Source organism: Acidithrix sp. C25 (assembly GCF_904848545.2).
On the sequence record NZ_CAJHCI020000003.1, the window covers coordinates 617,501 to 675,171 of the forward strand.

Sequence of the window (57,671 nt, forward strand, 5' to 3'; positions counted from 1 at the left end):
TTGGTTACCATACCAATTGGAATGATTTTGTCGATACGGAACACGTATTAGCTCATGAGAACTGTCGTCAGGAGATGGCCTTTTCGGAGTAACTTCCTCCTGATGATAACTCTAATGAAGTCCATTGGGGTAAGATCACAAAGCGCTCGCCCGATATTATATTTAGTGACCGCGCTACAGTCTGTTTGGAAGATCTCAGTGTTGATTTGATTCATTTAGGTTTTCCAGCTCTCACTATAGGCCATGTGGTGGTCTATCGACCTGAGAGTAAAGTTTTGGTTGCCGGTGTGATTTGGCCTTTAATAAAGGTACCTCTTTTGCGTTAATGGGATCGGTTGCTGGATGGTTATCGACAATTGATGCTCTCAAGGACCTTGATTTTGGCGTTGTGGTCCCTGGACGTGGTCCAATCGGTGACGGACGAATATTTACGAGTTGTCGTTAGTATTTTGAGTTTGTGGCTGTGGGTGCACGCGATGCGCTTGCTAACAGGGTTTCCTTACTACAAGCTGCTCTCGAATTTAATTTAGGTGACTTTGGTTCGCTTTTAGATAAAGAGAGAATTGTTGGTAGTTTGTATCGAGCGATGGCCGACTATGTCCTTCTAACTCCTTTGCCTTGACCTACGCAGAAGTAACTCGCGACACTATTACCTACAATCGCGGTCGCCCTCTCTCTCTTGCTTTGGCTAATGTTGGGCTTTCCCATAAGGAGTGGATCTTTGAATGGTAATGGCGCGGCGCCCTTGTTTTTCCAATATTTAGATTGCTCTTTGGCGCCATAGTGGCCGGAGTGACCGATGGCTCATCATCTCATGATTTTGACCGATCAGCGTCGAAGAGGTACCAGCAAGTGGTCAGCTTGGCGTTGAAATCTTGCAATCAGACCCTATTCCAAATGTTTTAGGTGCTCCGGGTTGTTTACTGTGGGTCTTTTGTCATGGTTCTTTTGTCAATTGTGCTTCTGGTGCAGCGTTTCTTGGTTTCGGTGTTTTGGACGAAGCGCTTCTGGTTTTGTTTTTTCATCTAGAAGAGTACGCAGAGTTAGTTATTTAAAGGTGCGTGGCGAGGTTGACGCCTGGGTTTGAATTCCGATTTATTTAGTTAGCTAGAGCTTCACCGAGGTTGCGCACGAAGAGGTTCGGGGTATCAGAGAGGTGTTTTCGGGTCTGATTGCATCTGGTGATTTGCTAGTTCGGCATAGTTGGACGTTACGGCTAGGAGAGGGTGTGTAACGTCCAACTTGCTTTTATATGAGGTTTGGGTTCTTTAATGCGTGTGGTCGTGACTTTGAGCTTTTTCAATCTTTGAACGCACATCGTCCATGTCTATCTCTTTTATCTGAGATATCAGGCTAGCTAAGGCGCTAGCAGGAAGCGCTCCGGGTTGCGAGTAAAGAAGTACCTGGTCACGAAAGGCCATTAGAGTAGGTATCGATTGAATCTGGAACGAGGCAGCAAGCTGCTGCTGATCTTCGGTATCCACCTTGGCAAAGACGATATCTGGGTGTTCCTTAGATGCGGCTTCAAAGACTGGGGCAAACGAACGACAAGGTCCGCACCAAGCTGCCCAGAAATCTATGAGCACGATATCGTTGTTTTTTATTGTCTCTTCAAATTTATCTACTGTTAGTGCGAGGGTAGACATAGTGACCTTTCCTAAGATTCCTTTGTAGACTGTAACCATTATACCCCTAAGGGTATTCCAATAGTGGGCTTGGAGTTGATCTAGTTAATAATTATCGCAGATGCGCAATCGATGGCCTATTTATGATCCAGCGTTGGTTGGTGTGATGAATGTTCGATGTGTCTTCGGCGGGGCAATCTGGGCCAGCCTTTCTGGGGTAACTTATTTTTTCGCAATAACTTCAGATCTGTCGTTGGTTGCTGGGGTTCGAAACGAAGTTTCATTGCGTGGCGAATGCTAAGTTGCCATGGAGTGCGAATGGTTCGATGTTTGTAACTTTCTCGGGGGCTCTATTTTGATGAGGGACCGGATGTTGTCCGATAATAAATTAATTTTTTTCACCTTATGTACTCTGGTTGTCTATTGATCTTCCACATGAGGAAGGCTAACACACAGCTTTTGATCATGTTTTTTTAAGATTTTTGGTTAAACATGAAGTGGTGAGTAGTGGCGTTAGTCGCGGATTCGGAGGTTTGTTTTGGGTAGTTTTTTGATCACCGGTGTCTCCGGATTTTTAGGCTCCAGCCTCGCTGAAAGGTTGCTCGCGGATGGCCATCGGGTTTTAGGCGTGGATGTTACGCCCAACACTTCGACAAAGAGGATACTTTCACATGACCTTCGAGGTAGCGGTGTCGAGGAGATGTTTACCTATTGTGAGGCGGATCTCACGGTCGATGACATCGGAGAGCTATTGGGTGGTGTTGACTGCCTCTTTCATCTAGCTGGTAATTCGGATCAACGGATCGATATTGATCACTTTCCTCGGGTCTTGGCAGATAACACCATAGCTACTTCAATGTTAGCCAAGGCGCTCGCCCGCTGTGATTGGCCCATAAGGGTTGTGAATGCCTCTTCATGGCGGGTTTATGGCCACTATGATTTGCGATTAATCGATGAGCATATGAGATGCGGACCCCGAGATATTGTGGGTCACACTAAGTTTCAAGCAGAGCGGATACTTTCCGGTTTGGATTTGCCGACGGTTTCGGTACTATCCTTGCGATTTTTCCCTTTGTATGGTGTTGGCGATGCGCCCGGCTCGTTGATCTCTCGACTAATCAGTGAGACTCTCGCTAGAGGGTACTTGATGGCACCTCGAGACCTAACTCTGACTCGAGATTTGACCTATATCGACGATGCGGTTAGCGCGCTTATCTGTGCCGCTAGATCGAAATATGTAGGCGCTGTAAATGTTGGTGGTGGACCAGTAGCCTTTTTGCAACTGGCTGATCTCCTCGAAGGTGCACTTGCTTGTCCAATTGAAGTTCGCTCCAACAAGGACGACTATTTGGATTTTCCAACACCTATAGCAAATGTTAATAGTGCGAAATATAATCTGAGATACATTCCAACGGTAAGGCTTGTTGATGGTATCTCAAGGATGTGTGCAGATCTGACCATGCGAGGGACCTCTGATGCTCTATCTTTGACTCCCTCGGCTTCTTGAAGTTAGCATTTTCGGGTAATTTAGAACAAGGGCAGTAGCTGGGAACTCTGCACAAGGCTCGGATCGGGTCTCCGTGGTGGGCCCAACGCCTTATCTATTTGATAAACTCAACCTTTTTTGTTAGTGCATTGACCCTGCGATGACCTACACTATGGCAAAAGGCGACAAGTCGACCCTTTGAGTTGCTAAGTTGGTTGTTAGCTAGTAGGGATAGACGAAGCAAGGAGTTCTGTTGGCGCGTTCTGTTGACATCGAGTCCAAATCAACATCTTTGGACGTTGACCTACTTCCTAAATGGTTGCCATGGGCCATCTTTATCCTGAGCTTGGTAGGTGTCGCAATCTCCTCGTACCTCGTTTATGCACATTTCACGACCACTGCGGTGTTGGCTTGTCCTGAAAATGGAACGATCAATTGTGCAAAGGTGACGACTTCGGCTCAATCGTATTTTCTTGGAATTCCGGTTTCCATGTTGGGGCTTGGGTTTTTTATCGTCTATTCGATTGTTAATTTTCCTCTCTTTTTTTCGAGACGAAATTTGCTTTATTTGCGAACGGCGATGAGCATCGCATCGATCGCCTTTGTGCTGTGGTTGGTCTACGCTGAATTGCTGGTTATCAACGCGATCTGCCTTTGGTGTAGCGGAGTTCATATTGTGACTTTGGCGATCTTCCTGGGTGTTCTTTACTCTTTTTCGATACTTAAGGGCTCTAGCCGACCCGCTTGATCTCGTTAGTCCTACAGCCGGAAATTGAATATGAATGCTTGTCTTCTTCTATAACATGATGCGACCATTTCAGGTAAACCAAGGGGTTCTAGGGGTAACAAACCCCTGGGTTGATCTTTAAATTTGGCTTTTGTATTAAGGTGTTTTTGAAGATGAGACCCTTATGGGCGAGTATTTCGCAAATTCTTCCTCCCAAGTTCCTCTAATGGACTCTTAGGATCTGAGTCAATGATTAACGACGGCTTTCGAGATTCGAGCGAAGATGAGCGACGTGCCGAGATTATTGCGCGTTTGCGTGACCTCTATCCCGGTACGGCTCGCGAACTTTGCGAATTGGACTTTAGCACACCTTTTCAGCTGCTAGCTGCGACTATTCTCTCTGCTCAATGCACAGACAAACGCGTCAACATGGTAACGCCAAAACTTTTTGAAAGTTATGGTACGCCTACCTTGCTTGCAAGTGCGGATATCGTTGACGTCGAGGAGATCATCAAGAGCACGGGGTTCTACCATAATAAGGCAAAAAATTTGATCGCGATGGCCCGCTCCGTCCTTGAGGGCGGTGGTGAGCTACCCAATGAAATGGAGGGTCTCTCCTCTCTGGCTGGTGTCGGGAGAAAGACCGCCAATGTTGTATTGTCTGTAGCCTTCGACAAGCCGGGCCTTCCTGTTGATACACATGTGATGCGACTCTCCAAGTTATTGGGCTTTACCACTTTGTCGGATCCCGTAAAGATCGAGCTTGAACTCAATGAGATGGTTCCACCACGGGATCGAGGGGCCTTGAGCCTTCGAATGATACTTCACGGTAGGGCTGTATGTGTAGCTAGAAAACCCAGATGCCATGCATGTGCATTGGCTGATCTGTGCCCAGCTTTCATAGCCTTAGCTAAAGATTGACCTCCTATTGAATGACCTTGGGTAGCTCAAGATGGGTTTTCTTTGGTTTTTCACTTTGGAGCTATGGAACTGGGAGGCTATCTAGCGAGATGGCCATCAATGATGAAACCGTCTCAATCGCTGCCTCTTTGGAGTAGTTCCTTACTACTTGTTGCCTCCCTTTAGAACTTATTGCTTGTCGTTTTTTAGGTGAATCAACTAATTCCACGATTGCACCGGCCAGAGCACTAGTATCTCCACTTTTTACTATTACTCCGTTGAGGTCATTGGTGATTACCTCTTTGATGCCTTGAATGTCTGCCCCAACAACCGCTAGGGCACAGCCCATTGCTTCTAAGAGAACGTTAGGAATTCCATCTTGGTCGCCACTTTTAAGGACTATCGAGGGGTGTACAAAGATATCTGCGGACTGCATCTCTTTGAGTACGCCGTCTCTCTCGAGAGCCCCTAAGAACTGCACTCGATCTTGTAGCTGGTAGGACTTGACCATATCTTTTAGTTCACTCTTAAGTGGACCGTCTCCAACTAGGCGAAGTTTTACACCTTCACGTTCGCATGCAACCTTTGCGAATGCATCGATGAGAGTTGCATAACCCTTTTTTTCGACGAGTCTCCCTACTCCTAAGAGGGTAATTTCTCCGCCGTTAGGCTCCGATGGTTTAGTTTCTGGGGGACGAAATCTATTTGAGTCCACTCCATGGTGGACTAAAAGGAGTTTGTCGAGTTCGCCCTTGGGAAGTAGATCGAGTGTTCTACTTCGTATCTCATCTCGAGCCCGACTGGAACAACTCAATATGAATTGAGCTTGCAAGATCTTGCGTGCGAGTGAATCTGGCGAGGATGTATAGATGTCTTTTGCGTGGCCCGCCATCGAAAATGGCAACTTTAGGATTCTGGCGGCTATCATTCCGGCACTTGCAGGTGAGTGAGCAAAACCACCATGTATGTGGCCAACATCTTCCCCTTGACACAGGCGAGCGATCTTGATCCCCCATGCGATATTTTTCATGGATGCCGTGAAATTACCATGAATTACCAGACTTCCTATAACTTCTTTGTAGGTTTGGGGGTCGGACTTGCTGAGGAAGAGGTGTTCTTTTATTATCTGTGACCAAAGCTCGATAGGGCTTTGGTTTGGCTTTTCTTCGCCCAGATATATAACCGAGGCTCGCAGTTGGGCTACGTCTGGATCTATGAACTTTTCCTTTGGGTCAGCCATAGCAAGAACGAGGAGCTCAAAGCCTTTTTTTTCAAGGCCAAGCATCTCTTCAAGGATAAAGGTCTCTGAGAGGCGTGGAAATCGTTTTAGAACATAGACAATTTTCTTGTTTCGCATTAAATTTTACCCTTATCTTTTGAAGCGTTCGAATTTGGCATTTTTGGGGCCAAGCATTTTTGAGGATGCGAACTCAAGGGAGTTGGATGCGGATCTGAAGTTCTTTCGATACCCAAATCTCTCATTCTTTGTGCCTTTTGTCGACGAGCTTCTCGGAAGTGTCGTTTCGCTTGGGCGCCTGGTGGTTCTTTGGGCAGTGGGAATCTCGTCAAATCGGCCTTGTTATGCCTTAGGAACGTGGCTCTAATCAAAGAATTGCTAATTTTGTAGTGGGTGAGGTTGGATGGCCATGACCATTCTTGTTTAGCCTGAAGATAGGATCGATTTGATTCACTTTCACATTATTGGGGTAATTGATGATTTCTCGATAAGTGAAAACTTAGATATTTCTTATTTGTGAGATCAGGTCCCACCTCAACTGGGCCATTTCAACTGGGCCAGCCGGTTTCATGGGGCTGATTGATTGTTACCTTGTTCTTGTGGAGGTTTATCTAACCCAAACTCAGTTCTTAATTCTTTGTTTTTTAATGTAGTGGAAGTATTAATGTGGATCGAAGGACAAATTGAGCATTGGAAGTTTTGATACTTTTGAATCTAACTCTTTGGCCAGAATGGTTTTTGGCTTTAGAAGCCGATCATTAACTATGGAATCTTCCAGCCTCTTTGGTTGGTGCAACTATTGCTACGAGCCTAATAATCACCCCATGTGCTTACCTGAAGCGGTATTATACGTTCACGATCGGCTAATACCAATTGCCACTGATCAACGGGATTAACGTAATCTCCCTTTAGATCAAGGCATGGTGCAGAGATTTTATAGATCGGCGTCGATTTTATTTTGCGACCGCCGTGTTCCCTCGTAGCCGCGAATCGGATATTTCACGTGGATGGCCTCTTGCTACGACTATGAGGCGAGGTCGACCTTGGTGATGGATGAAACGATAGGGCAATTTCTTGCATGGTTTTGGCGAGCGATTGTTGCTTTCGATTTTATTTTTTTACCTAGTGGTTGTAGATTGCGGTCTGTGCAGACGGTGTATTCGTTTGAATTTTTCGTAGGGGGAGGCCATGGAAATGGAAGATGTGGGCAAGGGGCTTGACGATTACCTAAGTGATCTATTGGCTCGATATAAGTCGGGACCTAATAACTTGGCTCGGACTATTTTGAGCCACTCGAAAGATGGCAGGGGTGGTTTGATCTATGTGGATGAAACTTCCTCAAGAGAATATTCGCTAGATGAACTCGGGGATTCGTCGGCACGCTTGGCGGCGTATCTTTTTGAACATGGGGTCGAACGCGGTGATCGTGTAGGAGTTTTGCTTCCAAAATGTCCAGAGCTTCTCATTACAGCATTAGCCATTTGGAGGTTAGGCGCTGTCTATGTTCCGTTATTTACGGCCTTTGGTACCGATGCTATCTCATTTCGGGTCGAAGACTCTAAATCGGCCTTTGTCGTAACTAATAGCGCAAACGTTGCTAAGTTGGATGACCTCTCACGTTCGATTGCCAAGGTGATAGTTGTTGGGGAGACACAAGTAGACGGGGACGTCTCGTTTGCTCAAGCTCTTAGCGAGGAGCCTTATCTCGACTTCGTAGATATAGATCCCATGGAGTTGATCGTTCTTATATACACCTCTGGAACCACGGGAACTCCAAAAGGTGTTCCTGTTCCTATCTGGGCGTTGGCTGCCTTTGAGGCTTACATGACTCTTGGTATAGGAATTAGAAGCAGTGACACCTATTGGAACTTGGCGGATCCAGGATGGGCATATGGCCTTTATTATGGCGTTATCGGACCTTTGAGTCTTGGCCATTCGATTCTGTTTTTGAATCTCCCATTTGATCCTAAGAACATTGAAGGAATCTGGCAAAGATACAATGTGACCAACTTTGCTGGAGCGCCTACGGCCTATCGCGCCATGAGAGCCGCCCTTTCCGATAAGGTGATTCCCACGAAGCTTGAGAGGATGTCGAGTGCCGGAGAGCCATTGAATCCTGAGGTTATCGATTGGGCTGCTAAATCCCTTGGTGTTGAGATTCGTGACCATTACGGTCAAACTGAGCTTGGCATGATGATAAATAACCACTTTGATGAACGACTGAGGCGTAGTGTGAAACCAGGATCGATGGGTCAAAACACTATGGGCTTTAGGGCTGTTGTGCTTAGTTCTGACTTCGTTGAACTTGGATTTGGGATTGATGGCGAAGTAGCGATTGATACCTATGCGTCGCCACTTTTTTGGTTCCCTGGGTACTATAACGCCCTAGAAAAGACAAAGGAGCGATTCTCTAGCGATGGCCGCTATTACCTAAGTGGTGACGTGGCGTCGATGGACGATGAAGGTAACTTCTTCTTTGCGGGTCGAAGTGACGACGTGATTTTGACTGCAGGGTATCGAGTAGGTCCGTTTGAAGTTGAGTCAACGATTATGGCGCATAGGGCTGTTGCGGAGTGCGCGGTAATTGGGGTCCCCGACGAGCTAAGGGGCGAAGCTATTAGCGCTTACGTAGTGCTACGCGAGGGCGAGGTGCCAAGTGACCAACTCGCCGAGGAGATTCGTCAAGTCGTTCGAGATCGACTTTCAAAGACCTCCTATCCCCGATTTGTGAATTTCGTCGAAGCCCTTCCCAAGACCCCAAGCGGTAAGATTCAGCGGTTTTTACTGCGTCGAGATTCGAAGGACTAGCTTTTCTCTAATAAGGGCGAACTTTTTGACTAGGGACCAAAAAACAAGAACTGCTTTAGTGGAAGGACCATTAAAGCAGTTCTTGTTTTTTTATTGTGATATTGCCTTTGAGCAAACCCAGACGTTACCTATCTCACTTTGCCTTTTGAGCCTTTATGATACTTCTAATGGCACTAGCTAGAGATCGTTCGAGTGCAACTAGGTGAGGGCTAGATGCATCATTTGGATCCGCGGTAGCTGTATCTGCTATAACTTTGATTCGATGGGTGATCTCTTCGAGAGCACTTTGGATGGACGATAATTCTGCATTGTGTGAGCTCATTGAATGATTTTGCCTTGATCCGTTCAAATGGTTTTACCCTGATAAAACATTAGTCGTGACGCTTCGAACTTAGTTGATTGGCGATCTTGAGGTGGGCGGTAGAAGATTTTGAGGTCCTATATGCAATTATTGTATTGACTTTGGCTATTAGTCTTTAGATACGATGCTAAAGACTCTTGATCTCAGAGAATCCAGCGGTAATTACCTTAGTGTATTGCCCCGACCCAAAGCTCAAGGCGAACCGCCAGTTGAAGCTGTTAGAAAAATATGTGATGAAGTAAGACAACGAGGCGATCGAGCTCTCTTTGAAATGACTAAGAAGTTCGACAAGGTTGACCTTAAAGAGCTAGAGGTGACGCGTGACGCGATGGAGGCTGCATATAGCGGCTTGGATCCTGGTCTTCGAAACTCTTTGGAGGTGGCGGCTGAGGCTATCTCGGGCTACTACGAGATTGAACTTCACGAAGATCGCGAATTTCATCACAATGGATTGATTGTCCAGCAAATGACAGTTCCGGTTGCGGTAGCTGGTTGCTATGTGCCTGGCGGTAAGGCTCGCTACCCAAGTTCTGTATTGATGACTGCAATTCCAGCCCGGGTTGCTGGGGTAGAGGAGATCATCCTGTGCGTACCGCCACGTAGCGATGGAACCGTGGATGACGCTACTCTTGCGGCAGCTCACATTGCCTCTGTCGATCATCTCTATTCAATCGGAGGAGCACAGGCGATAGCCGCGATGGCTTATGGCACAGAAACTGTTCGTAAGGCAGACGTCATAGTGGGTCCAGGAAATATATACGTCTCTCAAGCGAAGCGCGAAGTCTCTTCGGTGGTAGGTGTTCCAACCTCTTTTGCTGGTCCTAGTGAAGTTGTGGTAATTGCCGATAACACTGTGCATGCCAAGTGGGCAATCATGGATGTGATAGTTCAGGCCGAGCACGGTCCAGATGGCCTGGCCTGGTTGATAACCTGGGATGAGGATTTGGCTGCAAGGGCACCTTCGTTGTGTGAAACGTTACTCGAGAAGTCTCCGCGACAAAAAGAGACCGCCATGACTCTCAACGAAGGTGGATATGTAGTTCTTGTGCGAGATTTCCAGCAAGCTCTTGAGGTCTCAAATGCGATTGCGCCTGAGCATTTGGAGATTTTGAGTACTAAATATGAAAAGATGGTTCCTCTGATTCGAAATGCAGGTGCGGTCTTTTTGGGGCCTTATGCCCCTGCGAGTGTTGGTGATTACATCGCTGGGCCAAGTCACGTCCTTCCAACTTATGGAACGGCCCGATTTGCCTCTGCGCTTTCCGTGGTCGATTTTCAAAAGCGTATTCATGCTGTTGAGGTTTCTAAATCCGCGATGGAGTATATAGCTCCGCACGTTGAAGCAATCGCAAAAGCTGAAGGTCTTTGGGCTCATGGACAGGCAGCAAAGATGAGATTAAAGAAGTGACAGTCGCTCCAAGAGATGGGTTAGGGGTCTTCGCGGGATATCATTCACCACAGGTTGATGTCCCAATACGGCTAAATACCAACGAGTCTCCATTTTCGCCGCCTGGACAACTCCTTGAGGCTTGGACAAAGGCTGTTGGGGGGATGAACCTAAACAGATACCCCGACAGGTCTGCGAAGGGGGCGATTAGAGCAATTGCCGATTTCCACGGTGTATCTCCCGAGCAGGTCTTCATCGCGAATGGCTCGAACGAGGTTCTACAGTCGATACTGCTTGGCTATGGCGGCGACACTAGAGTGGCAGCATCATTCGAACCCACATATGCAATGTATGAGACGATAGCACGAGTTACCTCAACCCCATATGTTGCACTTGAGCGCGATAGTCGGCTTCTGGTGGATCTAAATCGAGGAATCGATGACCTAAAGGTCTCTAAGGCTGATCTTGTATTTGTCTGTACTCCAAACAATCCAACCGGCCTTCTTGAAGAAAGTGGATTGGTGGATACCCTTTTGGGCCGCTTTGGTAGCCTTGTCGTCGTTGATGAAGCATATGGGCAATTCAACGACGAGAGTTCGGTGCCTTTGATCCAGAGATACGACAATTTGGTCGTAGTGCGAACCTTCTCTAAGATATGGTCACTTGCTGGCATGCGTATTGGTTATGCTATCGCAGATAAGAAAATTATTGAGACGCTGTGGCGAGTTGCACTACCTTACCACTTGGATGCCTCGAAAGCCCTGCTTGCCGAATTGAGTTTCGACTATATTGCCGAGATGGAGGAGAGGGTATCCTTTTTGATTTCAGAGCGCGAGAGGGTGCAGGATCGCTTTGGCTCTTTAGATCTCTCCTTTTGGCCCTCAGCCACCAACTTCATCCTCTTTAGACCCAAAATTGGCCACGGCCATCGCCTCTGGGAGTTGTTGCTGGAGCGTGGTGTCTTGGTGAGAGATTGGTCGAGGTGGCCCCGACTTGACGACTGCCTTAGGGTCACCATTGGTACAAAGGCCGAGAACGACGCTTTTTTGGCGGCACTAGAGGAGTCTTTGGAGCTCCTTTAGCTTCAAAAAATCCAAACTGTGACTTGACAGGTTGGCCCAATTGAAAAGACCAACCTTGTCGAGGAGAACGATGCATTAATGTCTAGGTGGCAATGATAACACTGGAGAAAAATTGATGAGTACAATTGATGGTTTAGATGAAGGTCGGGTAGCTCGAGCCGGCAGTTGTCGACGAGTGACTAAAGAGACTTCAATCGAGGCATCGATTGTCATCGACGGGAGCGGATCATCTGAGATTGACACCATGATTCCATTTTTTGACCATATGCTGACTCAGCTTTCTAAACATTCGTCTTGCGATATCTCAATTTCAGCCAAGGGAGATATTGAAGTAGATGCACATCATCTTGTTGAGGATGTTGGAATCGTCCTTGGCACGATCTTTGCTGAGGCTCTAGGGGACAAAATGGGTGTTTCTCGCTTTTCTTCTTTGACACTGCCATTAGATGAAGCTCTTGTTGAAGTGTCGCTCGACCTCTCTGGCAGACCCTACCTTTACTACGGCATCGACTTTCCATCTTCTAATCCGCTTGGAAGCCCGCCCTTTGATCCTTGTTTAGCGGAGGAGTTTTTTAGGGCATTCTGTTTTGCTGGGCGGTTTTGCCTACATCTTGACTTGAGGCGAGGAAAGAATGCTCACCATATTTTGGAGGCTACCTTCAAGGGAGTCGCGCGAGCCATCTTGATGGCTGCTGCTCGTACCTCGATGGGAGTGCCTTCAACCAAAGGTGTCTTGGCGTAGCCCACAATGATAAATGAAAGATAAAAGGTGCTTGGCCTCGTTGCTAATGATGGCAGGCTTTGGTTTATCTATTTTGGTCTAGAGAATTTTTGTGATACTTTTGCACTCGGCAAGCTGGGGAGATTGAGATTTATATGAAGAATCGTATCGCAGTCTTGGACTATGGAATTGGAAATCTGGCCTCAGTTGCTAAGGCGCTAGAGTCAATTGGGGCCGATGTGAATTTGGTGGATAGCCAATTTCCACTTTCACATTATTCGGGCCTTGTGCTTCCGGGGGTTGGCTCCTTTGGGGCTTGTGTGAAAGCTCTTCGAAATGTTGGCTTTCATGACGTTATATATGAGGCGGTTGGTCGCTCTCTACCAACGCTAGGAGTTTGCGTCGGTCTTCAGATGCTCTATGAGGGCTCCGACGAGTCACCTAACGAAGCGGGCCTTGGGATTATCGAAGGTCGGATTGAACTGCTTAAGACTAATCTGCGAATTCCTCAGATGCAGTGGAATCGGATTGCGATTCAAGATCGCTTTTCAAAGTCGCCTCTATTTAGTGGGCTGGGCCAAGAGACGTGGATGTATTTCGTCCATTCATATGGGGCGCCTGTTGGTGTAGATACTTCAGCTATCTCCAACTACGGCCATGACTTTACCGCAGCGATTCAAAAGGGAAATCTTTTTGGCACTCAATTCCATCCCGAGAAGTCTTCCACCGATGGATTGACAATGCTCGCTAACTTTGTTCGAATTTCATCGATCTAAAGTGGCTTTTAACGAATAGAAACATCTCTAAATGAAATGCACTTGGATAAAAAGAAAAGGAAATGGAGAATAGTGCTGCTCTTTAGTGATAACTTGAAATTTCAAGTTGTTATTTCTCTGCGCCAAAAAGAGCCGAGAAGAGTAGCTGGCCTATGGCTCTGGCTTAATGGCGATAGCTACAGTTAATGGCGATAAGGCTAGAACTTCGCAAATGGGATATGGGTTCTGGGATATTGGCTTGTGGGCTGGCTTTAGTGGAAATTGGTTTTTAGTAACTATTTAGAGTGAGGTGAAAAGGTGGAATTCATACCCGCAATCGATCTTTTGGGTGGCGAGTCGGTGCGCCTCTATAAGGGTGACTACAACATGGCTAAAGTTTATGACTCGCCGCTGGATCAGGTAAGAAACTTCATCGACTGCGGTGTCTCCTGGATTCATATCGTAGATTTGGATGCGGCTCGTCAAAGCGGTAACAATCAAGAACTAATTGGTACTTTGGTGGCAATATCCAACGACGCTGGCGTGAAAATTGAAGTTGGCGGTGGTATTAGAAGTATGGATGATGCTCAACGCTTGGTTGAGAGCGGTGTGTCACGATTGATTATTGGGACGAAGGCCGTCTCTGATCCAGAACTATTTGGAGAACTATGTTCTAACTTTTCTGGTGCAATTGCGGCGGGTCTTGACTATCGCAATGAAGATGGCCAGAAGGTCTGTGCTCTCAATGGCTGGTTAGAAAGAAGCGATGTAACACTTGAAGTGGCCCTAGCGCGAACCATAGAACTGGGCGCGAGTGCCTTGGTTCTGACCGATATCTCAAGGGATGGAACGCTCGAGGGTCCCGACTTTGAGACGCTCTTTGACGCTGGCAAAGTTGCGGCGGATGCGGACGTAGATTTGATAGCCTCTGGCGGTGTCTCTGGTTTTAGTGATTTGGTCAAGATGGTTGATAGGGATTCAGACTCCAAGGTCATCTTCGGGGTTATCTCTGGAAAAGCTGTGCATGAGGGATTGATCGACGTTATGGAGGCGGTAAAGCTATGCAAAGCGTACGGGTGATTCCATGCTTGGATATAGATGAAGGACGCGTTGTCAAAGGAACCAACTTTCTCTCTTTGCGAGATGCTGGAGATCCGGTTGAACTTGCCAGTTTTTACGATCGAAGTGGTGCCGATGAGGTGGTCTTTTTGGATATCACAGCGTCATCTGACAACAGACCCATCACTATCGATCTGATAAAACGAGCAGCAAGTGTGGTCTTTATCCCTCTCACGGTTGGTGGAGGAATTAGAAGTGTAAGTGATGCTCGTGCAATCTTGCGTGCTGGCGCTGATAAAGTCGCCTTGAATTCCGCAGCCCTTGCGCGACCCGCCTTGATATGTGAGATAGCCAATGAATTTGGTTCACAATGTGTTGTTTTGGCAATTGATTCAAAATGGACCGGTTCAAGCTTTGAGGTTTACTCCCATGGCGGACGAACTCCTACCGGTATTGAGTTGAAGAGCTGGGCTATCCTGGGAGAGCGACTTGGTGCGGGAGAGATCTTATTGACCTCTATGGATAGAGATGGGACTAAGGAAGGTTTTGATCTCGAGGGTCTTTCGGCGGTAGCGGGCGCTACGAACGTTCCTATTATTGCATCGGGGGGAGCGGGTTCACTGGATCATTTTGTCCAAGGAGCAAAGATTAGCGGAGTTACTGGGCTTTTGGCTGCGTCGGTCTTTCATTTTGGCACCTTTTCGGTCGCAGAGGTAAAAGATGCACTGCTAGCACAATCAATACCGGTTAGACCAAATCGCATCTTGGAGTAGCGATGGCCGATCTAAAGTTGATTGGCGAATCGAAAGAAAAAGAACTATAGGATCGACCAACTAGTATCTAAATTTCATTCAACATTTTTTGAGAGTTAAGTGGAAGATTCAAAGCAAGCTATAACAATGTTGGCCGATAGGGTTCTGGTCACAACTCCTCAATCCGAGGGCGAGCGCCATTCTCGATCGGGCATTCTAATTCCAGCTACTGCACAAGTAGCCAAGCGACTTGCCTGGGCCGAGGTCGTTGCCGTAGGTCCAGCCGTTCGATCGATATCTCCAGGAGATAAGGTCCTCTTCAATCCGGAGGATCGGTTTGAGGTTGAAGTCCAAGGTGAAGACTACGTGATTCTAAAGGAGCGAGACATTCACGCTGTGGCATCGGTGCGAATTGTAAATGAAACGGGACTTTACCTGTGACCCACGACGAGATCGATCTAGAAAGGTTAGTAAAATTTAATTCAGATGGTTTAGTCCCTGCTATCGTTCAAGACTCGACCAACAATGAAGTTTTAATGATGGCGTGGATGAACTTAGAGTCGCTACGTCTGACCCTATCCAGTGGTAGAACTTGGTTTTATTCGCGAAGCCGCCAAGAGCTGTGGGCTAAAGGCGACACCTCGGGAGCGATTCAAGAGGTAATGTCGCTCCTCTATGACTGCGATGGGGATACCTTACTCATAAAAGTGATCCAGCGGGGATCTGGGGCATGTCATACCGGGAACTACTCTTGTTTTTATCGGGATTTGATCGCCGACTCCAAAATGGCATCTTAGCCTGATTGATAGGTATCTACCAAAGTCAGCGCTCCTTCTTGCTAGCTAACTCTAATGAAGCTTTGCGCGTTGAGCCCATTGATGGATGGATTAATTGAAAGTTGGTTTAGTTCGTGCGATTTCTATCGAGGCAAGAATTTTTAGATCGTGCGGCTCAAAGCATGATCGTTCCTGTTTATCGGGAGATATTGGCAGATGAGCTGACTCCGGTTTCGGTCTATCGAGCCCTTGCTAGCGGAGAGAGTCACTCATTTTTGCTTGAATCCGTCGAGAGAGGCGAACGTTGGTCGCGCTATTCATTTATTGGTATACGCCCACTAGGTGTTCTTAGCCTCACTGACTCAAAGGTCTCCTTTGTGACCCAAGATCACGAACTTGCGCGATCGTTGGCGATTGACCCTGATGGCAGCTATTTAGATCAATTCGATCGACTTCTAGGTGAGCTCGCTACCGAGCCAATGGCGGAACTCCCTCCTCTCCAAAGTGGTTTTGTGGGGTTTGTTGGATATGACGTAATCTCAGAGGTCGAAGATATTGGAGCGAGAAATCCAGATCCAGTTGGTTTTCCTGATGCCATATGTGCTCTCATTGGGGATTTGGCATGTTTTGACCACCTTGCACAGCGAGTCTTTTTGATATCCACAGTTGTTGTCCCAGGCGACTCAGGTGGTGGCGTGCACTCACGCCTCTACGACGAAGCGAATGACCGTTTGGACGAATTGGAGCGTCGCGTCTCCAATATATCTGTCTCGCCATTTGTGGCTCCGATCTCTCAAAGCGGCATTGTTCTATCGAATTTAGAGGTATCTATCTCTCAGCACTCCTTTGTCGAGTCGATAGAGATTGCCAAAGAACATATATTGGACGGCGATATCTTTCAGGTCGTCCTTTCGAAGAGGTTTAGCTTCGATCTCGAATGTGACCCGTTGTCCTTTTATAGGGTCCTCAGGTTGAAAAACCCATCTCCCTATATGTATTTTGTCGACTTTCCAGAGATCAAGATCGCAGGTTCATCGCCGGAGCCTCTTGTAAGAGTGGAAGGTCAGAAGGTCATTTCGCGTCCTATTGCTGGAACTAGATCTAGGGGTACCACTCAGGCCGAGGATCTATTGCTGGCAGCTGAGCTGATTGAGCACCCCAAGGAACTAGCTGAGCATACGATGCTGGTTGATTTGGCGAGGAATGATCTGGGAAGAATTTCGCAATATGGCAGTGAGCATATCGATGAACTTATGACCCTTGAGCGCTATTCGAGAGTCATGCATCTTACGTCGCAGGTATCAGCTAAGCGTCGCGAAGGGGTGACGATAATCGATGTCCTGAAGGCGACGATGCCAGCTGGTACTGTTTCGGGCGCTCCCAAGGTCAGGGCTATGCAAATTATCAATGAACTTGAAAGCTACAAGCGAGGTCCATACGCTGGAGTAGTTGGTTACTTCGATCTGGCCGGAAATATGGATGTGGCTATCTCGATTAGAACTTTGCTTGTTGAGCCAAGCGGACGGGGCCATCTTCAAGCAGGAGCCGGAATAGTCTTTGATTCGGATCCTATCGGTGAGGATGAAGAGTGCAACAATAAGGCCAAAGCACTTTTGGAGGCCGCATCTATCGCCGCTATGACCGGCAAATTCCAAAGGAATCGGGATTAATCTAGGGTCAGATCGCAGTCTTTAGGCGCGACCAGTGACCCTGAAAAACCTCTCACTGAGGGTCCCCTTTGAAAATCGAGTTGCGAAAATCGATCTCAGTGACTTTCCCGTATCTTTTTGCCTCGAAAATCGCTTCCTGCTATTGCTTTCTCCCAGCATGGATTCTTATTTGGGTATGAACTCAATGGGAATTAGTTGCTCGGGAATCCCTAGGTGTCTTGACCGAATGTATTCACCAAGTCCCTTGGCTTGGGGGTCTAAGCGGCTCGAGGATGCCACTCCTTCGCCGAGTAGACCAACCACTACGAAGTTGATAGCTCTTAGGTTTGGAAGTTCAAACCTCCGCACTTCTAAATCTTTTGCTTCCGTCAGTAGATCTTTGAAAGTATCTATCCCAAGGTTCTCCAAGAGCCATTCATAGGCAAGGTCGTTACGTGCCCAGAGGCCAACATTTGCATTACCTCCCTTATCTCCCGAGCGAGCGCCAAATAGGCGACCTAAGGGGATCGAATGAGTTTTACTGCTGATTACCTTAGAGATTTTAGGCTCTGACTTTGTTGGTTTTTGGGCTGTATGACTTATGGTCCCATCCTGTTGATTGGTATGTGGTATCGGTAACCTTGATCCGTCGCTTAGAACTACCTCGTGGCTGACGAGAGATGCGGGAATGAGCGTTGGCCAGTAAATGCCGTAGGCACTTTCTGAAGTGGGAATTGAGGTGGCATGAAATCCTGGATAACCACCTAAGGCGAGCTCTACTATTGCACCTGAAAAGGCTCTTCCGACTTTGCCTGGATCGGAATCTTTTATAGTTATTCTCAGATGAGCGATAGCGAGTTCATTACTAGGTGCGTCCATTTGATCATAACGAATCAGCTGTATGTCGACTGACTCAAATCTCTCCTTTCCGCCAAGAATACCAAAGAGCTCATCCTGGGCCCATTGTGCTTTATCTTGGATGTCCAGGCCGGTAAGCACCATAGTCATAGTATTGCGAAAACCACCGAGATAGTTGATGGCGACCTTTAGGTCTTGTGTCGGAGCGCTTCCTTTTGTCCCAGAGACCGCCACTTGGTTTGTGCCGATCTCTTTGAGGTCGATGGTGTCGAAGTGTGCTATCACATCGGGGTTTAAATATTGGGGCTCGGCTATCTCATAGAGGAGCTGTGCTGTTACGGTTCCAACGCTCACCAAGCCACCGGTATTTGGGTGCTTGGTTATGACCGCGGTTCCGTCAGATGCCACTTCAGCGATGGGAAATCCAGGGTAACGCCTATCGGTGATCTCTGCAATAAATGGATAGTTCCCGCCAGTTGCTTGCGGTCCGCATTCAATTATGTGACCGGCGACTACTGCGCCAGCTAGCTCGTTGAAGTCAGTTCGCTCCCAACCATGCCAATAGGCGGCAGGTCCAACCACCAAGGATGCATCGGTAACACGCCCTGTAATAACGACATCGGCGTTGTTTTTTAGAGCTTCAACAATGCCCCATCCCCCAAGTAGGCATTTGCTGTAAGTGCTTGGATATTCGAGTTTTTGAGACTTATCTTTGTATCAAGATTTTCAAGATCGTATCCAGCCTCTAAAAGACTGGGAATCTCTGGGGCGATGTCGTCGCCGCTAATGTAGGCGACGTTCGGGTTTAGACCAAGGCGAGCTGCTAGTTGGCGGATATCATTTGCTAGTCCTGACGGATTCAGTCCACCGGCATTGCTCACAACTTTGATGCCGCGATCCATGCAGGTGCCAAGTACCTGTTCCATCTGGGTGAGAAATGTCCTTGCATAGCCTGCACGAGGATCTTTCAGTCGCGACTTCCAAAGAATAAGCATTGTCAGTTCCGCTAGGTAATCTCCCGTTAAAAAGTCGATTGGGCCGCCTTCGACCATGTCTAGGGCTGCTTGCATACGATCACCGTAAAAGCCGGAGCAATTTGCGATTCGGACCGCTCTCTTGGTTTTCATTTCGAGACTCTCCATTCGTGGGTAGCTAATTCGCTTTTGATTCTTCTTTGAGGGTTGGCTTTCGCCCTGGACCAGGTGTACCTGCAAATGCTTGTGCGATTTGCATCCAGTTTGCAGCGTTGGGACCGCTAGTTATAATTGTCGTATCAGCGAGGTTCCGTCGTTGAGTTACCACCAAACAAAAGTCGAGAGCGTCTCCAGAAACTACCTCGGCCGGATCCGGCGGCCCGAAGGTCCATTTTGAACCATCTGGCGCAATCAGCTCCACTCCAATTGAAACTTGAGGAATCGGTATTTCCCTTAGCAAATGGGCAAAGGGCATGGTGGCATATCCAAGGTGTGCGATATGGAACAAGCGATTCGTGGGGATGACCCGAACCCCTAGGGCATCTGCAATGTCTACACCATGGGCCCATGTCTCCATGAGGCGCGCAGTGATTGAGCTTGCTGCGCTCATATCGGGACCGTACCAGGGTAATCGAGAGCGCGGGTCTACTCCATGAAACGAAGAGATTAGAGCGGTTCTAGCACTTTTGAACCACTCCAGGAGTTTGTCTGGCGCCATATTGTGGTTCTGCTTTGCAATTTCATTGGGAAAATCTTCTCCATAGGCGATTACGTTTGCTAACTCTGAATTGAATCTATCTGGTTCTTTCAGTGCAAGGGTGGCTGCGTTGTCAAAGTAAGCTAGATGACTTACCTGATCCTGAATCGTCCAACCCTCTGCCGGTGTTTGGATATTCCAAGCCAAGTCGTCAAGGTGATCCAAAAGGTCTATCAAGACCTCAGATTCCAAAGAAAGATCTTTGAGCAGTTTGTCCATATCTATTACCATCTTCTTTGCCTCCATTTCGATGGGTGCTTTTTTCATTAAGAGCCATTGAATACAGTCCATATATTGCCGCTAGGCCATAGCGGAGCGACCACTCTATCTCTGTTCATTCCATCGTCATTGAATAATGATGAAAGCGCCAACGGCGTCGCAAATAGCCGAGTTGTGTGTGCTTTTTGCACTTGGGTGATTACCTTTAATCCAAATAGTGCCATAACTTTGTTGATGCGTTTTAGGCGGACTTGCGGCTCTAGTATCAATCGCCCGAGTCTTTTGAGGATTGTCACATCATCAAGTTTGACGATGGTAGCTTTTGTGATCCTTAGCCTCTTCTTTAAAATTGGAACTAAATCCAATGGCCGATTTTCAAAGGGAAGTCGGACTCTTTTTCTCAGGGTATTATCACTAGGGTTAGATCTGCTAATTGTGACTCTGACCCTCTGGGAAAGTGTATCCCTGCTAAGTTGAAAGCTGCATGATTGGCGTCCTTGGCCTAGTGGGGTAGCATGCACCGATCTTCTCGGTCGGAGTATGCTTCGGTGGCTCTCGATTACCGAAACCAATAAAAATGCTGGTGGGGATCGGTGGATGGTGATCTCTTTTGGCCTATGGTGGCTTGTTTTATTTGAGAGTTCATCTGTGAACTGAGCTTCAGGGAAAAACTCTTTTGCGTAAAAATCTGAGTCGGAAAGATTCATTCCTAGTGGTACTAGGAAGAAGATAGTCGTCACATCAAGGATGCGTGCGATCTTGGTCGTGGTTAAATCTTTGTTCTTTAGTGGCGATGTTGCTTCGTCACCCAGAGCTTTGTGAGCAGTTGCAAAAGAGAGGTCTTTCGAAGTCGCTTTGACTCTTACGAGGTGGTTACTAGGTCTATGCCTAGGTCGACAGATGGTTCTGTTGAGCCTTTTGGTGGGGTTGGTGGATCCGAGGTGGCTGCTTGGATCCACAATTACGCTTGGTTGGTAGGCGCGATCGACGCGATGTTGAATGGCGCTATTGATGATTCTGGTGGCTCTATTTAGGTCGATGGTCGAGTCGAAATTAGACAACTGTGACCTTTCGCTAGATAGTCTCACGAGGCAATAATATGAAAAAGAATTCACCCATTAAGGGAAGTTTAACCAAGGAGTGAAATCACCCCTAACTTAGCTCATTTGTTCGTGGTTTTCTTTTTATTTCTGATTGCTCGGGTTTATCGTTCAACATCTAGGTCTATGTATCAAGGTTGATAAATAAAGGTTGATAGGGCTTAAAGGTTATGCTGATCTTGATGTAGGTTGTTGGTGGTCAACTTGTGGTTTTGATCAAGTCGATAATCATCTGGGCAAGTTCTTGGGAGCTCGCTTCTTGGAGAAGGTGACCAGCATTCAAGATCGTATGATGTTGAACTAAACTTGCACCGGGAATTGTCTCTATAAACTTCGTCTCTCCCCTTTTGTTATTGGACCGCTGTCTGAAAATGCGCATAAGACAGGTTTTACAAATTTAAAAAGTGTCTCCCATGTGGCTAAATTATCCTGGTGAGCAGGGTAGTCTGGACTAATTGGGACTAGGGTCGGAAAGATTCGCGCTCCAGCTTTGTAGATATCGTCCGGGAAAGGGGAGCTATAGGCGTCAATTGTGGCTTGAGAGAGACGACCTAGGGATCCGCCATTTACAATATCGCCTATTGGAAATTGTTCAGATTGGATCGAAAAGTCACGCCATGCGCTAAATGCCTTAGATACCTTTGCATTACCGGTTGGGAGGCCGGTGTTTGCAACCACCAATCGAGCAAATCAATCGGCCTCCATGCCAACTACTCTAAGGCCAATAAGGCCACCCCAGTCTTGGCAAAATAGTGTTATCTCGTCTAGCGGCAATTTTTTATGATTAGTTCGTGCATCCAGTTGACATGACGGCCAAAGGTATAGTCGGTAGTTAGAGTTGGCTTGTCACTTCGTCCAAAGCCAATTAGGTCCGGTGCTACACATCTAAATTCCGCTTTTAGAAGCGGGGGGATCATCTTTCGAAAGAGGCAACTCCACGATGGTTCACCGTGCATTAAAAGAACTACGGGAGCATCGCTATCTCCTTCATCAATATAGGTACATCGCAGTGTAGAGCCTCTAAAAGTCGTCAAGTGATTCATAGCGAGGACTAAACGGGAAGTCCGTAATTGGCTCAAGTTGGGACTCTGGAGTTCGTAGAGCTTTCATAGCCTGGTAGTTCCTTTTGTTTTAGGTGGTAGTGAATCTGTCCTTGAGGAAATTGAAGCACAAGGACTATATCTCATGTTGAGCTGCGGTTTTCTTGTGATTTGTGTTGTCTTTTGATCTCTGGTTGGTTAATTGGGGACTTGCAACCTAAGAAGTCATACCGCCAAGGCCCACTAGCCCTCTGGCGTGTTCAATCTCGCCCATGTGGCGAAGGCCGTGTTGGTAGATCCAACACTCGATCGCATCTTCAAGAGTGATTCCTTCTTCGCCGGCGACCCGGGCGCTAAAGGTTGATGCGATCTGAGGTGGAAACGGTTTCGCAATTATAATCTTTGTAAGATCGCTGGAATCTAATGTCTCTAGCCATTGCTCGGTACGCGAAAAGACCAGCCCCATATACTCTTTGAATGCCCCGTAACCACCAATTCTTTGGTTAACCATCTCTGATACCGTTTTGCTTTTGCCGTGATCAGGGATGGTGAGACCGATCTGATCTTGCCACTTCGAATTCCAAATCATAGGCGTATTCGTCATTAGCAAAAATGAGGTGTCGATCATGTTCGTTATATGAAAGAGGCTAAAGGCAATGGGTAAGACGCCTTCTCGTTCAAAATGGTTGACATCATCGATTGTCATCGTTGCCACTGCGTCATAGTAGAGCGAATGCATCGCGTGCATTCTTCTTCTAATCGAGTCGATTCTTAGCACGGGATCATTCAATTTTTTACCTCCAAATTATTCTCGCGACATCTCTATGGTCGCTATGGTTTCGAGATCTTTTTTGCTCTTTCTCGATCGAATTTCAAAAGTAACCTCTTTGATCTTGTCGGTAAAGGCAAAGTCGCCGCTGTAGTCGAGCGAGACGTTTGAGAGGCCATCGCGCCCAAGGTCCATTCCCATCGAGCCAAGCATCCTGATGACTGTCGGTATTTGCACTGTTGTTAGGGTATCGGTGCCAACCCCGACCGAAAGGCTACCTCCTTGGCCCTCTCGATCAAATTTTGCAAAGAGAAGGTGAGGCCCTGCGACAAGAGATATCGGTGATCTAGCCTGGTGGTGCTCGCCTAGAGCGTTGTAGTCAAAGACGAGTTCCCCGTTGATTATAAAGAAGCTATGGCCCACATTGTGGCTTCCTCTTGCGTAAATGACACCGGATGGATCGCTCTTTGATATTCCCACTGTTGCATTTAGGGTCCAAAGTCGACCACCGAGAGTTGGACAGGCATCTGCTGGGATGTGAGAGATCGGTGGAAGGTACTTATAGCTGTATCCGCTATGGGGTGTTGCTGGAAGGTTTTCAACTCCAAAAAGTTCTATAGTTCTATCGTCTAGTGGAAGGACGCCCATCTCTTTTGCTATAGACCACCAAGTATCCACCATCTCACTTAGGCGATCAGGGTATTTGGTGGCGAGGTTGTGGCACTCAGAGAAGTCTTTTGATAGGTCAAAGAGTTCCCACTCGTCGTCTTCGTACGGGGTTCCTTGTTCATGGTAAGTGGTTGCCTTCCAACCATTTAGGTAGATTCCACGGTGGCCGATCTGTTCGAAATATTGCGAGTTTCTAACTGGAGGTGCCATTGAATCGTTAAAGGTTGGCACGATGGATTGGCCATGCAGCGGAATCTGCTTCTGGCCTTCATTGTCTTGGACAAAGGTGGTTTGAGTTACATCAAGCACTGTTGCTGCGATGTCTATTGCGTGACAAAACTGGGTCCTTATCTCACCTGGGTTTTGGATTCCTGCTGGCCAGTGTGCTATTAGCGGATCGCGAACCCCACCTCCGTAGGTATTTTGTTTGTACCAGCGAAGAGGTGTATTGCCAGCTTGGGCCCCTCCCCAGGGGTAGTTCGAATGTGAATATTGACCCCCGATTTCATCTAGATTATTTTCAACTATGTAGTCGATGTCTTCTAATTTGCCGTTGAAAAAGCTAAATTCATCCTTGACCCCATAGGGTCCTCCTTCGCGACTTGCTCCATTGTCAGAGAGAAGCAGAATCAGTGTGTTGTCTAACTTGTCTTGTTCTGTTAGGAACGTCATTAACTTGCCAATTTGGTGGTCGGTGTGTTCAAGGATTGCAGCAAACGATTCTTGGAGGCGAGCCGAAAACTTCTTTTGATTTTCCGTTAGATCATCCCAAGGCGGCACCCCCGGATTTCTCGGTGAGGGGGTGGTGTTGAGGGGAATTATCTTTTTTTCCAACTGCCTCTCGAACCATTGTTGTCGAATTACGTCGTAGCCGCTGTCGAAAGCCCCTCGCCACTTCTGGCGATATTGAAGTGGGCTTTGGTGTGGGGCATGCGTTGCACCAAATGCGACGTAGAGGTAGAATGGTCGATCTGGACGAATCGACAGCAGATCTCTAAGCCATAGGATCGAGTGGTCAACTATGTCTTCGCTGACGTGATAACCCTGCTCTGGAGTTTTGGGTGGATCGATATGGTGGTTGTCATAGGTCAATTCAAGGTAGAACTGGTCTGTCTCTCCCTGCAAAAAGCCGTAATAGCGATCAAACCCCCGTTGTAGCGGCCAGTTAGCGTAAGGGCCGCCGGCCGATGTCTCGATCATGGGAGCTAGGTGCCATTTGCCAACTGCAAAGGTGGCATATCCGGCAGAGCGCAACAGTTCGGGTGTGGTAGCTGCATTTTTTGAGACGCCACCTCGCATGTTTGGATATCCGGTGTTCCAATTGGATACCCCTCTCGTTCCAACGCTGTGGTGGTTACGTCCGGTGATAATTGCTGCCCGCGATGGAGAGCAAAGGCCCGTAGTGTGAAAGTTGGTGTAAAGCAAGCCACCAGCGGCTAGGGCGTCGATGTTGGGGGTTGCAAGGGTCGATCCATAGCATCCAAGGTGTGAGAATCCAGTGTCATCCAAGATGATAGTTATCACATTTGGTTGGCCGACCCCAGAGGGCGGATCCGGCCAATGTGGCGTTGACTCTTGATATGTTCGGCCGATTTTGCCGCCGAATAATGGTTCGTTGATCACCTTAGGTCCTTGTCTTTGCTTTTTTGTTGGTGTCATCTCTGATGGCGTGGAAAATTACCTAAGCGATCTTTTCTCATCGTGTACCGAACTTATCTCCAATAATTCAAAGTTATCATTGTTTTGACATATTGACTGACAAAAGTTGGGTTAGTATGAGATTCAAAGGATATCTATCTTTGATTTTTTGTGCGTTGGGTCGATTTGGCAAGGGTAATGGAGGAGTTTATCTGGTACCTTAGAGATGGACTAGGGATGGACTAGGGTTAGGATGTTGCTGCTTTGAGGTCGAGTTAGCACGATTTTAGAGTTCTTTTGAGGTCGAGTTCGCACGATTTTAAAGGTTCTTAAGTACTTGCCTCTTGAGGTACGTTGAAAAGTATATGGATCATAAATTTGTATTGAGATCTTCTATATCTGGATATTACATACATTGGAGCCAGGGTTTTAGGCTTGCTTTTGACGAAATTGGGACGATCTAAATTTTCGTGCCGTAGCCGGAATCATTTTGGCGCTATGGGATTTGGGTATGTTGGCTCTTTTGGGTTAGCGATCGAACATGAATTGGAAATTGAATTGGATACGGAATTGCAAAGAGCATGAGCACTTCGGTGACCACCGATGGATCGAGTCTGAAGCCAATAGATGAGTTGCTTCTTCGCAAGTCTCTCTTTGTGGCATTTTCGATACTATCACAGGCTTCTAAATGTGAAGCAGCATGTCTTGATGGCGATTGCGACCATGATAGCCACGAGGATCTCGATTCTGTTAGCACGACTACTGTACCTAGTACTAATTGCGCAATTGTAGAGTTTGAGGTAATCCTGGGCTCAGCTTCTTTCTTTGAAGAGGAGACACCGGGTGACCCAGATGGTCGTCGCAGCCGTCGTGAACGAAATCGACTCCTAGTCGTTGATGGACTTTTAAATCTCTACTCCAACGGCAACCTTAGGCCAAGCGTATTAGAGATTGGCATAGCATCTGGTGTTTCGGGTCGCTCTATATTTCGCTACTTTAGCGATACCGACGATCTAGTTCGTAGCGCGATTGCTCGAGCGATTTATCGATCCCTGCCTTTGTTAGAAGTTAAGCTGAATGCCGATGCTACATTGAATGATCGCGTTGGAGCACTCATTGATCAACGTATTACGCTATTTAGTGCAATTTCCCCAGTCGCAATGGTCGCCCGATTGAACGCACCTTTTCAACCTATACTTCAAGAAGAAATCTCAAGAAATAGGAGATTTTTAAGACACCAAATTGCAAGGATATTGGGTGATTTTTTACCTTCGAGTGAATCAATGGATTCGAATATGACTCTCTTGGCCATTGACGTCCTCTCCTCATTTGAAGCCTATTGTCTTATGGTCAATGACCAAAACCTGTCGATGGCCCAGATTCGAGATTGTCTTTTCGATGCCATCATGGGAATTATTCGACAGAGTGAATATGCATCAAGAGGATCACATGGCCAAGGTAGTCTAAACCGTAAGGAAGAATAAAAGAAATGCAAAAGCGGGCATCAATTCGCTATGAGGTTTTTATCAAAGCTGACATTGAAACGATTTGGGAGATGATTGGCGATCCTCTTGCGATCTCTCGATGGTTTGTGGGGATTGCCTCTGCAACTCTAGAGGGTACGACACGCGTGATTGTTTTAGGCAGCGGCCTTAGCTTGCCTGAGACCATCGTGACGATTGATCCTGTTGCTCATCGTTTTCAATATCGGATAATAGCTCCGATCGTCAAGGAACATCTATCAACCATAGACGTGATCGAGGTTGATGAAGAGAGATCTCTCGTTATCTATAGCGTTGATGCGGAACCAGCCAACTTTGGCTTGATCATTGGCGGTGCAGCCGGTGCAGCGCTCGAGAATCTTCGCGAAATCTTAGAGGATAAAAATACAAAAGGTGAGGTTTAATTGGCTCGGAAAATTCTTTTTATTACCACCGATCAACAGAGATACGATACCTTAGGGTGCAATGGTGGGACTTTGGCATCGACACCGGTGGTAGATCAACTGGCTAGGACGGGTGTTCGCTTTGAGCGAGCGCACCCTCAATCGGTAGTGTGTATGCCTTCACGTTCAACCATGTTGACTGGCCAGTACCCAAGTACGCACGGTGTTTGGATGAATGGCGTACCTCTTCCAGTTGCGGCTCCATCTGTGGCTAGTGTCTTAAATCAAGTAGGTTATCGAACCGCCCTCATTGGTAAAGCTCACTTTCAACCATTTTTGGATCCATTTCTACGTTTTGAGGAAAATGCGATGAGCCAAGGTTCGGCTTCTCCTCTTTTGGGCTTGTATCGTGGTTTTGAGCATATGGAGTCAGCTGCGCACGGACCAGTTGGCCCATTTCACTATTCGCGTTGGCTTTTGGAAAACCATCCGGAGGTAATCGGTGGATTCTATAGCGTTTTGAATTCGTCCTTCGATGTTAATTCGGAGGGTGATGGCGATACAGGGGCCCCTCAGGTGCATGTTAACCCGGTTCCAAAGGAGTTGTACCATACCGATTGGGTAGCAGACCGCACAATTTCTTGGCTCAACACCTTGGGCAATGACGAGGATTGGTTTTGCTGGATGAGCTTTCCAGACCCGCACCATCCATGGGATCCGCCTCAATCTGAGGTCGCGAGAATAAATTGGAAAGACGTACCCCTGCCTAATGGCTATATCGAGTCCCAGAGTCAGCGTGAGGCGATCCTAGACGATAAGCCTCGACATTGGAGAGCGTGGTACGATGGAACCCTTATCTCGAACTACGAAGCGCCAAGTTCATGGGTCCCAGCCACCTTGACGGCCGACCAGGTCCGCGAGGTTAATGCTCGAAATGCCGTTGAGTGCGAGTTGATCGATGAAGCAATTGGCAGAGTAATCACTTCGTTGATTGAAAAAGGATGCTATGACGATGTGGACATTATCTTCACCACCGATCACGGCGAATTGCAGGGTGATTTCGGACTGCTCTTCAAAGGGCCATATCATGTAGATGGCTTAATGCGATTGCCGTTGATATGGCGACCAGCCCCGTCGGCGGGAATTAGGCCATCAACGGTTACTAAGCCGGTTGGACTATTGGATTTGGCGCCCACTTTTTGTCAAATTGCTGGAGTTTCACCTCAGTCATGGATGGAAGGAAAGGCCCTTCCAATAAGCGACGAGGACGCAACGAATCGGGATTTTTCGTGCGTGCTGACCGAGTGGGATAGTGAACTATTTGGCGTAAATGTTCATTTGCGCACTATTATGGCTGATCAATGGGTATGTACTACCTATCAGCCAGGTACTTCTCATGATGGATCTGAAGGCGAACTATACGATATCGTCCAGGATCCACTCCAGCACCATAACCGTTGGGGTGATCCCTCCTTGACTTCGATTCGTGATGGGCTTGTCGATCGTATTTGGGAGAGCCTTCCTAGGCACCCGGGTAAAAGACGTATCCTCCAAGCTCCGGTTTGATTGCTATGTCGGTGGGGTATTACAATTCAATTTGGTCCGGTGAAGATGGAGGGCCCTCTCGCCTTGGAATAGCGAACCACTCTGGCGACCTTGGTCTCATTGGTGGGCGCAAAAATGTAGAGGTTACTTCGCGTTTTGTACCACTTGCCACGATGGTGGTAACTAGAGACACAGGGGAGATCTACCTTTTGCGCCACGGAAGCGGCGACAACGCTAAGTGCTTTGTAGAAAAGATCGATCCAATATCGCTAGAACCTATAGTCACCTCTTTGGAGCTAGAGGGTGGACCCACATGGCCCGGAAGCATTGCCGTTCATTCAAACGGCTCGATCTATGTTGTTTTTGGCAATCACATCAGTCGCCTAAGTTCAGAATTGGTCCTTCTCGCCTCGAAAGAGCTACCCAGAGTCAAACCGTACAATGGATTGGTAATTCTCGAGGATGGAACTATAGCCACTAAGGATTTTGCCGGCTCTCGTCCGGGTAATGTCCTTGAAAAATCAGAGCAGATGCCGTCGCATTTAGTGGTTCTGGAGCCAGATAGTCTTGAGATGTTGGATGTGATCGAACTCTCAGAGCCATCGATAGCCAGAATAAGTTCAGTCGCTAACGATATCTATGTTGCTGGCGATCGGACCTTGATGCGGGTTCGATTTCGAGGCAAATTGGAGTTGGACTCGGAGTTTTTGCCTTTATATAAGACCACCGAGAGTCAAGGATCAGCTTGGGATGTGGTTGTGGGGGACTCTAGTGCCTGGTTTTTAGATAACGGAGATGATTCCTATCGCTATAACGGCACCCTTATAGGTGTTGGAACTTTGTCAAGTGAGGTCCGATTGTTTCGAGTGGATTTGGTATCGGGCCAAGTTACATCGGGGCGAATTAGTGACCTGTCCAAGGGTGTTGTGGCCAATCCTCCGCTTGTAGATTTTGAACGTCGGATCGCAGTTGGATATGACTCCGGAAATGGCATTGTTACGGCCTTCGACTTTGATGACTTGGGAAATATGACTCAGAGATGGAGCCGTTCCCAAAATCACGGTGGCCATATGGTCTACCTCAGAGACGAGGGGTTGGTGGTAAGCGATGACTATGATCTGGAGCGAAATATCGCACAAATGGTAATTTTGGAGATTGAAAGCGGTGACGAGGTCGTCAGGGTTGACACCGGTAGTCCCGTTCAGTCAGTCCTCTTCCCGGCTGTAGGTTTCAACCACGACCTGTATCTGTGCACTTTTTCTACCATTAGCCGTATCGCATTTTGTGACTAATCTGAGCTCGAGGTGGTCGCTGTCGGCTACCTCGAGAGTTATTTTGTCGGCTCTGCTAAGGCTTGCATAGGTCACTCGTACTTCAAAACCGCTAAGTAACTCTGATGGATTAGTAACTCCGACCAATAGGAGGGGCATTTCGGATTTGACTGTGACTAGGGGTTGAAATTCCCTATTTATGAAGTCGCTTTAGAGGCGATCGGCTTTAAATGGTTCATCAATTGCTAGTTAGATTGTTGCGTTCATGAATAGGCAGATGAGATTATCTTGAACTTCAAATGGTGTATTTGATACATCTAAAGCCAAGCAAGTGTCGGTGAGAGTGGAGAGTATTGATGATGAAAAGATGTTCAACAAAGGCGTGATTATTGCGTGTTTTTGGCACAAACGAGTGTGAAGGTGCCACATGAGCACAAGAATCTTAAGTTGCTAAAGCTAATATTGTCGAGATCAATCGTGAATTAGTAAACATCTCTGAGCTGGAATTATAGTAACCGATTGCCAGAATGTACCATTGAATTTGAATTATAAATATTTATTTTGCTCCAACAAATCTCACCGCTGTTTGATCTGTTACCGTTTCAAGGATCAAACGAGGCGGTGACGGGTGGCTTTGAATTTCGGCCTACAACAAGAACTAGACAAAGAGATCTCTAAGGTGCCTTTGACTACGGGCTTTTCGAAGCCGCTACTGCTAATTGACCAAAATGCCTTTATGGATTCTGGCCTATTGTCCCCAATGCGAGACAGCCACCTGATTTAGAAATCACATTCTGCCCGGACAATTAGATTGGTACCTTTTAGGTCTGCTAAGTCAGACTTTTTCCCAATGGCTAAGTATTTGCAAGGAAGCTCGCAATGCTTACACTTGGAGAAAGTTGTTCGCCACATCGATTTCGCTACATCTATCATTTCTTTGGGTGTTTTATAAGCCGGAAAGACCACAATCTAAGTATCTTTTGTGAGTAATCTGCTAAGAAATTACACCCGAAAAACCGAAAAATCATCTTTTGGGCAGATGCCGAGCCCAAAATAATTAGCTAGCGTTACTCCTAGTGTTCTATGACTACGGAGGTTAGCTTCGAATGTGGTGGTAACCATGGGGATGCTTTATGGCAGAATCAATAAATCAAGGGCTTATCCACGATAGGTGAACTCGCTCTACCAGCCGTATTGACGAACGCTATCAGCATGATAGCTAATAACAAAGAGGGGATGTTTACGGTGGGTATTAAAAGAATAACAGGAAGGATCGCAGTTGGTTTGGGGGCATTGGCGGTTCTATCTAGTGCAGCGACCTTCGTATCGGCACCCCTAGCAGCAAGCGCATCCCAACTTTCTTCGATCCCACTTCCCAAACCGAACTTACTTATAGGCGGAGGCGGAACTACATATTTCAGTGGTCCTGCGACTTACGGTCCAAATAATCTGCACCTTTGCACAGAAACTAACTACGATTTGGCTAGGTTCGGTCCGGTAAGTTTTTGCGCATCGGACGTTCCGTTGGTCAAGCTGCTTGTGGAAGCTGGTGGGGCATGTCTTTTCGCAGGCTTTGGAGTGATAGCGTTGGGTTCCAGCGAGATTCAGACAGCAGGAGTTCAATTCGCTGTGGGCTGTGCATCTGAGACTGGTGCATGGGGTTGGATTATGGCTATTGGATCTCTAGCGAGTCCTGCGCATACGGCGAGACCATGATGGCGAAGGTGAATGTGTTTCGCGTCGGCAAAGAACTTGGATTGTGGATTTTCCTTGTCTTCTTTGGATCTACTGCGTTGGTGCTTATTTTTTACCATGTTGGTCACGGATTTCAGTTAGAGATTCTTCTCGACTTAGTTGTCACGATCGTGACTTACGGCATTCTCTATCACAGAGTCAAAGGTGAACTGCAGGCACTTAAGGCGACTCAAGAAGATGAGATTTAATCTAAAAACCTATAGATACAACGGTCGGAGCTGTGCTTGTCGTCAAGGGAGTGGAGATCCGCAAAATCAATTCCAAGCTGAATGGATTGGGCTCGTAGGTGCTCAACCTGCACATTCAGCTCGATAGATATATGAGAGAGGGTGGACAATGAATTTCAAAGGCGTCCGTAAATTCATGCGGAACGATCCTCATATCCGACGCATAATCCTGGCAATGGTGACCTTCCCGTTTTTTATGCTTCTTTACTTAAACATCCCTATGAAATCGGTCAGAGTTATCGTTTTATGGGGTTTGTACTTGCTGGTGTTTGAAAATGTATTTCGGCCGGTACCTGAGGATTCGCTCCCTAAAGGATATAAAGTGATCTGGCGCAGCAGGCAAGGTAAAGAGGCAGGAATTCCTCTGGGATCCTTGGAACTCTTTGTTTCGCGAATTTTTCACCGCAGCACCACGGGGACCAGGTAAAAGCGAGCTCCTTTTAAAACCAAAGTACCGAGAGTTGCGAGATTCGGGTTGCCTTGTAGTGCTAGATATCGGTACCCTGGTAGATCTGTAATTGTAGATAGTAGTTTTGTGCGACACCTCTACAGTGCGTTATTTTGTGGAGCCGCCCGAGAGACGGGCATTCACCATGGCGCTAAAGCCGATGGGAAAATGGGACCTAAATTATCTAGCTGAGCGAATGCTTATCAGCAACGGCCGCAACGACTTGTCCAAGCTTTCGCAACTAGACCCACAAAAGGCTCTTCGCCAACTTTACTCATTATACAAGTTCCACCATCGTAAATGTAGAATTTCTCACGCTCGAGTGTTGACTAGCCAACGACAAGAATGGATTATTCGCCCGGGTGGTCTCACAGGATCATTGCTACTACCACTCGGCAAATCGGCCGGCCTTAGGGTCGGCCTTCCATCTCTTTGCCCGAAGCCTATATCTAAGTAATCCAGGTACTGTAATGCCGGTCGATCCCTGTGGGTCCACTGCGACTATCTTCCAACGCGTCTCCTTGGCTGTGCCTTGATCACAATCTTGGTTGGCCATGGCTGTTTGGTGGGAGTGGTTTCCATTGAACCTGCACCTCCATTGGGCCAATTACGCGTTGGATCATCACTTCCTCCCTCAGGTAGCACTCTGACGAGCAGGGACTTCAGCTAGCAACGATAGCAAGTAGACCGCCTGGGAGACTCTTAGGAACAAGGTAAAGTTGATTAAGGTTGATTAGCTTTGTGTGGTATCAGCTCCAACTGAAGTACCAACTTTTCGGCATTGGCAGTCAGTCAGTTAGTCAGTCAGTGAGTCGTTGGAGCGTAAATCTATGATGAGGTGTCACATTGTCGCCATGTTTCCTTTGAACGCTAGTGGCGGTATCTTTTCTCCAGAATGATCACAAGAAAAAACCTTTATGGCTGTCTGCTACCTGAAATCATGCTCTTCATATGGTGCCTGGAGATAGGGTTAATTTTTAGATACTTGTCGTAAATCGCGCACTAGCTTTAGCATTCATTTGGTAGCTTTGATCAACTAATAGGCGTTGAGTCGACAGTGAGATTTTACTAAGGAGAAGTTGTGCCTTATCCCGATTTGAATTTAGGTGATCGTAGCCTTACCTATGAACGACTTCGGTCTGATATCGAACAAGGTGAGATAGACACCATTATCGTTGCGTTTACGGATATGCAGGGAAGGTTGGTGGGAAAGAAGCTATCTGCCTCCTTTTTTCTTTCTGAGGTTGTCGCGAACGGAACCGAGGGTTGCTCCTACCTTCTTGCCTGTGACGTCGACATGAATACGGTATCTGGGTATGAGATAAGCTCGTGGGAGAGTGGCTATGGAGACTTGGTGATGACCTGCGACATGTCTACCCTTCGCTATATTCCTTGGCAACAAAATACCGCGATGGTTCAAGCCGATGTGGTGTGGGAAGACGGTTCGATTCTGAGGCAGGCTCCCCGGTCAATTCTAAAGGCGCAACTCAAGCGTCTAGCCGATCGTGGACTTAGGGCACTTGTCGGAACTGAACTGGAGTTCATCGTCTTTGAGAACTCCTACGAAGAGGCTTGGGAGGAAGGTTATCGAAATCTCAAGCCCGCAAATAAGTACAATGTCGACTACTCCCTCTTGGGGGTCTCAAGGATAGATGGTCTGCTTCGCGAGATCCGCCTTGGAATGACCGGTGCGAACATGGAGGTCGAGTCGGTTAAGGGCGAGTGTAATCTAGGCCAGCACGAGATTGCTTTTCGCTATAGTGACGCACTTAGGACTGCGGATAATCACGTTGTCTACAAGTTGGGTGCCAAGGAGATCGCAGCGGCACGTAAGAAGTCGATAACCTTTATGGCCAAGTTCAACGAGCGGGAAGGATCTTCTTGTCATACCCACCTGTCGATACGTGGTCTTGATGACTCGCTAACAATGGTTGATCCTATTGATCCTAAGAAGCTTTCCAACTTTGGAAGCGCCTTCATCGCAGGCCAGTTGGCGCACATGCGAGAGACGACTCTCTTTATGGCCCCCAATATAAATTCCTATAAACGCTTCGTGGAAGGATCCTTCGCGCCGACGGCCATTGCTTGGGGTATCGATAATCGAACATGCTCCATACGTCTTGTCGGACGTGGCCCTGGTCTGAGATATGAGAACCGCCTGCCCGGTGGGGATGCAAACCCCTATCTAGTTATTGCAGCAATGATCGCTAGTGGCCTTGATGGTGTTGACTCGGGCATGACGCTGGAGGAGCCTTATCCTAAGAGTGCCTATGATGGTGATCTTCCCAGAGTCTCAGATACGCTCAGAAGTGCGCTGGATGACTTTTCATCCTCCGCCTTCAATCGCGCCAGCTTTGGCGATGATGTTGTTGACCACTATGCCAATATGGCAAAGGTCGAATTGGATGCTTTTAATCGTTCCGTGACCGACTGGGAACGATTCAGAAGTTTCGAAAGGATGTAGTTGACAAATGTCTAGTTCTCTTTTTGACGTTGTAAATCCGTCAAATGAATCTCAAATCAGCCAGGTTGTTCGAAATACCCCCGAACAAACTTCAAGGGCAATAGAGCGCTCAACTTCGGCGTTCGCTTCTTGGAAGTTGGTGCCACCATCTCAGAGGGCTGCGTTACTGCGCAATTTCTCCGAGACCGTTCGATCCCACGTCAAGGAATTGGCCGATATTGAGGTGGCAAATTCTGGCCACACTATCTCTAATGCAATTTGGGAAGCCAACAATGTAGCTGACGTTCTTGCCTATTATTCAGGGTCCGTAGAGCGCCTTGGAGGTCGTGAGATTCCTGTGGCTCAAGGTATTGACATTACTTTCAAAGAGCCAATTGGCCCTGTGGGGATAATTGTGCCGTGGAACTTTCCCATGCCGATTGCATCATGGGGCTTTGGGCCCGCTCTAGCAGCTGGGTGCACTGTCGTATTGAAGCCAGCAGAGGTGACTCCACTGACTGCTATCCGATTGGGGGAACTCGCCCTTGAAGCTGGCATCCCAGAGGACGTTTTTCAAGTGGTGACCGGCTCTGGGAGCGACGTTGGCGAAACTATGGTTTTAGACCGAGCAATACGTAAGATTGTCTTTACTGGATCGAGCGCAGTTGGAAGTCGCATACAGAGACTGGCGGCCGATCAAATCAAACGCGTCACCTTGGAGTTGGGTGGAAAGAGTGCCAACATTATCTTTGACGATGCTGACCTTGACAAAGCGGCTGCATCTGCCCCTTCTTCGGTATTTGATAATGCTGGTCAAGATTGTTGTGCTCGTTCTCGGCTGTTGGTACAAGAGAGCATATATGACAAGTTTATGGAGCGTTTTGAAGAGGCGGTCAAAGGGGTGAGGGTCGAGGATCCTAGTCTCGAAACATCACAGATGGGTCCGTTGATTACGGCATCACACAGAGAATCTGTGCGTTCATATGTCGATGAGTCGTTAGTTTTGTTCAAGGGTAGTGCTCCTGAGGGGCCGGGGTTTTGGTACCCACCCACTGTTATCGGCGGTATTGATCCGTCGCATCGCCTATTTCGCGAGGAGATCTTCGGTCCGGTGGTAACGGTTACTAAGTTCAAAGATGAGCAAGAGGCGATAGCGCTCGCAAATGATTCAGACTATGGCCTTTCGGGTTCCATCTGGACGTCCAACCTTGGACGTGGCCTTCGAGTTGCTCGGGGTGTACAAAGTGGGAACCTTTCGGTCAACTCGCATTCATCGGTACGTTACTCGACGCCATTTGGGGGATATAAGATGTCGGGGCTTGGCCGTGAGCTTGGACCGGATGCGCCCGATTCGTTCTGTGAAGTTAAAAATGTCTTTATAAGCACTGAGATATAACCCCTTGGCAAAGAGGCACAGGAGTGGTTGGTTGCCGCCCCAAGGCGATAGCAGCAGCTAATTTTTTGGGTCAAATAAGTAGTTTTAGTAACGATTTGGTGGCTCTGGCTAAGTTCAGGCCGCATTGAGAAGGAGATTTTAGGGAATGCGTCGTTTAGAAGATCGAGTCGCAATAATTACTGGCGGTGCCTCTGGGATAGGAAAGGCTACTCTTGAGAGGTTTGTCTCGGAGGGGGCAAAGGTGGTGGTTGCAGATTTTGACATCACTAGCGCACTCAAGGTGGCCTCAGATTTTGGTGCATTGGCGATTGAGACCGATGTAGCTGATCCTGCGAGCGTTGATGCCATGGTCGGGCAAGTTATAGATCGATTTGGTCGAATCGATATAGCCTTTAATAACGCCGGGATCTCTCCTCCCGATGACGATTCAATCCTTGATACCTCAATCGACGCCTATCAGCGTGTGCAAGATGTCAACCTCAAGTCGGTCTTTCTTTGCTGCAAAGCGGTGCTACCTCATATGTTGGCGGCGAAAAAGGGAAGCATTATCAATACCGCATCCTTTGTCGCAACTTTGGGTGCAGCGACGTCGCAGATCTCTTACACAGCTTCTAAGGGTGGAGTTTTGGCGATGACGCGTGAACTCGGGGTTCAATTTGCGAGATCTGGTGTTCGGGTGAATGCAATTAGCCCTGGACCGATCAACACCCCATTACTTCAAGAGCTATTCGCTAAGGATCCTGAGCGAGCTCAACGACGCCTTGTGCATATCCCGATGGGACGCTTTGGAGAGGCGAGCGAAGTCGCCGCTGCCGTCGCCTTCCTGGCTTCGGACGACGCATCCTTTATGACCGCTTCGAACTTTTTGGTGGATGGAGGCCTGACCGGTGCCTATGTGACGCCGCTTTAGATCATATCTCGAGCAATCATCAGCCTCGGGTTCTGTAGCTTCTATTGGATCGTTTTCAATCGAGCCTTGAATATTTTTCATAAGATTTAGGCCATGTCGGCCCTTTGAGTGGTCGTTACGATTTGCAAGGTGAGATGATTTTTTTGATTCAAAGGGCCGCTACCACGAGAACACTTATGTGCTATTTTCGATTTGAGGCTCGCCAAGTTGGTGATGGCAGCCAACTTGGCGATGGTAGCTTTGGGGTAGCACATTGGTCCTTAGATCGATGATGGATTTATGCTTCGTAGGCATCGACGGGAGCGAATCACATCTTCGCTGGCTCGAGAGATAGCGCTAGATTGTTGGATTTTTGGCCCGATATTTTTGGCCCATCAAACAGGACAACTCCGGTGCGGCGGCTTTGGCGTTGGCTGATCATTTGAGGAATGAATTATTTTCAGAACTTAAGCGTTGTAGATAGCACGCATCCGTCTCTTTTGCATTATCTCCTCGTTACTTTGGTGGTATCGAGAGGTCTCGATCATCGAAAAATAGGAATTCTGATAGTTATGTTGTTTTTTAATGTCGCGGTTTCTCTAAATATTTCGGGAGCCGATGCTGCCAAATATCTTCATTCGCAACTATCGGCCGATATCTTGGAACTGGGAGTCGGGGAGACCTCACCAACTCTACTTCTTGAGCCAAATGGCCATCTGGTATCCTTGGCTGAAATCCATAGGATTAGCAAAGATGAATTTGTCCTAATAGTTCCGGCTGCCGCATTGGAGGCAGTGCTAGTGCGATTGCGGATGTTTTTGATTCGAACTAAGGCAACGATCGAAGTAGATAGTTGGCTTAATTTGGTAGTTGATACCGACGACTCATTTTCAGAGAGCGCAATTGCCACCAGCGGATCACTTCCCGGATATTACCAAAAGGCGCGACCATATCGAGGCGAGGAATCGGTTCTCGATGGCGCTATTGACCCGAGCTACATCGGCCTTTGTGCGATCTCGAATTGGCCGGTTTCCATCAGAGATATAGCTTTAGGGGCACTTCCTAATTCAATTGGTGAGCTTGGTCGCTATGCCTCATTTACTAAAGGTTGCTATACGGGCCAAGAGTTAGTTGAGAGGGTGGATTCGAGAGGGGCGAAGGCGCCATCGTTGGTAATGGCCTTTGCAGGGACTGGATTTAGTGATGAACTTGGTGCGGAGGTATTTCAGAACTCTAAAGGCGTAGGCTTTGTTACCTCAATAGCGGCGGTTTCCCACGATCTTTTAGAGTTGGCTAAATTGAATCCCAAGATCGTTCTAGATGATCTCTCTAGCTATGAGACCGTCGGCTTTATGAGGGTCACTAGAGCTTTTGTGACAGATAATCTAACCTTCCTGGGCGAAACGGCCAAGGAAGTCAAAGTAGCTGCGATCTTTTGAACTAGCGCTTCCATCGAGTCTTTGTTGTTGAAATTAGAGGTCCAGATTTAAATCTGATCGATCAAAGGCAACCGTCATAGCCGTTCCGGAGCTATTTTCTACAAAGGGAGATTTATAAGAGATCCTACCGTTCATGTTTTGTGCCAGTCGCGATGCAATCAGAAGGCCAAAGCCCGAGCCAACCTCTCTTGCTTTAGTATCTCCAGCTTGGTAAGGGCGTTTGAAAATTGCCTCTTTGGCGGTTTCTGAAATTCCTGGACCATCGTCTGCGATAGTGATTCTTATCTCGTTGTCTTGTATCGAACATGTAAGTGCTATGCGCGTGGCTGCAAACTTGTAGGCGTTATCACCGATGTTGGTCAGAATTTGAATCAATCGATCTGGATCGCCTTGGATCTCAAGATCGGATGAAGTTGAAAAGGGAAGGTATTTAAAGTCGATCTGACTTCGCCTTGCTTTGTCCCCAAGAACCCTTGCTACCTGGTCGGCAATCATCTTGGGGTCAATCTTTTGAATGGAGAGTGAGAAGGTGTTGGCCTGGAGCTTTGCTAGATCTAGTAGATCTCCTACGAGGCGGCTTAGGCGGTTTGCCTGGTTTAGAATCGTCTTGGCACCGTCGTTGGGCTCTACCGCACTATCTATAATCCCTTCTGCGTAACCTTTGATCGATGTCAGAGGCGTTCTAAGATCATGTGAAATCGCAAGGAGAAATTGACTTTGAGCATCCTTTGATTCCGCTAGATCTTGCGCCATCGTATTGATCGACTCGATCAGAAGGTCAAGTTCTTTAAATCTCTGCGGGTCATCTGGAATGCGAGCCTCAAAGTCTCCTTTGGCGATTTTGGAGGTTGTGGCGATTACTCCAAGTATTGGTTTTGTCAATCTGAAGGTCAGCGCCTCAGCTGCAACTATTGCGATAAGGATGGCAGTCAGCATGGTGATCGCTAGGAAGATGATTGCGGTATGAATTGGCGGAATCGCACGGGTGATAACTAAGAGGTTTAACCTAGATTGTGGCGAGCCGACACCGGTATGAATTGGTAGTGCCGCGTATGCAAAGTTTCTAAAGACTCCACTTTGGCCATAGCCTCCAAGGATTTTTGTTGGCGAAAATATCGAGGCGATCAGTGGCCGCGGTAGGTTGAAGAGGGGCATCCCGGTGGTTTGGTTGATTGGAATTAATTTGGCGCCGTCCAAAGCGGCTGCGATCCGGATCAACCTTAGGATTTGAGCATTTGCAATATTTGCTTGGTTGGCGATCGTCTCAACCTCTTTGCTTAGTTGAACGACCGCTCCATGCTGGACTTGGGCCCTTAGGATTAGGACAACTCCGGTTCCCGCAACGATGAGAGCCACTAGTACTACCAATGATATAGTTAGTGCTAGTCGATGTCGCATTTTCTAGGTGACCTTTCATCTTATTGATCTTCGTAAATATCTTTGTTCGTTGCGAGCTACAGTCCTTAGTGGTGATCTTGATTCACTCGAGCCTGTATCCAACTCCCCATAGGGTCACTAAATTCAACTCGTCTTTGAATTTTTTGCGCAACTGTCGAATATGAACGTCGATCGTGCGCTCATCTCCAAACCACTCGACACCCCAAACTGCCTCGAGAATCTGATCTCGATTCAGGGCAATCTTGCGATTCAGTACCAAGTATCGCAGGAGCTCAAATTCCTTAGTGGTAAGAGCAACCTCAATGCCGCTACATGTAACACGGTGTGCGAAGGTGTCAATTTTGATATTTCCAGCCTCCATCTGTGGTGTGGGTGCTGGCGTGGAGGTATCGGTTCGCCGCAGTATCGCCTTTATGCGTGCGATTACTTCCCGAGGTGAAAACGGTTTGGCGACATAGTCGTCTGCTCCTAGCTCAAGTCCTAAAATTCGGTCGATCTCGCCATCTCGAGCCGTGACCACCATTATTGGCACCTGGGATTTACCTCTAATCTCCTTGAGCAATTCAAGGCCATCTACTCCACCTGGTAGACCAAGATCCAATAAGATCAGCGATGGGCTTGCGGTTTCGATTAGTTGGCGAGCGGAATGGGCGTCACCGGCTATTAGGGCTCGGTAGCCTTCTTTTCGAAGATAGCTGTTTAAAAGGTCAGCGATATCGGGATCGTCTTCGATGATTGCAATCGTTAGCACATTTTGGCTATTTGTCAATTGGTTCCGCCTTGATGGTCTTGCCTGTCACTTAAACTAGATGGAGATGTTTAGGAAAATATGATCAATGAGGTTCATCAGTGACTTTTAGGATATCTGATGAGCTTTTTGGATCGTGACTTCCTTTAGGGCGTTTATATAATTGGAATTTAAGAGTCGCTAGATCGGTGCTTTTGATTTGGAGTTAATTGTAGTCAAATAGATACAAATCAATAGTCGTACCTTAAATAGCTCTATTTCAGTTATTAGTTTTTTGCCTTTGCCCACATAAGCGGAATCCTGGATAAATCCTCCACGACCCTTATGTGTCTCTCGTCTAAAGTATTTTTCGCTCAAAATCAAAGAGTTCAAATGATTCGGGTACGCCAACCTAATGGGCCACCTTCTAGGCTTTTAGCGATTTATAGACAACGCAAGGCTTTTCAGTTTGGCAGTCGCGCCCCTTGTAGGATCTATTCGAATTGCCACATCTTTCGATTTCGAGACGATTCTCATAAAATGTAAGGATGCATACCTCTCTAGAGATTGATCCATGGAATTGATAGATGGGCAGAATACAGCCAATCCTCGCATTTGGCTCTTCTTGGGAGGTTTAGTGCTTTGGTCTGGCTAGCCTTGGGTGCAACCCATTTTGGAAATTAAAGTTTTAAAGACAAAGGTAGATCTGATCGTAAGTGGGCGTTGAAGGCACATACTTAGAAAAGATAATGCAATGGCATCGAGATCGATCAAAGGCTGATCGTCGTGATCGAAGAGATCTCCGTGATCAAGCTTTGGAAATAAAGGCTCCACCGTCTCTGGCGGGTGCCCTCCGGCAAGATCTGGGTGTATCTGTAATTGCAGAGTGTAAGAGGCGATCGCCCTCACGGGGGGAACTAAATGAAATCAGAGATCCACTAGCTCTTGCGACCATGTATAGCCAAGGCGGAGCTAGGGCAATTTCAGTTCTAACCGATCGTGAGTTCTTCAGTGGTTCTTTGGATGACCTAGATGTCGTAGCTTCTTCATTGCCGATTGCTATATTGCGCAAGGACTTTACTGTAGATGAAAGAGATATCTACGATGCGAAGATTCACGGTGCCAGCGCAGTTCTTTTGATCGTCGCTGGTTTAGAGGCCAATGAGCTTAGAGACCTACATTCTTGTGCTCTCGAAGTTGGGTTGGATGTTTTAGTAGAGACGCACGATGAGGCCGAGATTGAGATAGCACTGGCCATCGGGGCCCAAATTATCGGAATAAATCAGCGTAATTTGAGAGATTTTTCGATCGACACCTATCTTGCAAGTCGTCTTGCTCCACTAATTGGATCGTCGGCTATCAAGGTGGCTGAATCTGGCGTCTCCACACCGATGCAGATGAGCGAGCTTTTGGCGGCCGGTTTTGATGCAGCTTTAATTGGTGAATCACTTGTTCGCTCGGGGTCTCCTAGGAATAGCACTGCCGAATTTGTTTTAAGTGGCCAACCAAGTTAGGGCGTTGTCGGAAATGTTTATCAAGATATGTGGTATCACAAATGAGGAAGATGCCCTTTTGGCGGTTGCGCTTGGAGCCGATGCCCTTGGCTTTATCTTTGCACCCTCTCCCCGGATGGTCTCTGTCAATGTTGCGCGCGATATTATCAAACGCTTGCCAAGTGAAATTTTGACTATCGGTGTATTTGTAAACGAGGATCCAGATGAGTTGGTCAGAATAGTTCATTCGGTTGGGCTGGGCGGTGCTCAACTGCATGGAAACGAGAGTGTCGAGACCGTGTTATCGCTGCGATTGAGGCTCAACTACCTCATCAAGGCGCTTCCGGCAGATGGAATGTCGATTAGATCTTTTTTTCGCTATCCAGTAGATGCACTTTTAGTCGATAGTGCACAGCCTGGATCAGGAAAGGCCTTTGATTGGTCGATCATTGAGGCAGAACACATGCCCAAAAGGATTATTTTGGCAGGTGGACTAAATAGCGAAAATGTTCGAGAGGCTATTACCACGGTTAGACCATATGGGGTTGACGTCTCAAGTGGGGTAGAGTCCGCTCCTGGAAAGAAAGACCCCGTTGCGCTTCGCGCTTTTATTTCAAATGCGAAGTCTGCATTTGTGACTCTAGATAGGGACCCGCTTGGCGATAGCATAAGTGCTACTTCAAGTTCGCCGATCTTCAATTGGGAGGAACACCTTTGACAAATCTTAGCCAGGATCCAAAAGCAATTAGTGGAGATTTTGATGGCCGCTTCGGGGACTTTGGCGGTCGATATATCCCTGAGTCTTTAAACCATGCAGTCGTGGAACTCGAGCGGACATTTAATGAGGCATGGGCTGATCCAGAGTTTATGGCCACATACCTGTCGATTCTCAATAGTTACGGTGGGCGACCATCTCCGGTCACAAAGTGTAACAACCTTTCACGCTCTCTTGGAATAGAACTTTATTTGAAGAGGGAAGACCTAAATCACACGGGTAGCCACAAGATAAATAATGTGATCGGTCAAGCCCTTTTGACCAAGCGTATGGGTAAGACCAGAATTATTGCAGAGACTGGGGCCGGCCAACACGGCGTTGCTACCGCCACAGCAGCGGCGCTACTTGGCCTTAAATGCACCGTTTATATGGGCGAATTAGATACCGAACGTCAAGCGCTCAATGTGTTTAGGATGAAGTTGTTGGGCTCGGAGGTCGTTGCTGTCACTTCGGGATCTAGGACGCTGAAGGATGCGATTAATGAGGCAATGCGCGAATGGGTTGCATGTGTAGAAGATACCCACTATTGCATTGGTTCAGTTATGGGGCCGCATCCATATCCCTATATGGTAAGACAGTTCCAAAAGATTATAGGCGAAGAGGCTCGACCGCAGATCAATGCGCTAATTGGCAATGATCCAGATTTTGTAATAGCGTGCGTTGGGGGAGGCTCCAACGCAGCAGGCACCTTCCACGCCTTTGTTGAATCTCGGTCGGCTCTTATAGGTGTTGAACCAGCTGGTGGAGCTGCAGTGGGCCGTGGTGTGCCGGGTGTTATCCATGGAATGCGTTCCCAGTTCTTACAAGATGAATTTGGTCAGCTACAGGAGGCTCATTCAGTTTCGGCGGGTTTGGACTATCCCGGTGTAGGCCCCGAGCACTCCTATTTGAGTGCTATTGGACGCGCACAATATGAGAGTGTGAATGATGAAGAGGTCCTAAGTGCCTTTCAGCTACTTGCACGTTCCGAGGGAATTATTCCGGCATTAGAACCAGCTCATGGCCTGGCCTATATCGTCAGAGAGGCTGGTAAGGCGATTCCATTTGGCTCCAGTGTGCTTTTGACGATGTCTGGTCGAGGCGATAAAGATGCTGAGACCGTTGCACATATGCTTGGTTATTTTCAATAGATTTGGGTGAGATTTTGATAGAGAATGAAACCTCTTGTAGTCTTGAGGTGAGGCTAAGAAGCCAGCGAGCAAAAGGTCGTAAGATCCTCGTGCCATATGTGACAGGGGGCTATGACGACAGCTGGTTAGAGACTATTCAGGCTATCGCTGAGGCTGGAGCTGACGCGATCGAGATCGGAATTCCATTTTCAGATCCCATTATGGATGGGCCGATTATTCAAGCAGCATCCCAGCAAGCGCTCGATCGAGGGGTGACTCCAGCTTCCATCTTTGCTCAATTGGAGAAGTTGGATATCGACGTTCCGTTGATTGCCATGACCTATTGCAACCTTGTCTTTCACAGTGGATTTGAACGTTTTGGCGGGTGGCTCTCGATGGGCGGAGTAACTGGAACTATCTTTCCGGACCTACCGTTGGAAGAGTCACACAAGTGGTCAGACTATGCAGAGTCGATAGGGATAGCAAATATTCTTTTAGTCGCGCCTACTTCGTCTATCTCGCGTAGCCAGGAGATTGCCAGCGCTAGCCGTGGCTTTGTATATGGTGTTGGGTTGATGGGCGTTACCGGAATTCGAGCTAGCCTTGCAGAGAGTGCCTCGAAGGTTGCATCTTCCCTAAAGGCTATTACAGATCGGGTCGTCCTGGTTGGGATCGGCATATCTACTCCTCAGCAGGCGAAAGAAGTTGCTCAAGTTAGTGACGGTGTGATAGTGGGGTCTGCCTTGGTCAAGCGACTACTCGATGGCGAGGGACCAAATGGTGCCTATGCCTTTATCTCCTCGTTGCGCTCCGGCCTAGATGACCTTTAGGTGTTAACTCCTCTCAATGCTTTTAGCTTGTATATAAAAAATCTTGGACAATTTTAGATAGAGTTGAGATCTCGAATTGTCCTAGATGGTATTTCTCTTGTGAACTTTCCGAGCGAGGTGGTAAAAATGACATTCCCGGATTGTGAGCTTTGCCAAGCGATAAAGATTACGCCTTGGCTCTATGAAGACGATATTTGCTTCGTGGCGCTGTGTGAATCCTGCGACGTTCCAATGGTTGTTCTACGAGAACACAGTGTTGATCTGTCAGAAGAGCTGCTTGATGACCTGATCGAAAAGTTAACAAAAGCGGCCAGTTCTTATTTTGGTGAGCGTGAATTTTTCATAGATAAGATTCGACGACAGATCCCCGATCACTTTCATGCCCATGCTCGGCCGCGCCCTAACTATATGATCTTTCGCCAAGGCCAAGGATCGAATTAGGTCATATGTTTGGCGGCTTGAGATGTCGAGCAATCTCTCTGGGTATTGGAGAGATTGTCTCGGGCAAATGACGGGCTTCGCTACCTTCAATGGCTACATTTAATTGAGCATGTACCTATGTTGACGATTGATCGATGCTCCAATGGTCCCTCCAAATGAAATTTCGCCTCTAGATGGCGGATATTGGAGCCCATCGCCTAGAGCGACCCTGCATGACTAACTCAGCTCCTTGGCGGTCGATGCTTTATCGAGGCGGTTTGGACCTAAAGCTAGTGGAAAATTCCCAAAATTCGATCGTATTGTTTTTTGCTTGGATAGCGCAATAACTAGATGGCGCAGAAGAACCTATTTGCTGATCGCTGCTGCGCCGTGGTTATTTAATTTTTTACTTCGGTGACCCTAGTGCTTTTTCTTCGGTAAAAACTTCGATTTTCGCTGTGATCGTTGGGCATTTTCTTCCATTCGGCTTCGGATGATCTCTCTTCGTTCTCGGAGTTCACGATAGGTAATGGCGTTTGTTTGCTGTTCGAGGCCCAGTGAGTTTTTGACTCCTTCGAGATCGACAGGCACTTCACGAAGGTCTACTCCCACGTCAGCTGCGATTCGAGCCCCATGCTTGGTTGCAAAGTAAGCAGCTAAATATGTGATCTCAGAGAATAGATCGACATCGGGGGCGAGCTTCGCGATTGATGAGTCTAGGAATATCATGTTTTTTATAAAGAGCATTAGCTCCTTAGGCAACTTTGCCCCATAACCTAAAAGTGCTTTGGTAAGCTCACGGATCTCTTTGGTAAGCTCTTCTGGAGACATTGAAGTCGGGTCTTTGGTGGGACGATCAAGCCCCAGATCTGCTATTACCAATTCGATATCGGTATCTATTGGTAGGGCTCCTAGGTCGCGCAGGGCGCTGGTTTGCATTCTAACGTCGTTTACCGTACCGCCCATAAGCAGCCGTAGAAATGCCAGTCGTTTTTCCTCGCTAAGCCGTCCGGTTATTCCATAGTCAAGTAGTCCAACAGTACCATCTTTTTGAACCAGAAGATTGCCTCCATGAAGGTCTCCATGGAAGATTCCAAAGAGCATGGCACCTTCCATGAAACCGACAAGGGCGGCCCTGAGAACCGCTGAAGTGTCGATTCCCGCATTGCGCATTCCGATTGCGTCGTCCCAGGCAAAGCCTTCTAGACGTTCCATAACTAGGACCCGGCGCGTAACATACCGACGGTGGGGTCTTGGAACAACGATGGCTCGCTGATCAGTCTCGGCGAGCAGTCTGGCTACATCTAACATGTTGGCCGCCTCTAAACGAAAGTCCAACTCTTCGACGATGGTCTCAGCAAATAGTTCAACGAGAGCAGGGGGGTTTGCTAGCGCTGAGACTGGAATTCGACCAATGAGTGCGGGTGCAAACCATGCCATCGCTGCAAGGTCGCGTGTGACCAGGTCGCCAACGGTACTTCGCTGGACTTTTACCACGACTTGTTCTCCCGAGCGAAGGCGACCCAGGTGGACTTGGGCGATAGATGCTGAAGCTATTGGCTTTTCTTCAAACTCTAGAAATACCTCTTCGAGCTCTGCGCCAAGGTCCTCTTCAACTGTCTTTCTGACAATCTCGAATGGTTCTGGGCGCACTCTATCACGGAGTTCTTTGAATTCAGTTACAAGCTCCTCGGGAAAAATTCCTTCACCTGACGAGATAATTTGACCGAGTTTAACGTAAGTCGGACCGAGTGCTTCAAAGGAGACCTTTAGTCGCCTAGAAAGTCCAATCCTTGAGATGGGATTCCCTTTGGGCTTTTCTTTGAGTTTCCACATGACTAGCGCTATCGCTATCGAGGTGCCTACTTTGACTACTCGGGAGGTGGGAGGAAGCTTTTTTCGGGCCAAAAGGCGTGGTACGGATTCCTGGCTTCGGCGCCTTAGCCGATCTATACCTCCAAGCCAGAGATAATGGTCGAGGTCGACTACCCATGGTCCGTTTTTAGAAAATGATCCTATCGAATAATCAGAAGGTGCCTGGATTTGGCTGGCCTCTTCTACGTTTGTTGCTGCATCTATATTTTGTGATTCCACAGAGTTAAACCTTACCAAGGCTTGCAGATTATTGGTATGAAAGTCCTTTTAGGAGCTTTGAATTGGCAATTTTACCCTATCGATTAAGGAATTGTTTTTACGTGCACCACTTTGGATCTTCATGGCCAACGCTATCTCGGAGTTCTTGTTGGGTGTCGCCTCGTACCGCAGTGCTATCTAACTGAGTTGCTCAGTTTTGTTTAATTTTGCTCAAATCGAGTGATTCCGCCATCTTTATCTTGGATTCGTTTACCTTTTGATTGCTGTCGTCACATCGAGATTGATACCCAAAATGGCTCAAGGCAAAAATGTAACTGGATAAGCAGAGTTGATCACTTGTCTTCATGGATGGTTTGACTTCTACTGACCATTTGATTGCACTATTTGGGTCAGTAGTTATTTTTGATTGCGTGCGCATGACTCAAATCGGTAAGTCTTCTAATGCTCATTAAAAATTGACATTGATGATAGATCGATTAATGATAAGCCCGAATTTTTTATCGAGGTGGTTTTATCGATCGTCCTCTTTGGGCACTTGTCATATTGAGATGTTTATTTGCGCTTGAAAGCTCCGGAATCGCCGTGGAGTAAGTAGTAGTTGATCGCGAAAGTAGCGAGTTTAGCGAAATTTTATAGCTACTACTGCCGCGGTTAAAGGCCAAAACCCCATAAATGAGAGTTTCTCTATGGGGTTTTGGCCTGAAAGCAGGTAATCAAAATCATCAGACTTGTTATTACGGAGTTATTGTGATTCTAGCTACGAGCTATCCTTCATATTTCGAAAAGATCAAGCTGCCGTTATGGCCGCCAAAGCCAAATGAGTTTGAAATGATTGCCCCGTCTGGCAGACTCCGTGCACTCCCAATCACGACATCAATATCGATTTCAGGGTCAACATTTTTAGTATTTGCCGTTGGTGGAATCATCCCGTGCTCAAAGGTGAGACATGAAGCGATGGCTTCAATTGCACCAGCGGCACCAAGTGAGTGGCCCAGCGCACCTTTGATGGAGGTGACTGGCGGTCGAGATTGTCCAAAGACCTTTGCAATTGCTTCGGCTTCGCCACGGTCATTCAACTGAGTTGAGGTGCCGTGAGCATTCACGTGGCCAATTTGCTCAGGAGCTAGCCCCGCATCAGCTAGGGCGAGCTCCATGCATCCGGCCGCGCCAACTCCATGGGGAGCGGGAGCGGTAATATGGTGGGCATCCGCATTTGAACCATATCCAGATACGATTCCATAGATATGAGCACCACGGGCAATTGCGTGACCAAGCTCTTCCAAGACCACAACCCCAGCGCCTTCGGCCATCAAAAAGCCATCACGCTCGGTGTCGAAGGGCCTAGATATTCCACTTGAGGAGGCCGCAGTCATATTTGCGAAGCCAGCAACAGCAGTTGGTGTACTTGCAACTTCAGCGCCACCAGCCAGCATGACGGTTGCACGTCCGGTCGCAATCTCCCTAGCAGCATTGCCAATTGCCTGGGTTCCAGCCGCACACGCAGTTGCGGTTGTTTGACAGGTGTTTGTAAATCCAAACTTCATCGAAATGGTTGCCGCATTGGAATTTGCCATCATCATTGGAACTAGGAAAGGTGTTACCCTGTCTGCTCCGCGAGTGTGGCAGATAACTATCTGCGCCTCGAGGGTGGTGAGCCCTCCTACGCCGGTTCCCATCCATACGCCAGCTCTGGCCGGGTCGACCTCTAGAGAACCCGTGTCTTGCATTGCTAGTATCGAAGCAGCGAGTCCCATCTGGTTGTATCTATCGGCACGACGTGCGTCTTTAACACCCATATAAACAGATGGATCGAAATCGGGAATCAGTCGTGAACCGGAGTATTCGGGTTGGTTGATTCCATTCCAGAATGCCTCCTTGCCAGTACCGACTGAGGACACGACGCCAACACCAGTGATTGCGACCTGGTATGGCGCTTCAATGCTTTGACCGGCTTGTGTCCACGCTATCTTCATGCAATTTTGCCTTTTACTAAATTGAAGGCGCCACCAACTGTGTCGACACCTTCGAGTTCAGACTCCTCCACCTTTATGGAAAAAGAATCTTCCAACTCCATAACCAACTCTACGATATCAAGACTGTCAGCGTCTAGGTCCTCAGCAAAATTTGCTTCCATGACTACTTTGTCTGGGCTTACGCCGAGAACCTTGACTGCGCACTCCTTGAACTGCTCAAAAGCCTTAGCGTCGTCCATCTTCGCAACTTCCTTCTTTTGTTGTTGTTGTTTCCCATGAGAATCCGCCATCTGGCTTATCCCTTTTTATGCCAAGGTAGTGGCATTCCTTCCGATAAATGATAGCGGATCTGGCGGCGATGGACTAAAAGCCCATCGATAGTCCTCCGTCAACAGGCAATATCACCCCGGTAATGTACGCAGCTTCTTCCGATACGAGAAACGCTATGGCTCCTGATATGTCCGAAGGCTCCGCAACTCTTTGCATTGGAATTGATGAAGTCATCTCATCCATGCGCTTTTGGCTCAGATTGGCTGTCATTGCCGTAGCAACGGCGCCGGGCGCAATGACATTGGCCGTAATATTTCTGCTTGCCACTTCTCGAGCTAGAGATCTAGCAAAGCCGCTCAGACCTGCTTTTGATGCGGCATAGTTGGCTTGACCAGGTCCCCCCATCCCTGCGATTACCGATGAGACAAAAACAATTCTACCAAATCTGGCTCGAACCATCGATGGTAGAACTTTTTTCGTGAGTCTAAAGGCTCCGGTCAGGTTGGTTTCGATTACAGAATCCCATGCGTCGTGGGACATCCTAAGTAAGAGAGTGTCTTCTGTGATACCTGCATTTACGATTAGAATCTCGATCTTACCGAATTTGGCTTCAACTTGATCGATAGCGGAATCTATAGAGTCGCTATCTGAGACGTCGCAGGAGACCTCCATGAATCGATCTCCGTATTTGGTTAGATTTTCACTACTGTGGCGAGATCGATAGGTGACCGCTACCTTGTATCCTCTCTCAAGAAGTACCTCAGAGGTGGCTGCTCCAATTCCAGTTGCGCCACCGGTGATAAATACACACCTTGACTCTTGCACTAAACCACCCACCGTATCACTGCTGCAGCCCAGGTCATTCCGGCTCCAAAGCCGCAGAAGAGAACATGGTCACCATTTTGAAGTCGTCCCATCTCAGCGGCTGCAACCAAGGCTAATGGAATGCTACCGGAGGAGGTATTGCCAGTTTTATCTAAAACTATCGCGGTTTTTTCAATCGGGATTCCGAGGCGATTGGTTGCCGCTTCTATGATTCGCAGGTTTGCTTGATGAGGTACGACGAGGGATACATCTGAGGCTGCGATTCCTGCACGCTCCAAGGCTTGCTTGGAAGACGCAACCATGGCTAGAACTGCCTTCTTGTAGACTTCACGCCCTTCCATCTTCATGTATCCGCCGTGATCACAGTAAAGGATAGGCACGAGACTTCCATCGACACCTAAGTCCCATCCCAAAAAGGCATTGTCTTGTAACTCTGTACGCTCCATGATTACAGCGCCAGCGCCGTCCGCAAAGAGTACTGCTGTTGAGCGGTCTTCCTGGTCTGTTATTCGACTCAGGGTATCCGATCCAACGACAAGAATCCGCTTGACTCCAGTTGCAATCATTGAGTTGGCTAGGACCATAGCATAGACAAAGCCCGCGCATGCCGCGTTGACATCAAAGGCTCCGCAATTGAGGCCGAGCTCTGCTTGCACTGTCGCTGAGGTCGCAGGAATAGTCTGCTCCGGGGTTGTCGTAGAAAGAATCAAAAGATCGATATCTTTAGGTTCTAGTCCGGCATTCGCCAATGCTTTCTGTGAAGCTTCGATTGCGAGCGAGGATGTGGTGCCTCCAAATCGACGCTCTTTGATGCCCGTTCGTTCGGTTATCCAAGCATCGTTGGTTTCGAGGCGAGCCTCAAAGTCGGCGTTTGTCACGACGGTGTCGGGAAGCGCAGAACCCCACCCTACAATCTTTGATCCATAAAACACGTTTAGTTATCCAATGCGGTTCGTAGCCAAGCGATTGGCTGTCCTGTAGTTACTCTTTCACCATCTGAGGCGAGATATCCGCTTAGAATGCCGGTAAATGGCGATCTAACGGCCTCGCTGTTTACCTCTCCGAGGCTATTTCCAACTGAGACTCGATCTTTGAGTCCAATCTCGTGAGACAGTGAAAATACTCCTGCGTTAGGAGAGACAACTATTCGTTCAGATGCATAAAGATGTTCGCCTAATACCATCTCGTTAGGTACTGCGGTGCGAGCGTTTGCCTCGACTGCCATGATCAATTTATCGAGGTCGTTAGGGGTCTGAACCGAGATGCCAGTTACGTCTGGAGCGGCTCGTTTAGCAAGGCCAGTCAATACGTTACCTGGACCAATTTCAACAAGCAACGTTGTACCTAGGTCTCGAAGTTTGGCTAGTGACCTAGTCCACATAACAGGCGATGTTAGTTGTTGCGCGAGAAGCCGTATCCAGTCTGCTGCACGTCGATACGGAAACGCATCGACATTGGCGACTACGGGTACTTCGGCGTCGTAGAAACGGGAATCTAAAAGTGCTCTGCGAAGACGTTGTCTCGCGTGCTCCATATATGGGGTATGAAAGGCACCATTTACAGGTAGAACTAAGGCTTTTTTGGCGCCAATTTCACGTGCAATATCGATGGCACGTTCGAGGGCGTCGCGCCTTCCAGAGAGTACGACTTGGCCTGGAGCGTTGTAGTTGGCTACCCAAACTTCGCCTCCGGCTGCATCGCATGCCTTTTCTGCGCCGTCGTCATCGATTCCTAAAAGTGCTGCCATTGCACCCGGATTCTCTTCAGCTGCATTTTGCATGGCTTCGGCTCGCTCGCCGACCAGTTTTGCACCCGTGTCAAATGGAAGGGCACCTGCGGCGACAAGTGCGCAGTATTCTCCTAGTGAGTGACCGGCGCAAATTGAAGGAGTGACTCCGGTTCTCTCGATAGCATCAAGCACAAGCATCGACATTGTATAGGTGACGAGTTGAGTGTTGCGAGTTTGAGCAAGCGTCTGCTGGTCAGCGTACAAAAGTAACGAGGCTATATCTCGATTGGTTGCTTCAGACGCATCGGCCACGACCTCCCATGAAGGATGGTCAACCCACGGAGCTCCCATGCCAGGTTTTTGGGAACCTTGTCCTGGAAAAGTGAACGCTATCACTTGGTGCCTTTCATTGCTGCACGTTTAATTTCGTGAAACATATTCCTATTAATTCTAGGCGTTGCTGCTTTAGTACCATCGGTAACTTGATTTTTATTGCCTAGATGCCTTGACAGTTTGTTGATAATATGTTATGGGAGCCAAGGCGTCTAGCAAAGTTATACAAACGACTTGAGCCTCTGTGAGTTAGCCTTCGATGCTTTTGATCAGAGCGACTGCCACGTTTGCGGCTCGGCTGCAACATTGGGTGAAATTAAATTATCGAGTTATTCTTCGTCCTTGTCTCGGTGCTCACCCATCTGTATTTGGGCGAAGCAATCTCTTTGTTAGTTGAGTTACGCCCATTTGGTGGGCTCTCTTCGAATTTAAACCTTATACATTTGACCAATTCTTTCAAATGCATACATATATAGACTCCGAAGAAGACACAAAGGTTACAAATTGATGGAATTAGCATCAAGGATCAACCGGTAAAAGCAGATGTATGCTTCGAAATTCTTTTAGTGGTCGTTTTTTGGATCAAGTGATTCAAGGTCTTTTTAGTCAATGAAGTGGTTTTTTTAATTTGAGACGTACTTTGGTGGGCAAGCACCTGTAAGATATTTGTTACACTTTGCCCGGGTGGTGGAATGGTAGACACGAAGGACTCAAAATCCTTTGCTCGCAAGGGCGTGCGGGTTCGAATCCCGCTCCGGGTACTCACGATATGGTTTGGTGCAAACGATTTGGAAGCTATTTGCAATCGTGCATGGCGCACGGCACGCGATATGCTGATAAGCCAGCCGATTATTTGAACGCAAATTGTAGTTGGATCTCTGTTTCCGCATTTGTAATCGGTTATCCGAGCAAGTCGGTCGCCCAAGGCCCGAAATGGTTACGATCATATTTTATTCTTCCACACAGTACATGCTCTATTGACAAAGAGAGATAGGTCTTTCTTTGAGCGATAATCAGCATCCTTAGTAACTCATTTCCGATTGGAACTGTGTTTAGCCCGGACTGTGGCTAGAAAGGACTGTCACGCTTTTATTGCGACTTTCCTATTGTGGTGATGTGCCCGTTGGCCTTACTACTGTTCAATTCAGAAGTCGCCCTAATAACACAGGTGTGTGAAAGCGTACAATAACCGATTATGGAGCATCTGTGATCGGATCAAAGAATTAGCTGAAGTGGCGAGTGTAAATTTCGCTTGGAGCCGACTTTGGAGATCGATTGCCATAATTATTTGGTATTTGGCCCTTATTAGTTAGATTGATGCATGCGTCGCGCCTTCTGGATCCAGACCCTGTTGCTGCTTACAGTCGGAACAATAGCTCTTCGGTTGTACTTGATCTATATTCCGCGGTCGCAGACGGCTAGGGATTTCTACCTGAAAGTTCAAGGAGGCGTTCGAGTGATCTCTTTGAGCTGTCTATCTCAGCGATTTGGTTAGGCCCGAAGCAGCCTGTTCGTTTGAGTTCGTTTTTTATGAATAGTGAAGATTCGTAGACGCAATCGGTTAGTTCTTGGTTGAGATCCTCATAGGTCCTAAGTGTTCGAGCTAGATCCCAGGCGTGAATTGTTAGGTCGCAAGACCTCAATAAGATTAAAGTTTCGATCGAAATATCCCCTTCGGGATGCTCAACTACTCTGTCTTGAGGCCAGCATTCTTCGAGGGACTCTCGTTGTTCATCGAGAGATTCGAGACACTCCAGGAATAGATCATCGGTGATGGTGGGCAAGGTGGGTAATGCCTCTACCTTTTGATTTGAAGCACCTTGAGCTAGGTACGCCGCAATTCTTGACCCTTGGGTAACGTGTATCAGTAGGTCTTGAACGTTCCAGCCCGGCCACGGTGTCGGGTTGGTAAGGTCGACATCTTCGATGGTTAAAAGCCGCTCCCTAAATGCTTCAGTTGCGAGCACTAGTATTCGATTTGGTTCCATGGAGTAATTTTACCATTCATAGTCCGTGATGGAATTGCCTAGATTTTTTAGTAATTATCCGTAGCCTTTAAAACATTGGTCGAATATTTGTTTCATAGGGTTTCCTTATGAATGTTGAGCTGATGCCGACTTATATCACTACATTTGCTGTGTAGATATATCTGTCAGCGCATTTGCCAATTGTTTTCGTGTTAGATCGGTTTAAGCTTTTTGTGCTTGGTGTCGATAGTGATGGTGATGCGATGCACGTAGGACAGTGGATAGCAAGACATCGAACTTCGTCTTAATCTGTTGGAGAGATAGTGTGACTTTGCTTAGAGAGGGAACCAGAATCTTTCTGGATGCGTCGACAACGCCTCAGTCTTTAGAGGGAGCTTTTTCGGTACCCGCTTCGGCTTTGCCGGCGACGTTGTTGTACATGTCAGATCGAGTGGCCCGGTTGATACTTGAGACGCCCAAGAGCTTTCGTCTAAATTCCAAAGGGGTGCTCTATCGTAAGGTTCGTTTTGGCCTCTTTGGAGCACCATTTGTGGTGGAAAATAATGAAGATCCATCTCCAAAACTTCTTTCGGTGCGGCTTTTGAATCCGGGCGCTGTTCTTCAGCGGCGAGAGTTCGTTCGAGTCTCAACTGTCCTTGGAGTTTCGATATTTGTTCTAGAAGATGATAGAGCTATCGCTAATTTTACGGCTGTGGCTATTGATATTTCACAAGGTGGGATGCGGATTAAGACGTCTCATGGGATACGGGATAACGAGCGAATTAGGATTTCTTTTTTAATTGAAGGAACTACTCTAACGGTGTACGGACGTCTGAAAAGTCGTTTTCCTGATCAAACTTATGGTTTTGAATTTGACAGCATCTCTGACTCAAATGCCTCCAAGATTTGCAGATATGTCTTTAGAACTCAAGTTGCCCAGAATCCTCAACTTGGCAAACGAGCTAGCTTCTCTGACAATGATGGCGGGTCGACCCCCAGTAACTCTAATCCTGAAGAGGACGAATATTGGGATATCTTCAAAGAGGGGACACTCTCTTCGATAGCTGTATCGACTGATTATCGTGACTTCAATAAGACAGTATTTGGAGCGTTCAATCGTTTTTCCGTGTTCAATTGACTTAGCACCATGGCTTTGATCTTCACCAAAAGAGTCTTGTCGATTGGAGCCTGACGAATGGTCCGATGAATAGTTTGCAACATGGCCAACTGAGCGAGCAAATAAATATAACAAAGCCCAAAGGGTATGGTCCGGGTCTTGCTAGTTGTCGCCAAATAAGAGATGACGTGACTACCTTTTTGCCTCAGAATGGCGTTGAGTAAAAGCGACAATCAGTCGAGATATCGCGATTAAAGCAAGGACGAAGATCACAAGTAACATTGCCGCGTCGAAAGAGAGCCTTTGGGCCGCTACGGTTGGTTGGTTGTAGAAGGTCCACACTGCATAGGTTAAATATCCCAGAGGAGAGTGGGTGAGGGCTAGCTTTGGTAGATTTTGTGAGTATCCGGCTGTGTACAGAAGGGGAGCCGTCTCTCCAATTGAAATTGCTAGAGCGACTATCAGACCAGTTGCAATCCCTGGAAGGGCAGTTTTGAGTGAAATTCTTGTTAGGATTCGAGTCGGTTTGAATCCTAGGGCTTCTGCACCTTCTATGTAGGCTGTCGGGACCTGACGCAGCGCTACCTCAGTCGTCTTGGCGATATATGGTACGACCATTGCCGAAAGTGTCAATAGTCCAGCTCCTAGGGAAAAGCCCCAGTGAAGTCCAACCACTAGGGCCGTGTATCCAATGTAGCCAATGACGATCGAGGGTATTCCAGCTAAAACTTCAGATGACGAACGTAGAATTACAGCGGTTCGACCTTTTGCAAATTGTGAGAGATAGATACCAGAGAGGATTCCAATTGAGCCAGCGACCACCATCACCCCAGTGGTAATGGTAGCCGTTCCAACGATTTCATTCTTTAGGCCGCCTCCCAAACCTACCCCGTTTTGCGTTATGACGCTCCATGAGAAGTGTGGTAGTGCACGAATGATCACCTGAAGGACGATCCAAATCGAAGGTGCAATCACCAAGACAAGCGCGATAGAACATAAGACTATGACCGCCAGGTTGATAAGTTTGCGATTTCCACTGTGGCGTGAAGTATCCTGGCTCAATTTTTTAGACTCCTCTTCCAATCGGTAGCGACGTTGATGCGACTCGCCTCACGAGTAGGCGTGCGCCTACATTGGCAAGAAGTGTTATGAGCATCAGAATTAATGCCGCCTCGGCCAATGTCTCAACCGCTAGTCCGGTTGCGTCGGTCAGGGCTGAGTCAAGCTGACTTACAATTGTGGCCGCGATGGTCGTGAACGTGCCGTAGATATTCGTGGGATACGAACCTAGCACCACTCCTGAGACCATAGCTACCGCCATGGTCTCTCCAAGGGCTCTCGCAAAGCCCAAAACGGTAGCGCCGATAACACCGGCGGATATCCAAGGAAAGGTAACTTTTCTTGTTACTTCCCACTCCGTCATGCCAAGGGCAAATGCACCTTCTTCGGCGAGCCTGGGAACTTGAGCTATCAAATCTCTGGTAGTCGATGCGATAATAGGAATAATCATTATTCCTAAAATTAAAGATGATGTCAAAAGCCCCTCACCGGCGCCAGTGCTACCTCTGAAGTATTTTAGTATGAAGATATTGGGGGCGTGGGACGCGATGACTGGATAGATGTCACGCGAAAGTAGAGGACCGAGAGTTAAGGCACCCCACAGTCCAAAAACTACACTTGGAATGCCTGCGAGAAGCTCGAGGAATGCTCCGACAAATCCTCTAAGTCTTGGGTGAAGCTTTTTGGCCACAATGACCGCAGCGCCAACAGACAAGGGGATGGCGAAGATCAGGGCTATTACTGACGATTCGAGGGTACCAATAATCAAAGGAAGCGCACCATAACTTGCAAGTAACGGGTGTTGAACCCCATTAGTAGTCACTGGATTTGCATAGAAGTTACCAGGTCGCCAATTGCGACCAATCAGAAAGCCGCCACCGTTGTACTTGATCGCCGGGTATGCC

The 57,671-nt window shown here is 47.6% G+C and carries 51 protein-coding genes, 1 tRNA gene and 2 pseudogenes (2 of these 54 running past the window's edge); 32 read left to right on the top strand and 22 right to left on the bottom strand.

Features of this window, described 5'->3' with window-relative positions; translation table 11 throughout:
- On the top strand, positions 1-92 hold the final stretch of the coding sequence (locus ACIDITHRIX25_RS000000101760) for an MBL fold metallo-hydrolase (protein WP_152626098.1). 103 nt of this gene lie to the left of the window's left edge; 92 of the gene's 195 nt are visible here — the last part of the coding sequence; the start codon falls outside the window, past its left edge; its stop codon occupies positions 90-92.
- A 1,176-nt stretch (positions 93-1,268) separates the two neighbouring features.
- Here ACIDITHRIX25_RS000000101760 and trxA read toward each other — a convergent pair.
- On the bottom strand, positions 1,269-1,646 hold the full coding sequence (gene trxA, locus ACIDITHRIX25_RS000000101765) for a thioredoxin (protein WP_052606526.1): 378 nt from the start codon (positions 1,644-1,646) through the stop codon (positions 1,269-1,271).
- 517 nt (positions 1,647-2,163) lie between these two features.
- Here trxA and ACIDITHRIX25_RS000000101770 point away from each other — a divergent pair.
- From ACIDITHRIX25_RS000000101770 to nth, 3 genes are all read left to right on the top strand, one after another.
- A complete protein-coding gene (locus ACIDITHRIX25_RS000000101770) occupies positions 2,164-3,132 on the top strand; it encodes an NAD-dependent epimerase/dehydratase family protein (RefSeq protein ID WP_052606517.1) in 969 nt (322 codons plus the stop codon).
- 232 nt (positions 3,133-3,364) lie between these two features.
- On the top strand, positions 3,365-3,859 hold the full coding sequence (locus tag ACIDITHRIX25_RS000000101775; RefSeq protein WP_052606516.1) for a vitamin K epoxide reductase family protein: 495 nt from the start codon (positions 3,365-3,367) through the stop codon (positions 3,857-3,859).
- 228 nt (positions 3,860-4,087) lie between these two features.
- Complete coding sequence (nth, locus tag ACIDITHRIX25_RS000000101780) at positions 4,088-4,759, top strand: endonuclease III (protein ID WP_052606515.1); 672 nt, start codon at positions 4,088-4,090, stop codon at positions 4,757-4,759.
- Between the two features lie 61 nt (positions 4,760-4,820).
- Here nth and ACIDITHRIX25_RS000000101785 read toward each other — a convergent pair whose 3' ends face one another.
- Positions 4,821-6,095: a glycosyltransferase family 4 protein gene (locus ACIDITHRIX25_RS000000101785; protein ID WP_052606514.1), complete on the bottom strand. Its 1,275-nt coding sequence runs from the start codon at positions 6,093-6,095 to the stop codon at positions 4,821-4,823.
- A gap of 1,074 nt (positions 6,096-7,169) precedes the next feature.
- Here ACIDITHRIX25_RS000000101785 and ACIDITHRIX25_RS000000101790 point away from each other — a divergent pair.
- On the top strand, positions 7,170-8,783 hold the full coding sequence (locus ACIDITHRIX25_RS000000101790; protein WP_052606525.1) for an AMP-binding protein: 1,614 nt from the start codon (positions 7,170-7,172) through the stop codon (positions 8,781-8,783).
- A 133-nt stretch (positions 8,784-8,916) separates the two neighbouring features.
- Here the strand turns inward: ACIDITHRIX25_RS000000101790 and ACIDITHRIX25_RS000000101795 are convergent, their stop codons facing one another.
- On the bottom strand, positions 8,917-9,105 hold the full coding sequence (locus ACIDITHRIX25_RS000000101795; RefSeq protein ID WP_052606512.1) for a hypothetical protein: 189 nt from the start codon (positions 9,103-9,105) through the stop codon (positions 8,917-8,919).
- Positions 9,106-9,268: 163 nt separating this feature from the next.
- Between ACIDITHRIX25_RS000000101795 and hisD the strand changes: the two genes are divergently transcribed.
- The 9 genes and pseudogenes from hisD (at position 9,269) to ACIDITHRIX25_RS000000101840 (ending at position 17,346) form a co-directional block, all read left to right on the top strand.
- Complete coding sequence (gene hisD, locus ACIDITHRIX25_RS000000101800; protein WP_052606511.1) at positions 9,269-10,552, top strand: histidinol dehydrogenase; 1,284 nt, start codon at positions 9,269-9,271, stop codon at positions 10,550-10,552.
- Positions 10,549-11,613, top strand: a complete 1,065-nt coding sequence (gene hisC, locus ACIDITHRIX25_RS000000101805) for a histidinol-phosphate transaminase (protein WP_160291866.1) — start codon at positions 10,549-10,551, stop codon at positions 11,611-11,613. Before hisD ends, hisC begins: the two co-directional genes overlap by 4 nt.
- Positions 11,614-11,728: 115 nt before the next feature.
- Positions 11,729-12,355, top strand: a complete 627-nt coding sequence (gene hisB / locus ACIDITHRIX25_RS000000101810; RefSeq protein ID WP_052606510.1) for an imidazoleglycerol-phosphate dehydratase HisB — start codon at positions 11,729-11,731, stop codon at positions 12,353-12,355.
- 134 nt (positions 12,356-12,489) lie between these two features.
- The gene (gene hisH / locus ACIDITHRIX25_RS000000101815; protein WP_052606509.1) at positions 12,490-13,110 is read left to right on the top strand and encodes an imidazole glycerol phosphate synthase subunit HisH; all 621 of its coding nucleotides are present in this window, start codon (positions 12,490-12,492) and stop codon (positions 13,108-13,110) included.
- A 297-nt stretch (positions 13,111-13,407) separates the two neighbouring features.
- Positions 13,408-14,169, top strand: coding sequence for a 1-(5-phosphoribosyl)-5-[(5-phosphoribosylamino)methylideneamino]imidazole-4-carboxamide isomerase (locus tag ACIDITHRIX25_RS000000101820; RefSeq protein WP_052606508.1), 762 nt, complete (start codon positions 13,408-13,410; stop codon positions 14,167-14,169).
- On the top strand, positions 14,151-14,921 hold the full coding sequence (gene hisF, locus ACIDITHRIX25_RS000000101825; protein ID WP_052606507.1) for an imidazole glycerol phosphate synthase subunit HisF: 771 nt from the start codon (positions 14,151-14,153) through the stop codon (positions 14,919-14,921). The genes ACIDITHRIX25_RS000000101820 and hisF overlap by 19 nt, the downstream gene beginning before the upstream one ends.
- A 126-nt stretch (positions 14,922-15,047) precedes the next feature.
- Positions 15,048-15,341: a GroES family chaperonin gene (locus ACIDITHRIX25_RS000000101830; protein ID WP_052606506.1), complete on the top strand. Its 294-nt coding sequence runs from the start codon at positions 15,048-15,050 to the stop codon at positions 15,339-15,341.
- A gap of 11 nt (positions 15,342-15,352) precedes the next feature.
- Positions 15,353-15,670: pseudogene (hisI, locus tag ACIDITHRIX25_RS000000101835) on the top strand (phosphoribosyl-AMP cyclohydrolase); the annotation flags it as partial.
- 188 nt (positions 15,671-15,858) lie between these two features.
- The gene (locus ACIDITHRIX25_RS000000101840; protein ID WP_052606522.1) at positions 15,859-17,346 is read left to right on the top strand and encodes an anthranilate synthase component I family protein; all 1,488 of its coding nucleotides are present in this window, start codon (positions 15,859-15,861) and stop codon (positions 17,344-17,346) included.
- Between the two features lie 165 nt (positions 17,347-17,511).
- Here the strand turns inward: ACIDITHRIX25_RS000000101840 and ACIDITHRIX25_RS000000101845 are convergent.
- The 7 genes and pseudogenes from ACIDITHRIX25_RS000000101845 to ACIDITHRIX25_RS000000101875 all read right to left on the bottom strand — a co-directional run bounded on the left by ACIDITHRIX25_RS000000101845 (position 17,512) and on the right by ACIDITHRIX25_RS000000101875 (position 25,334).
- Positions 17,512-19,310, bottom strand: a pseudogene (locus ACIDITHRIX25_RS000000101845) (acyclic terpene utilization AtuA family protein).
- A gap of 25 nt (positions 19,311-19,335) precedes the next feature.
- Positions 19,336-20,181, bottom strand: a complete 846-nt coding sequence (locus ACIDITHRIX25_RS000000101850) for a TIGR03084 family metal-binding protein (RefSeq protein WP_201732052.1) — start codon at positions 20,179-20,181, stop codon at positions 19,336-19,338.
- Positions 20,181-21,194: a hypothetical protein gene (locus tag ACIDITHRIX25_RS000000101855; protein ID WP_201732053.1), complete on the bottom strand. Its 1,014-nt coding sequence runs from the start codon at positions 21,192-21,194 to the stop codon at positions 20,181-20,183. The genes ACIDITHRIX25_RS000000101850 and ACIDITHRIX25_RS000000101855 overlap by 1 nt, the downstream gene beginning before the upstream one ends.
- A 363-nt stretch (positions 21,195-21,557) precedes the next feature.
- A complete protein-coding gene (locus tag ACIDITHRIX25_RS000000101860; RefSeq protein ID WP_200891292.1) occupies positions 21,558-21,914 on the bottom strand; it encodes an alpha/beta hydrolase family protein in 357 nt (118 codons plus the stop codon).
- An 83-nt stretch (positions 21,915-21,997) separates the two neighbouring features.
- A complete protein-coding gene (locus ACIDITHRIX25_RS000000101865; protein WP_201732054.1) occupies positions 21,998-22,267 on the bottom strand; it encodes an alpha/beta fold hydrolase in 270 nt (89 codons plus the stop codon).
- 223 nt (positions 22,268-22,490) lie between these two features.
- Positions 22,491-23,063, bottom strand: a complete 573-nt coding sequence (locus ACIDITHRIX25_RS000000101870; RefSeq protein WP_052606503.1) for a hypothetical protein — start codon at positions 23,061-23,063, stop codon at positions 22,491-22,493.
- Between the two features lie 15 nt (positions 23,064-23,078).
- Positions 23,079-25,334 carry an arylsulfatase gene (locus tag ACIDITHRIX25_RS000000101875; protein WP_201732055.1) on the bottom strand — a complete coding sequence of 752 codons (2,256 nt, stop codon included), beginning with the start codon at positions 25,332-25,334 and terminating at the stop codon, positions 23,079-23,081.
- A 596-nt stretch (positions 25,335-25,930) separates the two neighbouring features.
- Here ACIDITHRIX25_RS000000101875 and ACIDITHRIX25_RS000000101880 point away from each other — a divergent pair.
- From ACIDITHRIX25_RS000000101880 to ACIDITHRIX25_RS000000101910, 7 genes are all read left to right on the top strand, one after another.
- Entirely contained in the window at positions 25,931-26,833 is a 903-nt protein-coding gene (locus tag ACIDITHRIX25_RS000000101880) for a TetR/AcrR family transcriptional regulator (RefSeq protein ID WP_201732056.1), read from the top strand.
- A 5-nt stretch (positions 26,834-26,838) separates the two neighbouring features.
- A complete protein-coding gene (locus ACIDITHRIX25_RS000000101885) occupies positions 26,839-27,255 on the top strand; it encodes an SRPBCC family protein (RefSeq protein ID WP_052606500.1) in 417 nt (138 codons plus the stop codon).
- Positions 27,256-28,800 carry a sulfatase family protein gene (locus ACIDITHRIX25_RS000000101890; RefSeq protein WP_201732057.1) on the top strand — a complete coding sequence of 515 codons (1,545 nt, stop codon included), beginning with the start codon at positions 27,256-27,258 and terminating at the stop codon, positions 28,798-28,800.
- A 5-nt stretch (positions 28,801-28,805) separates the two neighbouring features.
- Positions 28,806-30,071, top strand: a complete 1,266-nt coding sequence (locus ACIDITHRIX25_RS000000101895; protein ID WP_201732058.1) for a hypothetical protein — start codon at positions 28,806-28,808, stop codon at positions 30,069-30,071.
- A 607-nt stretch (positions 30,072-30,678) separates the two neighbouring features.
- Complete coding sequence (locus ACIDITHRIX25_RS000000101900) at positions 30,679-30,834, top strand: hypothetical protein (protein WP_160291811.1); 156 nt, start codon at positions 30,679-30,681, stop codon at positions 30,832-30,834.
- A 461-nt stretch (positions 30,835-31,295) separates the two neighbouring features.
- The gene (locus tag ACIDITHRIX25_RS000000101905) at positions 31,296-31,766 is read left to right on the top strand and encodes a hypothetical protein (protein WP_201732059.1); all 471 of its coding nucleotides are present in this window, start codon (positions 31,296-31,298) and stop codon (positions 31,764-31,766) included.
- Positions 31,763-31,993, top strand: a complete 231-nt coding sequence (locus tag ACIDITHRIX25_RS000000101910; protein WP_052605691.1) for a hypothetical protein — start codon at positions 31,763-31,765, stop codon at positions 31,991-31,993. Before ACIDITHRIX25_RS000000101905 ends, ACIDITHRIX25_RS000000101910 begins: the two co-directional genes overlap by 4 nt.
- An 872-nt stretch (positions 31,994-32,865) precedes the next feature.
- On the opposite strand, the gene ACIDITHRIX25_RS000000101915 is transcribed toward ACIDITHRIX25_RS000000101910, so the two are convergent.
- A complete protein-coding gene (locus ACIDITHRIX25_RS000000101915; RefSeq protein WP_160291812.1) occupies positions 32,866-33,036 on the bottom strand; it encodes a hypothetical protein in 171 nt (56 codons plus the stop codon).
- Positions 33,037-33,561: 525 nt separating this feature from the next.
- Between ACIDITHRIX25_RS000000101915 and ACIDITHRIX25_RS000000101920 the strand changes: the two genes are divergently transcribed.
- From ACIDITHRIX25_RS000000101920 to ACIDITHRIX25_RS000000101935, 4 genes are all read left to right on the top strand, one after another.
- A complete protein-coding gene (locus tag ACIDITHRIX25_RS000000101920; RefSeq protein WP_283770448.1) occupies positions 33,562-34,944 on the top strand; it encodes a glutamine synthetase family protein in 1,383 nt (460 codons plus the stop codon).
- A gap of 7 nt (positions 34,945-34,951) precedes the next feature.
- Entirely contained in the window at positions 34,952-36,319 is a 1,368-nt protein-coding gene (locus ACIDITHRIX25_RS000000101925) for an aldehyde dehydrogenase family protein (RefSeq protein WP_052605694.1), read from the top strand.
- Positions 36,320-36,464: 145 nt separating this feature from the next.
- Complete coding sequence (locus ACIDITHRIX25_RS000000101930) at positions 36,465-37,229, top strand: 3-oxoacyl-ACP reductase (protein WP_052605695.1); 765 nt, start codon at positions 36,465-36,467, stop codon at positions 37,227-37,229.
- Between the two features lie 551 nt (positions 37,230-37,780).
- Positions 37,781-38,647, top strand: coding sequence for a YgfZ/GcvT domain-containing protein (locus tag ACIDITHRIX25_RS000000101935; protein ID WP_201732061.1), 867 nt, complete (start codon positions 37,781-37,783; stop codon positions 38,645-38,647).
- Between the two features lie 33 nt (positions 38,648-38,680).
- Here ACIDITHRIX25_RS000000101935 and ACIDITHRIX25_RS000000101940 read toward each other — a convergent pair whose 3' ends face one another.
- Positions 38,681-40,045 (bottom strand): HAMP domain-containing sensor histidine kinase, encoded by a 1,365-nt coding sequence (locus ACIDITHRIX25_RS000000101940; RefSeq protein ID WP_052605697.1) that lies wholly within the window; start codon positions 40,043-40,045, stop codon positions 38,681-38,683.
- Between the two features lie 82 nt (positions 40,046-40,127).
- Positions 40,128-40,814: a response regulator transcription factor gene (locus ACIDITHRIX25_RS000000101945; RefSeq protein WP_200891254.1), complete on the bottom strand. Its 687-nt coding sequence runs from the start codon at positions 40,812-40,814 to the stop codon at positions 40,128-40,130.
- A 674-nt stretch (positions 40,815-41,488) separates the two neighbouring features.
- Between ACIDITHRIX25_RS000000101945 and trpC the strand changes: the two genes are divergently transcribed.
- The 5 genes from trpC (at position 41,489) to ACIDITHRIX25_RS000000101970 (ending at position 45,420) form a co-directional block, all read left to right on the top strand.
- On the top strand, positions 41,489-42,286 hold the full coding sequence (gene trpC / locus ACIDITHRIX25_RS000000101950) for an indole-3-glycerol phosphate synthase TrpC (protein WP_052605699.1): 798 nt from the start codon (positions 41,489-41,491) through the stop codon (positions 42,284-42,286).
- Between the two features lie 13 nt (positions 42,287-42,299).
- Positions 42,300-42,983 carry a phosphoribosylanthranilate isomerase gene (locus ACIDITHRIX25_RS000000101955; RefSeq protein ID WP_082058645.1) on the top strand — a complete coding sequence of 228 codons (684 nt, stop codon included), beginning with the start codon at positions 42,300-42,302 and terminating at the stop codon, positions 42,981-42,983.
- A complete protein-coding gene (gene trpB, locus ACIDITHRIX25_RS000000101960; RefSeq protein ID WP_052605700.1) occupies positions 42,980-44,170 on the top strand; it encodes a tryptophan synthase subunit beta in 1,191 nt (396 codons plus the stop codon). The genes ACIDITHRIX25_RS000000101955 and trpB overlap by 4 nt, the downstream gene beginning before the upstream one ends.
- Before the next feature lie 14 nt (positions 44,171-44,184).
- A complete protein-coding gene (gene trpA / locus ACIDITHRIX25_RS000000101965; RefSeq protein ID WP_249685824.1) occupies positions 44,185-44,979 on the top strand; it encodes a tryptophan synthase subunit alpha in 795 nt (264 codons plus the stop codon).
- 126 nt (positions 44,980-45,105) lie between these two features.
- Positions 45,106-45,420, top strand: a complete 315-nt coding sequence (locus ACIDITHRIX25_RS000000101970; protein ID WP_152626015.1) for a hypothetical protein — start codon at positions 45,106-45,108, stop codon at positions 45,418-45,420.
- 399 nt (positions 45,421-45,819) lie between these two features.
- Here ACIDITHRIX25_RS000000101970 and ACIDITHRIX25_RS000000101975 read toward each other — a convergent pair whose 3' ends face one another.
- The 6 genes from ACIDITHRIX25_RS000000101975 to fabD form a co-directional block, all read right to left on the bottom strand.
- Entirely contained in the window at positions 45,820-47,493 is a 1,674-nt protein-coding gene (locus tag ACIDITHRIX25_RS000000101975) for an ABC1 kinase family protein (protein ID WP_082058646.1), read from the bottom strand.
- Between the two features lie 764 nt (positions 47,494-48,257).
- On the bottom strand, positions 48,258-49,466 hold the full coding sequence (locus ACIDITHRIX25_RS000000101980) for a beta-ketoacyl-[acyl-carrier-protein] synthase family protein (RefSeq protein WP_052605703.1): 1,209 nt from the start codon (positions 49,464-49,466) through the stop codon (positions 48,258-48,260).
- The gene (locus tag ACIDITHRIX25_RS000000101985; RefSeq protein ID WP_283770449.1) at positions 49,463-49,756 is read right to left on the bottom strand and encodes an acyl carrier protein; all 294 of its coding nucleotides are present in this window, start codon (positions 49,754-49,756) and stop codon (positions 49,463-49,465) included. The genes ACIDITHRIX25_RS000000101980 and ACIDITHRIX25_RS000000101985 overlap by 4 nt, the downstream gene beginning before the upstream one ends.
- Positions 49,757-49,829: 73 nt before the next feature.
- On the bottom strand, positions 49,830-50,561 hold the full coding sequence (fabG, locus tag ACIDITHRIX25_RS000000101990) for a 3-oxoacyl-ACP reductase FabG (protein ID WP_152626016.1): 732 nt from the start codon (positions 50,559-50,561) through the stop codon (positions 49,830-49,832).
- Positions 50,561-51,493, bottom strand: coding sequence for a beta-ketoacyl-ACP synthase III (locus ACIDITHRIX25_RS000000101995; RefSeq protein WP_052605705.1), 933 nt, complete (start codon positions 51,491-51,493; stop codon positions 50,561-50,563). Before ACIDITHRIX25_RS000000101995 ends, fabG begins: the two co-directional genes overlap by 1 nt.
- 2 nt (positions 51,494-51,495) lie before the next feature.
- Positions 51,496-52,686, bottom strand: a complete 1,191-nt coding sequence (gene fabD, locus ACIDITHRIX25_RS000000102000) for an ACP S-malonyltransferase (protein WP_268749156.1) — start codon at positions 52,684-52,686, stop codon at positions 51,496-51,498.
- 615 nt (positions 52,687-53,301) lie between these two features.
- Here fabD and ACIDITHRIX25_RS000000102005 point away from each other — a divergent pair.
- A tRNA-Leu gene (locus tag ACIDITHRIX25_RS000000102005) sits at positions 53,302-53,384 on the top strand.
- A gap of 657 nt (positions 53,385-54,041) precedes the next feature.
- Here ACIDITHRIX25_RS000000102005 and ACIDITHRIX25_RS000000102010 read toward each other — a convergent pair.
- A complete protein-coding gene (locus tag ACIDITHRIX25_RS000000102010; RefSeq protein ID WP_052605707.1) occupies positions 54,042-54,611 on the bottom strand; it encodes a maleylpyruvate isomerase N-terminal domain-containing protein in 570 nt (189 codons plus the stop codon).
- A 304-nt stretch (positions 54,612-54,915) separates the two neighbouring features.
- On the opposite strand from ACIDITHRIX25_RS000000102010, the gene ACIDITHRIX25_RS000000102015 reads away from it, so the two are divergent.
- Positions 54,916-55,728 (top strand): flagellar brake protein, encoded by an 813-nt coding sequence (locus ACIDITHRIX25_RS000000102015; protein WP_052605708.1) that lies wholly within the window; start codon positions 54,916-54,918, stop codon positions 55,726-55,728.
- A gap of 171 nt (positions 55,729-55,899) precedes the next feature.
- Here ACIDITHRIX25_RS000000102015 and ACIDITHRIX25_RS000000102020 read toward each other — a convergent pair whose 3' ends face one another.
- The gene (locus tag ACIDITHRIX25_RS000000102020; protein WP_052605709.1) at positions 55,900-56,769 is read right to left on the bottom strand and encodes a PstA family ABC transporter permease; all 870 of its coding nucleotides are present in this window, start codon (positions 56,767-56,769) and stop codon (positions 55,900-55,902) included.
- A 4-nt stretch (positions 56,770-56,773) separates the two neighbouring features.
- A protein-coding gene (gene pstC / locus ACIDITHRIX25_RS000000102025) for a phosphate ABC transporter permease subunit PstC (protein WP_082058647.1) crosses the window boundary here: on the bottom strand, positions 56,774-57,671 show its 3' portion. The gene runs 167 nt beyond the window's last position; 898 of the gene's 1,065 nt are visible here — the last part of the coding sequence; its start codon lies beyond the right edge, outside the window; its stop codon occupies positions 56,774-56,776.

Bases quoted from the DNA above. Each gene is read 5' to 3' on its own strand.
- ACIDITHRIX25_RS000000101955 (WP_082058645.1), top strand. From the start codon at position 42,300: ATGTTTATCAAGATATGTGGTATCACAAATGAGGAAGATGCCCTTTTG.
- ACIDITHRIX25_RS000000101980 (WP_052605703.1), bottom strand. From the start codon at position 49,466: ATGAAGATAGCGTGGACACAAGCCGGTCAAAGCATTGAAGCGCCATAC.
- hisD (WP_052606511.1), top strand. From the start codon at position 9,269: ATGCTAAAGACTCTTGATCTCAGAGAATCCAGCGGTAATTACCTTAGT.
- ACIDITHRIX25_RS000000101940 (WP_052605697.1), bottom strand. From the start codon at position 40,045: ATGCGACATCGACTAGCACTAACTATATCATTGGTAGTACTAGTGGCT.
- ACIDITHRIX25_RS000000101830 (WP_052606506.1), top strand. From the start codon at position 15,048: ATGTTGGCCGATAGGGTTCTGGTCACAACTCCTCAATCCGAGGGCGAG.
- ACIDITHRIX25_RS000000101985 (WP_283770449.1), bottom strand. From the start codon at position 49,756: ATGGCGGATTCTCATGGGAAACAACAACAACAAAAGAAGGAAGTTGCG.
- nth (WP_052606515.1), top strand. From the start codon at position 4,088: ATGATTAACGACGGCTTTCGAGATTCGAGCGAAGATGAGCGACGTGCC.
- hisB (WP_052606510.1), top strand. From the start codon at position 11,729: ATGAGTACAATTGATGGTTTAGATGAAGGTCGGGTAGCTCGAGCCGGC.
- ACIDITHRIX25_RS000000101885 (WP_052606500.1), top strand. From the start codon at position 26,839: ATGCAAAAGCGGGCATCAATTCGCTATGAGGTTTTTATCAAAGCTGAC.
- trxA (WP_052606526.1), bottom strand. From the start codon at position 1,646: ATGTCTACCCTCGCACTAACAGTAGATAAATTTGAAGAGACAATAAAA.
- ACIDITHRIX25_RS000000101935 (WP_201732061.1), top strand. From the start codon at position 37,781: ATGTTGTTTTTTAATGTCGCGGTTTCTCTAAATATTTCGGGAGCCGAT.
- hisF (WP_052606507.1), top strand. From the start codon at position 14,151: ATGCAAAGCGTACGGGTGATTCCATGCTTGGATATAGATGAAGGACGC.
- ACIDITHRIX25_RS000000101930 (WP_052605695.1), top strand. From the start codon at position 36,465: ATGCGTCGTTTAGAAGATCGAGTCGCAATAATTACTGGCGGTGCCTCT.
- ACIDITHRIX25_RS000000101880 (WP_201732056.1), top strand. From the start codon at position 25,931: ATGAGCACTTCGGTGACCACCGATGGATCGAGTCTGAAGCCAATAGAT.
- ACIDITHRIX25_RS000000101970 (WP_152626015.1), top strand. From the start codon at position 45,106: ATGACATTCCCGGATTGTGAGCTTTGCCAAGCGATAAAGATTACGCCT.
- ACIDITHRIX25_RS000000101790 (WP_052606525.1), top strand. From the start codon at position 7,170: ATGGAAGATGTGGGCAAGGGGCTTGACGATTACCTAAGTGATCTATTG.
- hisH (WP_052606509.1), top strand. From the start codon at position 12,490: ATGAAGAATCGTATCGCAGTCTTGGACTATGGAATTGGAAATCTGGCC.
- ACIDITHRIX25_RS000000102010 (WP_052605707.1), bottom strand. From the start codon at position 54,611: ATGGAACCAAATCGAATACTAGTGCTCGCAACTGAAGCATTTAGGGAG.
- ACIDITHRIX25_RS000000101850 (WP_201732052.1), bottom strand. From the start codon at position 20,181: ATGAAAAAAGCACCCATCGAAATGGAGGCAAAGAAGATGGTAATAGAT.
- ACIDITHRIX25_RS000000101915 (WP_160291812.1), bottom strand. From the start codon at position 33,036: ATGGCCAACCAAGATTGTGATCAAGGCACAGCCAAGGAGACGCGTTGG.
- ACIDITHRIX25_RS000000101895 (WP_201732058.1), top strand. From the start codon at position 28,806: ATGTCGGTGGGGTATTACAATTCAATTTGGTCCGGTGAAGATGGAGGG.
- ACIDITHRIX25_RS000000101910 (WP_052605691.1), top strand. From the start codon at position 31,763: ATGATGGCGAAGGTGAATGTGTTTCGCGTCGGCAAAGAACTTGGATTG.
- ACIDITHRIX25_RS000000101785 (WP_052606514.1), bottom strand. From the start codon at position 6,095: ATGCGAAACAAGAAAATTGTCTATGTTCTAAAACGATTTCCACGCCTC.
- ACIDITHRIX25_RS000000101795 (WP_052606512.1), bottom strand. From the start codon at position 9,105: ATGAGCTCACACAATGCAGAATTATCGTCCATCCAAAGTGCTCTCGAA.
- ACIDITHRIX25_RS000000101925 (WP_052605694.1), top strand. From the start codon at position 34,952: ATGTCTAGTTCTCTTTTTGACGTTGTAAATCCGTCAAATGAATCTCAA.
- ACIDITHRIX25_RS000000101840 (WP_052606522.1), top strand. From the start codon at position 15,859: ATGATCGTTCCTGTTTATCGGGAGATATTGGCAGATGAGCTGACTCCG.